The organism is Pyrococcus kukulkanii (assembly GCF_041647995.1).
Classification (GTDB): domain Archaea; phylum Methanobacteriota_B; class Thermococci; order Thermococcales; family Thermococcaceae; genus Pyrococcus.
This window is the reverse complement of sequence record NZ_JARRIB010000004.1, coordinates 57,672-114,528: the sequence shown is the minus strand read 5'-3', so window position 1 is coordinate 114,528 and position 56,857 is coordinate 57,672. Positions and strand designations below refer to the sequence as shown.

General features: G+C 44.9%; 56 protein-coding genes (2 of these 56 only partly in view). 24 read left to right on the top strand and 32 right to left on the bottom strand.

Annotation, left to right across the window (positions count from 1 at the left end; genetic code table 11):
- The 12 genes from P8X24_RS09010 to P8X24_RS08955 all read right to left on the bottom strand — a co-directional run.
- A protein-coding gene (locus P8X24_RS09010) for an NADH-quinone oxidoreductase subunit B family protein (protein ID WP_372915507.1) crosses the window boundary here: on the bottom strand, positions 1-769 show its 5' portion. It extends 47 nt beyond the left edge of the window; only the first 769 of its 816 coding nucleotides appear in the window; the start codon lies at positions 767-769; its stop codon lies off the left edge, out of view.
- Entirely contained in the window at positions 759-1,292 is a 534-nt protein-coding gene (locus P8X24_RS09005; protein ID WP_372915506.1) for a 4Fe-4S binding protein, read from the bottom strand. Before P8X24_RS09005 ends, P8X24_RS09010 begins: the two co-directional genes overlap by 11 nt.
- On the bottom strand, positions 1,289-2,968 hold the full coding sequence (locus tag P8X24_RS09000) for a hydrogenase large subunit (protein WP_372915504.1): 1,680 nt from the start codon (positions 2,966-2,968) through the stop codon (positions 1,289-1,291). The genes P8X24_RS09005 and P8X24_RS09000 overlap by 4 nt, the downstream gene beginning before the upstream one ends.
- Complete coding sequence (locus P8X24_RS08995; protein WP_372915502.1) at positions 2,965-3,831, bottom strand: respiratory chain complex I subunit 1 family protein; 867 nt, start codon at positions 3,829-3,831, stop codon at positions 2,965-2,967. Before P8X24_RS08995 ends, P8X24_RS09000 begins: the two co-directional genes overlap by 4 nt.
- Before the next feature lies 1 nt (position 3,832).
- Positions 3,833-5,533 carry a complex I subunit 5 family protein gene (locus P8X24_RS08990; RefSeq protein WP_372915500.1) on the bottom strand — a complete coding sequence of 567 codons (1,701 nt, stop codon included), beginning with the start codon at positions 5,531-5,533 and terminating at the stop codon, positions 3,833-3,835.
- A gap of 1 nt (position 5,534) precedes the next feature.
- Positions 5,535-6,929 carry a hydrogenase 4 subunit D gene (locus P8X24_RS08985; RefSeq protein ID WP_372915498.1) on the bottom strand — a complete coding sequence of 465 codons (1,395 nt, stop codon included), beginning with the start codon at positions 6,927-6,929 and terminating at the stop codon, positions 5,535-5,537.
- 9 nt (positions 6,930-6,938) lie between these two features.
- Positions 6,939-7,433, bottom strand: a complete 495-nt coding sequence (locus P8X24_RS08980) for a 4Fe-4S dicluster domain-containing protein (RefSeq protein ID WP_372915496.1) — start codon at positions 7,431-7,433, stop codon at positions 6,939-6,941.
- Complete coding sequence (fdhF, locus tag P8X24_RS08975; RefSeq protein WP_372915494.1) at positions 7,430-9,478, bottom strand: formate dehydrogenase subunit alpha; 2,049 nt, start codon at positions 9,476-9,478, stop codon at positions 7,430-7,432. The genes P8X24_RS08980 and fdhF overlap by 4 nt, the downstream gene beginning before the upstream one ends.
- A gap of 118 nt (positions 9,479-9,596) precedes the next feature.
- On the bottom strand, positions 9,597-10,184 hold the full coding sequence (locus P8X24_RS08970) for a TetR/AcrR family transcriptional regulator (RefSeq protein ID WP_372915492.1): 588 nt from the start codon (positions 10,182-10,184) through the stop codon (positions 9,597-9,599).
- A gap of 39 nt (positions 10,185-10,223) precedes the next feature.
- On the bottom strand, positions 10,224-10,691 hold the full coding sequence (locus P8X24_RS08965) for a hypothetical protein (RefSeq protein ID WP_372915490.1): 468 nt from the start codon (positions 10,689-10,691) through the stop codon (positions 10,224-10,226).
- A gap of 25 nt (positions 10,692-10,716) precedes the next feature.
- Positions 10,717-11,454: a Rossmann-like domain-containing protein gene (locus tag P8X24_RS08960; RefSeq protein WP_372915488.1), complete on the bottom strand. Its 738-nt coding sequence runs from the start codon at positions 11,452-11,454 to the stop codon at positions 10,717-10,719.
- A 4-nt stretch (positions 11,455-11,458) separates the two neighbouring features.
- A complete protein-coding gene (locus P8X24_RS08955; protein ID WP_372915486.1) occupies positions 11,459-11,596 on the bottom strand; it encodes a hypothetical protein in 138 nt (45 codons plus the stop codon).
- Between the two features lie 811 nt (positions 11,597-12,407).
- Between P8X24_RS08955 and P8X24_RS08950 the strand changes: the two genes are divergently transcribed.
- The 4 genes from P8X24_RS08950 (at position 12,408) to P8X24_RS08935 (ending at position 17,004) form a co-directional block, all read left to right on the top strand.
- A complete protein-coding gene (locus P8X24_RS08950; protein WP_372915484.1) occupies positions 12,408-13,847 on the top strand; it encodes a hypothetical protein in 1,440 nt (479 codons plus the stop codon).
- A gap of 379 nt (positions 13,848-14,226) precedes the next feature.
- Positions 14,227-15,171: a radical SAM protein gene (locus P8X24_RS08945; protein WP_372915482.1), complete on the top strand. Its 945-nt coding sequence runs from the start codon at positions 14,227-14,229 to the stop codon at positions 15,169-15,171.
- Between the two features lie 74 nt (positions 15,172-15,245).
- Positions 15,246-16,109, top strand: coding sequence for a P-loop NTPase (locus P8X24_RS08940; protein WP_372915480.1), 864 nt, complete (start codon positions 15,246-15,248; stop codon positions 16,107-16,109).
- Positions 16,110-16,113: 4 nt separating this feature from the next.
- Positions 16,114-17,004 (top strand): nucleotide-binding protein, encoded by an 891-nt coding sequence (locus P8X24_RS08935; RefSeq protein ID WP_372915478.1) that lies wholly within the window; start codon positions 16,114-16,116, stop codon positions 17,002-17,004.
- Between the two features lie 1,135 nt (positions 17,005-18,139).
- Here the strand turns inward: P8X24_RS08935 and P8X24_RS08930 are convergent.
- Complete coding sequence (locus P8X24_RS08930) at positions 18,140-19,255, bottom strand: DNA methyltransferase (RefSeq protein WP_372915476.1); 1,116 nt, start codon at positions 19,253-19,255, stop codon at positions 18,140-18,142.
- An 80-nt stretch (positions 19,256-19,335) separates the two neighbouring features.
- Here P8X24_RS08930 and P8X24_RS08925 point away from each other — a divergent pair, with 80 nt between their 5' ends.
- From P8X24_RS08925 to gltA, 5 genes are all read left to right on the top strand, one after another.
- Positions 19,336-20,280, top strand: coding sequence for a hypothetical protein (locus P8X24_RS08925; protein ID WP_372915474.1), 945 nt, complete (start codon positions 19,336-19,338; stop codon positions 20,278-20,280).
- Positions 20,277-21,134 (top strand): helix-turn-helix transcriptional regulator, encoded by an 858-nt coding sequence (locus P8X24_RS08920; protein WP_372915473.1) that lies wholly within the window; start codon positions 20,277-20,279, stop codon positions 21,132-21,134. The genes P8X24_RS08925 and P8X24_RS08920 overlap by 4 nt, the downstream gene beginning before the upstream one ends.
- Positions 21,135-21,214: 80 nt before the next feature.
- Positions 21,215-23,389: a methionine--tRNA ligase gene (gene metG, locus P8X24_RS08915; RefSeq protein WP_372915471.1), complete on the top strand. Its 2,175-nt coding sequence runs from the start codon at positions 21,215-21,217 to the stop codon at positions 23,387-23,389.
- Positions 23,390-23,568: 179 nt separating this feature from the next.
- Entirely contained in the window at positions 23,569-24,420 is an 852-nt protein-coding gene (locus P8X24_RS08910; protein ID WP_372915785.1) for a sulfide/dihydroorotate dehydrogenase-like FAD/NAD-binding protein, read from the top strand.
- Positions 24,421-25,848 (top strand): NADPH-dependent glutamate synthase, encoded by a 1,428-nt coding sequence (gene gltA / locus P8X24_RS08905; RefSeq protein ID WP_372915469.1) that lies wholly within the window; start codon positions 24,421-24,423, stop codon positions 25,846-25,848. It abuts the gene before it with no gap.
- 52 nt (positions 25,849-25,900) lie between these two features.
- Here the strand turns inward: gltA and cutA are convergent, their stop codons facing one another.
- Genes cutA through P8X24_RS08885 form a run of 4 tightly spaced genes read right to left on the bottom strand, consistent with a single transcriptional unit; the run spans position 25,901 to position 29,330 of the window.
- Positions 25,901-26,206, bottom strand: a complete 306-nt coding sequence (cutA, locus tag P8X24_RS08900; RefSeq protein WP_372915468.1) for a divalent-cation tolerance protein CutA — start codon at positions 26,204-26,206, stop codon at positions 25,901-25,903.
- Positions 26,203-27,366 carry a 60S ribosomal export protein NMD3 gene (locus P8X24_RS08895; RefSeq protein WP_372915466.1) on the bottom strand — a complete coding sequence of 388 codons (1,164 nt, stop codon included), beginning with the start codon at positions 27,364-27,366 and terminating at the stop codon, positions 26,203-26,205. The genes cutA and P8X24_RS08895 overlap by 4 nt, the downstream gene beginning before the upstream one ends.
- A gap of 42 nt (positions 27,367-27,408) precedes the next feature.
- On the bottom strand, positions 27,409-28,224 hold the full coding sequence (locus P8X24_RS08890; protein WP_372915465.1) for a helix-turn-helix transcriptional regulator: 816 nt from the start codon (positions 28,222-28,224) through the stop codon (positions 27,409-27,411).
- The gene (locus tag P8X24_RS08885; protein WP_372915464.1) at positions 28,221-29,330 is read right to left on the bottom strand and encodes a hypothetical protein; all 1,110 of its coding nucleotides are present in this window, start codon (positions 29,328-29,330) and stop codon (positions 28,221-28,223) included. Before P8X24_RS08885 ends, P8X24_RS08890 begins: the two co-directional genes overlap by 4 nt.
- 606 nt (positions 29,331-29,936) lie before the next feature.
- Between P8X24_RS08885 and P8X24_RS08880 the strand changes: the two genes are divergently transcribed.
- From P8X24_RS08880 to P8X24_RS08870, 3 genes are read left to right on the top strand one after another with little or no spacing between them, the layout of a single operon-like run.
- Positions 29,937-30,383: a NifB/NifX family molybdenum-iron cluster-binding protein gene (locus P8X24_RS08880; RefSeq protein ID WP_372915462.1), complete on the top strand. Its 447-nt coding sequence runs from the start codon at positions 29,937-29,939 to the stop codon at positions 30,381-30,383.
- Positions 30,384-30,425: 42 nt separating this feature from the next.
- Positions 30,426-30,596 (top strand): hypothetical protein, encoded by a 171-nt coding sequence (locus tag P8X24_RS08875; RefSeq protein WP_372915461.1) that lies wholly within the window; start codon positions 30,426-30,428, stop codon positions 30,594-30,596.
- Between the two features lie 34 nt (positions 30,597-30,630).
- Positions 30,631-31,434, top strand: coding sequence for an MBL fold metallo-hydrolase (locus tag P8X24_RS08870; RefSeq protein ID WP_372915459.1), 804 nt, complete (start codon positions 30,631-30,633; stop codon positions 31,432-31,434).
- Here P8X24_RS08870 and P8X24_RS08865 read toward each other — a convergent pair whose 3' ends face one another.
- Genes P8X24_RS08865 through P8X24_RS08855 form a run of 3 tightly spaced genes read right to left on the bottom strand, consistent with a single transcriptional unit; the run spans position 31,435 to position 34,012 of the window.
- Positions 31,435-31,851, bottom strand: coding sequence for a translation initiation factor IF-5A (locus P8X24_RS08865; RefSeq protein WP_068324498.1), 417 nt, complete (start codon positions 31,849-31,851; stop codon positions 31,435-31,437).
- A 56-nt stretch (positions 31,852-31,907) separates the two neighbouring features.
- On the bottom strand, positions 31,908-33,281 hold the full coding sequence (locus P8X24_RS08860) for a sodium-dependent transporter (RefSeq protein WP_372915458.1): 1,374 nt from the start codon (positions 33,279-33,281) through the stop codon (positions 31,908-31,910).
- A gap of 56 nt (positions 33,282-33,337) precedes the next feature.
- The gene (locus P8X24_RS08855) at positions 33,338-34,012 is read right to left on the bottom strand and encodes a 16S rRNA methyltransferase (RefSeq protein ID WP_372915457.1); all 675 of its coding nucleotides are present in this window, start codon (positions 34,010-34,012) and stop codon (positions 33,338-33,340) included.
- Positions 34,013-34,066: 54 nt separating this feature from the next.
- On the opposite strand from P8X24_RS08855, the gene P8X24_RS08850 reads away from it, so the two are divergent.
- Genes P8X24_RS08850 through P8X24_RS08830 form a run of 5 tightly spaced genes read left to right on the top strand, consistent with a single transcriptional unit; the run spans position 34,067 to position 37,515 of the window.
- Positions 34,067-34,636, top strand: coding sequence for a metallophosphoesterase (locus tag P8X24_RS08850; protein WP_372915455.1), 570 nt, complete (start codon positions 34,067-34,069; stop codon positions 34,634-34,636).
- The gene (locus P8X24_RS08845; RefSeq protein ID WP_372915454.1) at positions 34,636-35,589 is read left to right on the top strand and encodes a hypothetical protein; all 954 of its coding nucleotides are present in this window, start codon (positions 34,636-34,638) and stop codon (positions 35,587-35,589) included. The genes P8X24_RS08850 and P8X24_RS08845 overlap by 1 nt, the downstream gene beginning before the upstream one ends.
- A complete protein-coding gene (locus P8X24_RS08840; RefSeq protein ID WP_372915453.1) occupies positions 35,573-35,896 on the top strand; it encodes a hypothetical protein in 324 nt (107 codons plus the stop codon). The genes P8X24_RS08845 and P8X24_RS08840 overlap by 17 nt, the downstream gene beginning before the upstream one ends.
- 3 nt (positions 35,897-35,899) lie before the next feature.
- On the top strand, positions 35,900-36,589 hold the full coding sequence (gene rpiA, locus P8X24_RS08835; protein ID WP_372915452.1) for a ribose-5-phosphate isomerase RpiA: 690 nt from the start codon (positions 35,900-35,902) through the stop codon (positions 36,587-36,589).
- Entirely contained in the window at positions 36,586-37,515 is a 930-nt protein-coding gene (locus P8X24_RS08830) for an NOL1/NOP2/sun family putative RNA methylase (protein ID WP_372915450.1), read from the top strand. The genes rpiA and P8X24_RS08830 overlap by 4 nt, the downstream gene beginning before the upstream one ends.
- Here the strand turns inward: P8X24_RS08830 and P8X24_RS08825 are convergent.
- Entirely contained in the window at positions 37,512-38,246 is a 735-nt protein-coding gene (locus P8X24_RS08825; protein WP_372915449.1) for an alkaline-shock protein, read from the bottom strand. The two genes, P8X24_RS08830 and P8X24_RS08825, sit on opposite strands and share 4 nt — an antisense overlap.
- Before the next feature lie 149 nt (positions 38,247-38,395).
- The gene (locus tag P8X24_RS08820; protein WP_372915448.1) at positions 38,396-39,955 is read right to left on the bottom strand and encodes a sodium-dependent transporter; all 1,560 of its coding nucleotides are present in this window, start codon (positions 39,953-39,955) and stop codon (positions 38,396-38,398) included.
- Positions 39,956-40,165: 210 nt separating this feature from the next.
- On the opposite strand from P8X24_RS08820, the gene P8X24_RS08815 reads away from it, so the two are divergent.
- A complete protein-coding gene (locus P8X24_RS08815) occupies positions 40,166-41,335 on the top strand; it encodes a pyridoxal phosphate-dependent aminotransferase (RefSeq protein WP_372915447.1) in 1,170 nt (389 codons plus the stop codon).
- Here P8X24_RS08815 and P8X24_RS08810 read toward each other — a convergent pair.
- From P8X24_RS08810 to P8X24_RS08775, 8 genes are all read right to left on the bottom strand, one after another.
- Positions 41,327-42,325 carry an ABC transporter permease gene (locus P8X24_RS08810; protein WP_372915445.1) on the bottom strand — a complete coding sequence of 333 codons (999 nt, stop codon included), beginning with the start codon at positions 42,323-42,325 and terminating at the stop codon, positions 41,327-41,329. The two genes, P8X24_RS08815 and P8X24_RS08810, sit on opposite strands and share 9 nt — an antisense overlap.
- Positions 42,322-44,511, bottom strand: a complete 2,190-nt coding sequence (locus P8X24_RS08805) for a COG1470 family protein (protein WP_372915444.1) — start codon at positions 44,509-44,511, stop codon at positions 42,322-42,324. The genes P8X24_RS08810 and P8X24_RS08805 overlap by 4 nt, the downstream gene beginning before the upstream one ends.
- A 2-nt stretch (positions 44,512-44,513) precedes the next feature.
- Positions 44,514-45,431, bottom strand: a complete 918-nt coding sequence (locus tag P8X24_RS08800) for an ABC transporter ATP-binding protein (RefSeq protein WP_372915443.1) — start codon at positions 45,429-45,431, stop codon at positions 44,514-44,516.
- A gap of 6 nt (positions 45,432-45,437) precedes the next feature.
- Positions 45,438-46,475 (bottom strand): ABC transporter permease, encoded by a 1,038-nt coding sequence (locus P8X24_RS08795; protein WP_372915441.1) that lies wholly within the window; start codon positions 46,473-46,475, stop codon positions 45,438-45,440.
- A 117-nt stretch (positions 46,476-46,592) separates the two neighbouring features.
- Complete coding sequence (locus P8X24_RS08790) at positions 46,593-47,741, bottom strand: NAD(P)/FAD-dependent oxidoreductase (protein WP_372915440.1); 1,149 nt, start codon at positions 47,739-47,741, stop codon at positions 46,593-46,595.
- Positions 47,742-47,745: 4 nt separating this feature from the next.
- Positions 47,746-49,221: an FAD-dependent oxidoreductase gene (locus P8X24_RS08785; protein WP_372915439.1), complete on the bottom strand. Its 1,476-nt coding sequence runs from the start codon at positions 49,219-49,221 to the stop codon at positions 47,746-47,748.
- A 96-nt stretch (positions 49,222-49,317) separates the two neighbouring features.
- Positions 49,318-50,931, bottom strand: coding sequence for a sodium/proline symporter (locus P8X24_RS08780; RefSeq protein WP_372915438.1), 1,614 nt, complete (start codon positions 50,929-50,931; stop codon positions 49,318-49,320).
- Positions 50,928-51,095 carry a hypothetical protein gene (locus P8X24_RS08775; protein ID WP_372915436.1) on the bottom strand — a complete coding sequence of 56 codons (168 nt, stop codon included), beginning with the start codon at positions 51,093-51,095 and terminating at the stop codon, positions 50,928-50,930. The genes P8X24_RS08780 and P8X24_RS08775 overlap by 4 nt, the downstream gene beginning before the upstream one ends.
- 129 nt (positions 51,096-51,224) lie before the next feature.
- Here P8X24_RS08775 and P8X24_RS08770 point away from each other — a divergent pair, with 129 nt between their 5' ends.
- The 5 genes from P8X24_RS08770 to P8X24_RS08750 are packed head-to-tail and all read left to right on the top strand — an operon-like array spanning position 51,225 to position 54,177.
- Positions 51,225-51,671 carry a hypothetical protein gene (locus tag P8X24_RS08770; protein WP_372915783.1) on the top strand — a complete coding sequence of 149 codons (447 nt, stop codon included), beginning with the start codon at positions 51,225-51,227 and terminating at the stop codon, positions 51,669-51,671.
- 28 nt (positions 51,672-51,699) lie between these two features.
- Positions 51,700-51,840 carry a hypothetical protein gene (locus tag P8X24_RS08765; protein WP_372915435.1) on the top strand — a complete coding sequence of 47 codons (141 nt, stop codon included), beginning with the start codon at positions 51,700-51,702 and terminating at the stop codon, positions 51,838-51,840.
- A complete protein-coding gene (locus P8X24_RS08760) occupies positions 51,822-51,977 on the top strand; it encodes a hypothetical protein (RefSeq protein ID WP_372915433.1) in 156 nt (51 codons plus the stop codon). Before P8X24_RS08765 ends, P8X24_RS08760 begins: the two co-directional genes overlap by 19 nt.
- 2 nt (positions 51,978-51,979) lie before the next feature.
- A complete protein-coding gene (locus P8X24_RS08755) occupies positions 51,980-52,249 on the top strand; it encodes a hypothetical protein (protein ID WP_372915432.1) in 270 nt (89 codons plus the stop codon).
- 17 nt (positions 52,250-52,266) lie between these two features.
- Positions 52,267-54,177: a molybdopterin-dependent oxidoreductase gene (locus P8X24_RS08750; protein ID WP_372915431.1), complete on the top strand. Its 1,911-nt coding sequence runs from the start codon at positions 52,267-52,269 to the stop codon at positions 54,175-54,177.
- Here the strand turns inward: P8X24_RS08750 and upp are convergent.
- Both upp and P8X24_RS08740 read right to left on the bottom strand, forming a co-directional pair.
- Positions 54,146-54,844 (bottom strand): uracil phosphoribosyltransferase, encoded by a 699-nt coding sequence (gene upp, locus P8X24_RS08745; RefSeq protein WP_372915429.1) that lies wholly within the window; start codon positions 54,842-54,844, stop codon positions 54,146-54,148. The genes P8X24_RS08750 and upp overlap by 32 nt on opposite strands.
- A gap of 4 nt (positions 54,845-54,848) precedes the next feature.
- Positions 54,849-56,132, bottom strand: coding sequence for a uracil-xanthine permease family protein (locus P8X24_RS08740; RefSeq protein WP_372915428.1), 1,284 nt, complete (start codon positions 56,130-56,132; stop codon positions 54,849-54,851).
- Between the two features lie 82 nt (positions 56,133-56,214).
- On the opposite strand from P8X24_RS08740, the gene P8X24_RS08735 reads away from it, so the two are divergent.
- Positions 56,215-56,857: the 5' portion of an SPL family radical SAM protein gene (locus P8X24_RS08735; RefSeq protein ID WP_372915781.1), read on the top strand. Its footprint extends 122 nt past the window's final position; 643 of the gene's 765 nt are visible here — the first part of the coding sequence; the start codon lies at positions 56,215-56,217; the stop codon falls past the right edge of the window.

Below are 56,857 nucleotides of genomic sequence, written 5' to 3'. Positions count from 1 at the left end.
CATCCCTAATCCTCCAGTACTCTTTTTCTAAGAACTGCATCGCGAATCTGATCCTACAATCCCTCTCCTTTTTCAGGAACCCCTGAATTAGAGAGTGCAGAGTTTCCCTTGGATTTTCACTTTTCTCGGCCTCCTCTACCATCCTTAGAAATTCTTCAAGGACTAGTTTCCTGTCGAAGTAGCCAATAACCCTCCTGAGCTCCTCCCTTAATGTCAGGTATATCCTCTCGTTCACAGGTCTGACGGGGAGCCTGAAGGGAACTCCCTCTTCCCTTCCGGGTGGAGAAGCCGTCCATCTTTCCCCTTTCATCTTCTTCTCCTTGATCCCTAGAAGGAGAGAGAGACCGTAGAGTATCTCCTCGGGGCTTGGAGGACATCCAGGGATGTACAAGTCTGGCTTCGTTCCATATTCCTGCAGGAGAACTTCAATTCCACCAGTTCTCAGCCTGTCCCTTCCTCTATCCTTGGTGGGATTGTATATCGGGTAGCCGTTGTAGAATATCCCCCCGCTTGAGGCGCAGGTTCCTATGGCAACCACTATCCTGGGCTTTGGAGGCATTGCCTCATACACTGCTTTGACGGCGTAGTACGTCTGCCTGGTGAGGGGGCCAGAGACTAATAGGGCATCCGCATGCCTTGGACTCCCAACGAGCTTTATTCCAAACCTCTCGACGTCATAGTAAGGTGTCAAAACATCGAGTATCTCTATATCGCACCCGTTACAACTACCGCTGTCCACGTGAAATACCCATACAGACTTATACCTCATCCCCACCACCCCTCACCCTCTCAACTTCCTCCCTCATCCTGCACTCCCTGCAGAGCAGAACCCTCTCGAGAAGAGATGATTCGTCGAATATTTCCTTGGGTAAAATCTGAAGCATTTTGTAGATCTGTCTCTCCGTGAACTCCTCGTACCTTCCACAGCGAGGACATCTGTATAGGTCGTGCTCTACAACCTCTATCAAGTCTTCCTTGTTGTCTGTGGCTATCTCGAACCTTGTAGTTTCCTCCATGGCCTCGGTTGGACAGACCTCAACGCAACGATGGCACCTTATGCACCTCGCGGCGTTGAAGACTATCCTCTTCTTTCCGTTCTCAAAGTCCCATTCTATACTAAGGGCATCGGGAGGACAAGCTCGAACGCAAGCACCGCAACCTATGCACAGTTCAGGATTTATGTGCGGAATTCCCCTGTACTCAGGTGGCTTTTCTGTGTCCGTGAACGGGTAAGCTACCGTTACAGGAACTCCTTGCCTAAGATCTTTCCTCTTCCAAGAAGAGAATATCAACTCATTTCCCTCCCCTTCTTTATGGAAAGCTCGTTAAACTCGCTCTCCGTGAGAACCCTAACCTTGCCCGTCTCAGCATCAACTATCTGAACCCTCTCCGTGCATGAGTAGCATGGATCTATGCTGGCTATTATCAGCGGGGCATCTGCGACACTGTAGCCCTTTAGCATCTCCGGAACAGCCGGTAGGTTGTTGTACGTCGGCGCCCTAACCTTCCACCTGTAGACCTTGTTCTTCTCTCCCGTCATGACGTAGTGAACGACTTCGCCGCGGTGAGCCTCGGTGTATCCAAGGCCTTCCTCATATTCTGGTATCTTGCCCACGGGCGTGAAAATATCTCCTCCTGGAAGCTGATCCACAGCCTGTTCAATTATCCAGATGCTCTCTAAAACCTCGTCAAGCCTAACGAGGATTCTTGCTAGGACATCACCCTCCTTATAAACGGGAACCTTCCAGTCAAGCTCATTGTAAACGAGAACGTTGTGATCCCTTCTCGTATCTATATTCCTCCCGGAAGCCCTCGCCGTAGGCCCCAGAACTGAATAGGCCTTTGCCACCTTGTAGGGTAGAATGCCAACTCCTTCCGCTCTCTTAAGGAGAGTTCTCGTGTTCGTTACAATCTCGTAGAACTTCTCGACATCCTTCCTGAGCTCTTTGACTGTTTCCAGTATTAGCGCCTTCCTGTACTCAAGGATGTCCCTCCTCACACCACCAACGATGTTCATTCCGTAGGTCTTCCTGTTTCCGGTAAGCCTCTCTGCCAGCCACATTACCTTCTCCCTTATCCTCCACGCGTACATGAAGCCCGTGTCGAAGCCAGCTAAGTGCGCAGCAACACCAGCCCACAGGAGGTGGCTGTGAATCCTCTCGATCTCGAGCAGGATGACCCTTATGTACTGGGCCCTCTCAGGAACCTCAACTCCAGCAAGGTTTTCTATCGCCATCGCATAGCTTACCGAGTGCTGGAAGCCGCAGATGCCACAGATCCTTTCCGCTATGAAGAATATCTGGTTGTAAGTTAGCCTACCTTCTCCTATTTTCTCTATCCCCCTGTGGGAGTAGAAGCCCCTATAGTCAACGTCCACTATCTCCTCGCCCCTGACAAAGAGCCTGAAGTGGGCCGGCTCGTCGAGGGCCATATGATATGGGCCTATAGGGACTAAGCTCGTATCTGGTGGACCTTCCCTGTAGGCGCACTTCGGAGCTCCCATGGGGGAGTAGGAGTAATCCATGTCCTTTCTCAAGGGATATACTCCTTCAGGCCAGTCTTCGGGGAGTATTAGCCTCCTCAAATCGGGATGACCCTTCGGCTTTAGGCCAAGAAGATCGTGAACCTCCCTCTCGGCCCATAAAGCGGCCGGAACTTTTGAGGCTACTGATGGAAATTCAGGGTTTTCAGGGTCGAGGTAAGCCTTGAGCATTATCCAGAACTCCTCGCCCGTCTCATGATTAACAACGCTTATCACGGGCATGTAAACAAAACCACCGCTTATTGGCCTCTCATCGGTTCCAACACCCATGGAGTAGTGAGCCTCTTTAGCCTGGGGATGCCACTGCCAGTACTCAACCATCTCGGGAAGGGCCTCCTTTTTAACCATGTAAAGGATCTGATTCTTTGCCGGCGTTTTCTTCTCTAAGATGTGATCTTTGAACTTCGTCTCAAACTCTTCAATCACGCGAACCACCCCACTATGAACGCAATGATTGCCAGGAAGAACACGCGAACGTTCATCGAGACTATCTGGTCGATCCTAAGCCTAGCACTCGTCGCTTCAATGAGGGCAAACACCGAGTATATTACCGCAGAAACTACGAACTGAACAAGAAGCACAATCGGCCAGCTCACACCAAGGAGGAACCTGTAGGTTAAGATCGATGCCAAAAGCCACGTTAAGGCGAACCTCTTAATTAAGAGGGCATAGAGTGAGATCCCAAGAAGCTTTCCGCTGTACTCGACGAATATTCCTCCAGCTATCTCGGTTTCAGCTTCGGCGACATCAAACGGGACGAATGAGCCCTCAACGTACGCTGAGTACAGCAAGAAGAGCACTCCTAGAAGCGAGAGTGGACTCAATGGAGATGACAATATATCGCTCATCTTCAGGCTTCCGGCGCTGGCGGAGAGCATGGCGAGGGCCACTGCAAGTATCGGTTCCGTACTGAGGATGAGCATCATCTCCCTATGAGCTCCTATATGAGAGAAGGCGCTCCTAACTGAGAACGCCCCAAGCATGAAGAACACGCTGACCATCGCGAGGACGTAGATAAAGGCTACTACGTCCCAGCTGAAGCTCACCCAGAACTTGCCGAAGGGTAGGACGCTGACTGAAGCTAAGGCAGAAGCTAAGGCCAAGTAAGGGGCAACGACGAAGAGCTTATTCTTCGTTGGAATCCTGGGCTGGAGGGAGAGTAGCTTAGCTATGTCGTAGTACGTCTGAACTATTGGGGGACCTACCCTAAACTGGACCCTCGCCTTTATCTTCCTCGCTATGCCGTCGAATAGGGGAGAGATAAGGAGGGACAGCGCTACGCCCAGCATTTCACCACCCCACAAGCAGTACAATAACTCCAGCAAGGATGATCATGCTCAAAACCATCGTAACTTCCATAGCCACGCTGAAGTCCCTGAGAACTATCGTCAGGGAGGTGAGGAACCTGACGACGGGCATTATAATTGCTTCATCAATGTACTCCTCAAAGTACTTGGAGATCCACCAATATGCCGATGCCATAGCATCAACTAAGGCAGAGCCAGCCCTCCTAAGGTAGCTGGAGAGTGAGTAGAGGCCACCAATCTTCTCCTCGTACTGGTGATAGTAGGAAGAGGCCTTCAGCCTAAACCTCTCCTCGGGGAAACCTGAGGCCCCACAGTTCCAAGGCTTGGCTTCAACCCCATTGAAGGGAACCGCCACTAAAACACCGACCGCAAGCACCGCAAGCATTAGCAGGAACATGGGAGAGGAGAAGTACGAGTAGGGGTTTACCCCTGGGGTCAAGGGGAAGAGTCCCAAGAGCAGACAGAGGATCGAAGGTATACCCTGACCAACCACCATCGAGACTGGAACTTCACTTCCCTCAGATTCCCCTCCCAGGAATGCTGAGGAGTAGAACTTAATGAAGGATGCCAGCGTTGCGGCGCTTATGAAGAACGCAAAGGCGGTCGCCAACTGTAGCACGGGATCGCCCGAAGAGTAGCCGGCCTCATAGAGAAGTAACTTGCTTAAGAAGCCGTTAAACGGGGGAACGCCTGAAATTGCTAGTGAGGATAGGAGGGCGAATGTTCCCGTGTATGGCATCGCCTTAAACAGACCACCAAGCTTATCTAGATCTACAGTTCCCTTTGAGTACTCGAAGGCCCCAGCCGTAAGGAACAGGGAGCCTTTGAAGAGGGAGTGATTCAGGGCATGGAAGAGGCCAGCGGCCAATGCCAAGTAGCCAACTTTACTGGGAATTAGGTAGATGCCAATTCCTATGCCGAGCCACATGTAGCCCATCTGGCCAATGCTGTGGTAAGCAAGTAGCCTCTTCGCGTTTTTCTGTTTCAGGGCGAAAAGGGTGCCAATGGTTAGGCTTAATGCCCCCAGGATTGCAACGACTAGCCCCAGCTCCCTGCTTGGATTAAACGTTAGGTAAGCCTTAACGAGAGCAAAGAGGGCAACTTTTTCCATGGCTCCCGCAAAGAGTGAGGAAACATTACTTGGGGCACTGTCGTAGGTTTCCGCAACCCAAAAGTGTAGTGGGACTATTCCTGACTTAGCCATGGCCGCTATCATTACAAGCAGGAAGGGAAGATTGCCCCTAAGCGAGCTGAGGGAGAGTGTGGGAGCAAGTGCGATTAGCAGGAGGAGGGGAATTGTAGTGAAGATGTGCATGGTTATGAAGTACTTCGCTCCAACGTCTCTGTCCCTTATGAAGAGGTAAGAGAGCAACGTCATAAGCTCCCAAGAGAACACGAAGAGAAGGATATTCTCGCTAACTAAAACCCCGTACATCGAGAGCACAAATAAGGGAAGGAGTGCTGACTGAAGCTTGTCTTTGGTGTATGCCATTGAGTACACGAAGACTGCTAGGGAAGAAATCCCTAGGATTAAGAGGAAATAGTTCTCAACGCTACTTAAGTTCCTAACTGCCAAGCCTATCATGATGAGCGAGGAGATTGAGGCTACCCCAAGCCCCACCCTTGCAAATCCCATAAATCCAACGAGCGATGCTAGGGCTAAGAGGTAAGGGACGACTTCCATTTTACCACCCCACTATGAGCTTGTAACCCAACGCTGGAGCAATAACGGCCAGGACAGCGAGGATCACAATTACTCCCCTCATGAGGCCGGTAACCTTCAAGTCCTCGCCTCCCAGCATGTCCCTAACCCTTAGCGCCGATACAACGAAGAACACCGTTGAATCCAGAAGGATCAGAAGGACGATCGCCCAGCATATTCCCCCTATCTGAACCCCGGATCTGAGGAGGAGAGCCTTACTGAAGAATATCCCAAATGGGGGAGCTCCGGCTAGGCCAAAGAGGGAGAGCATCCAAATTGCCCCTATTAAACCACCCACCTTTATTTTGCCCATGTTTAGGGTTCCTAGAGAGTAGCTGAACGTCCCCGCGGTTAAGAAGCCCAGGCCTTTAACGAAGGCGTGAGTGAATATCTGGAACATCGCAAGCTTTATTCCCACCTCAGAACCGAAGATTGCAAAGAGAACTCCACTGTACATCACCGCCGCTTCGGCCATCGTTGAATATGCGAGCAACCTCTTGGCATCTTTCTGCATTGGGTAGGCTATCGTGGTAATCAGGAGAGTTATCGCAAGTAGGAAAAGCATTATAAAGCCGCTAGCTTTTGGAATTGGGCTCATGAACTGAACTATCCTCGCGAGGAGAAAAACTCCCATCTCTATCATCGCCGTCCCATGGAGAAATGCACTGGCTGGCGTTGGAGCTTCCATGGCATCTGGAAGCCATGAGTATAGTGGGAATTGAGCGCTCTTGGTGAAGGCCGCTATCATGGCTCCCAAGAAGACGAGGAGCTTAACATCCTGGGGCAAGCTTGAAAGAGAGAGCAAGGACAGATTATGTGTTTTTAGGTATGCAAGGGCAAAAGCCGAGTAAAGACCGACGAGCGCTCCAAAGTTTGGCATTAAAAGGGCTTTATAAGCTGCTCTTATCGCTTCCTTCGTTCCATAGAAGCCAACGACACCCCAGCAGGCGAGGCTCATGAGCTCGAAGAACACGAGCATCTGGAGTATTGAAGAGGAGAATAGGAAACCCAGGGTTGAGCCCAGGAATATGAGCATCCATCCGTGAAACCTTCCTTTCCCCTCCCTCACGGGTTTCTCCCTGTTATGTGGTGAGAGGTAGTCAATGGAGTACAGCATGAAGAGGAAGCCCACGAGGGAAACCACAAACGCTATCGGGAGGGAGATATCATCAACTATTAGGCCGTAAACTTCACCAAAGTCATAAACTTCTGCAAGAACAACGTGCCTGGGCGTGAAGGTTATGAGTGAGTAAGTTATTACGATGAGGGAAAAGCCCGAAGCTCCCACTAACAGGGCGTCGGCCCTCTTACCATCTAGCCTAAACGCGAAAATTCCCGCGAGTATGGGAACTAAAAAGGAAAAAATAATGAGGTCCATGCTTCCACCTCACAGCAGGTATATCGGCTCCTTCTCTCCCCTCTCCCTCGCCTCTTTGAGGCGAGAAACGAAGCTTCCCTCCCTGTCCCAAAGTACCTCGTTTATCTCGCCGAACTTCAATGCTTCTGTTGGACATGAAGAAACGCAGGCAGGAAGCTTTCCTTCAGCTCTTCTCTCCGAGCAGAGATCACATTTGTCCATGATCTTGTTTACCTCATCTATCTTCGGAACACCAAATGGACAGGCAACGGCACACATCAGACAGCCAATGCACTTGAGAGGGTCGAAGGCTACGGCTCCATCCTGATCCCTGTACAGTGCACCCGTCGGACAAACTTCAAGACAGGGGGCCTTTTCACAGTGTCTGCAGTTGAAGGGTATCGCCGTTAAGTCGGGGAACTCGAAGACCCTTATCCTCGCTTCTCCGTGCTCCATCTCGCAGGCCACTTCACAGGCCCTGCAGCCAATGCAACGCTTGAAGTCTATGAATATCTTCTTGCTCATTCTACCACCTCCTTGGTGACCCTGCAGGCCACTGCCTTCAGCTCTGGCATCTTGGAGAACTCATCTATCGCATCATCTTTCGTGAGGAAGTTAACTCCCCAATGCCATGGCATCGCGACAACACCCTTCCTTATCCTATCCGTAACTACGGCCCTAACAACGAGAGAACCCCTCCTTGTCTCAACCTTGACCCTATCCCCATCCCTTATTCCAAGCGCTTTGGCATCCTCTGGGTTTATCATCAGAAAACTCTCGGGCCATCTCTTAATTAGGCTCTTGCTCCTCATGCTCATGGTTCCCGTGTGGAAGTGGCCTACCAGTCTGAAGTTGGTCAACCACAACGGATACTCCTCGTCCGGAACTTCTCCCGGCTGAACCCACTTGACCGGCGTAAGCTGGGCCCTCCCAGTCTTAGTTGGAAAGCCCTTCAAGAACAGTCTTGGAGTTTCTGACTCTTCATCTGGGCATGGATAGAAGCAGCCTTCTAAGTTAGAGTTCAATCTTTCAGGTGTTGCCCCTTTGAGGGCTGGAATTACCTTGTTGATTTCTCTGAGGATGTCGTCGACGTTTGAGTAATTGAAGTACTCCCCAACGCCAAGTTCCTTGGCCAACATAACCAGTATTTCCCAATCGGGCTTTGCCTCTCCCGGTGGTTTAGCTGCCTTGAAGCTCCTCATCACCCTCCTGTTCTGGGTTATCACGGTTCCAGTCTTCTCGTACCAGCTGGCCGCTGGGAGTATTACATCAGCAAACTTCGTTGTTTCTGTCGGAAAGATGTCGCTTACAACGACGAAAGCCTTCTCGAGAGCTTCCTCAATTAAGCTTGAATTTGCAAGAGATCTGGCCGGGTTTTGGCCCATTATGAATATTCCCTTCACCTTTCCCTCAGCCATGGCCTTGAATATTGCCTGATAGTGGAGACCAGGCTTTCTTGGAACTTCAAATCCCCAGAGCTCGCTGAACTTCTTCGCATTTTCCTCATTTAGTGGAATAGATCCAGGGAGCTGGGCGCAGTTAACTCCAGGAACAGCGGCACATAACCCACAGTGGGCCCCAGGAATTACTCCCGAGAATACTCCCTCTTTCCCTATGTTCCCAGTTATAGCGATCAAGTTAGCTATTGCCAAAGCAGTCATCGTTCCATTCGCGTGCTGGTTCACTCCCTCGTTGAGCACTATCGTCGCGTTGCCTCCTGTAGCTAAGAGCTCCGCTGCCCTCTTTATCATCTCCGCCGGCACTCCGCTAACCTTCTCGGCCCACTCTGGGGTGTACTCCTCCACGGACTTTGCGAGCTCCTCGAAGTTGTCCGTTCTTTCCTCAACGAACTTCTTGTCGTAGAGCTCGTTCTTTATTATATAATTGAGCATAGCCAGGGCAACTGCGAGATCGGTTCCTGGGTAAGGTTGGAGATGTAGATCGGCAAACTTGGCCGTCTTAGTCTTTATTGGATCAACAACTATCATCTTCGCTCCGTTGTCAAGGGCCTTCTCGAAGTACTGGCCGAAGAGAACTGGGTTAGTTTCGGCTGGATTGTACCCCCAGACTAGAATTACCTTAGATTTTACTATATCATCGAAGGGATTTGTCTGAGCTGGGCTTCCAAACACCTTGGTTCTAGCAACGAAGTTTGAAGACTGGCAGAGCCTCCCGGCGAATTCTACATTGTTTGTTCCTAAGGCCCTAGCAAGCTTTTGAAGGACGTAGTTATCTTCAAGGGAACATCTCTCGCTCCCCAGGAAGGCTAAGGCCTCGGGCCCATACTCCTTGAGGATTTCCTTAAACTTTTGGGCAACGTACCTTATGGCCTCTTCCCAGGAGACCTCCTCGAACTTTCCATTCCTCTTAATTAAGGGTTTCTTGAGCCTGTCTGGGCTTACGGTGAATTGATAGGAGGCAACGCCCTTGGGGCATAGCTTACCCTTGTTTGGCGTATTGGAGTGATCGTAATCCCACTCGATCTTCCTGGGGTGGCCGTTTACTGAAACTATGTACAGCCTACAACCAACGGAGCACCACGGACATACAACTGGCACGAGTTCCTCCATGCTTACCACCCTGAATTTTGTGACTGACTGGTCATTCAATGTTCGATGAGCAATTTTAAATATTTTTCGGATTCGTATGCAGAGATGAACACATTAGAACGTCAAAGATTAATCCAATTCATTTACTGCTACTGGAATTGTTAATTGAATTTGTTAAAATCTGAGCGAGGTTCTTCAAATACTCTTCATGGTCTATTGGGCTACAGTCCTCCGAGTACAGGTAGTGAAGCAGACTCCCGAGGAAAGTCCTAAAGAGAACCTCGGCCTTTTTCTCCTCGATGTTCACGAATTCCAAAACTCTCCTTGTTCCTTCCTTAATCAGCTTAGAACACAGCTCCCTATGGAGGTCGTTTAGTGATTTAATGCTGCTCTTTATCGAGACCGTGTGGAAGAATATGCACGCGAGCTCTCTATCGGAGTAGTGCTCGAAGAACTTCCTCCCCAGAAACATCAAATAATCCCGAAGGCTTCTGAAGTTCTCCCTATCGACGGGCTTAAAAACGTCGCTCAAAGCCTGAAAGGGCATTGCCATAATCGCAACTTCCCTTATTATGTCCTCCTTTCTCTTGAAGTAGAGATAAAAGGTTCCCTTTGCTACTCCCGCATCTCTAACTATCTCATCCACCGTTACCCTGTCAAACCCCTTCCTTGCGAAGAGTTTTTTAGCTGAGTGCAGGAGTTTTTCCCGGGTATCCAACTTAACCACCAGCTACAAATATGGAAAAGGTATTTAATAAAATTATATCTAGACCCTCTTTATTACTGGAATTAGCACTCTCCTCCCCCTTTTGGCCTCCTTCTTGATCATCTTTAGCACTTCTTCGGGCAATGATACTTCAAGTGAGCTTGAGGAAGCCAGCCAAACCCACTTGGAAAACACAACAAGACCTTCAAAGGTAGGATAGAGGAAGTTCTTGGAATGCTGGAGGTTGGAGGGTACGTTGAGGTCGTCGCAACTTATGAGGATGGAGCCTAGAAGGCTGAGGAGATCAAGATAGATGGAACAATGTTGAGGAGGGATAAAATGAAACTGGGGGATGTTCGTCTCAATAGTCTTATTTTTTCTATGCCTTATAACAGGGATAACCGGGACTATTCTGCTTTTAGGTAGGCCTGCGTCCCTAGTGAGGATAGTGGATGCTTTGCACGTCCATCTAGGCTTCGCATTCTTCGGGCCTTTCCGTGGTTCATATCTACCTGAACTGGACCGCATTGAAGAGCTACTTTAAAAAATTGGTCTAGGGAACTTCCACCACATACTTTTTATTCCCCTCCTCAAATCCCTTGAAGCTCCCCAACTTCAGACCGAGGAGAGCCTTTTCTATATCGACAACCTTCATCGCTGCGAGGTGGGTTACTCCCGTTCCCTTAAGAAACTCTGGGAGCAGTTGGCCCGTCGGGCCAGTTAAAACAAACAGCTTGGCCTTTTTGGCTCTTTCAAGTAGCATATCTATTGTGGCATTAACCAAACAACTGGCACTTGCAATTACTACATCCATCTCTGGCAGTAGGTGATACTCGAGGGCATCACTGTAGGTATTCTTATCCCAGAGCTTCGCGTTCCTCTCGAAGACGTAAATCTCGTACTTATCTTTCAGCTCTTTCACGAGGGGAGGCATGTTGCCAATTATCGCTATCTTCTCGACATTCTCTGGAATGAGCTCAAGAACATCGACCCACTCCGCGTTGCTCAGGTCTATGTGGTACTGGGAGACCGCATTTATCGCTGCAAGACCAAGCGTTCTCTCTATTACGTTTATGCTGTCTGCTTTCTCAATAAACTCTTCAAGGGAAATTTCTTTTATTGAATTCCTGTACCTCTGAACTTCCTCAGGTAGAGTCATGGCCACACCTAATGCTCTACCCTTTTCGCCCTCAATGAGAACCCATGTATAGGGAAGGCCAAAGGAAAAGTCCACTACCTCAAGGTCATCAATAAGCTTAAGGGCCTTCTTCTTTATCTTGCCCAACAACATCCAATCACCTCCAATATCTATCGCCTTTAACCCAGATATTTATTTCAGGGATAACGAACTTTCCATTATCAACCTTGAGAGTTAGTCCTTCCAGCTCTTTCAGGGACAGCGTGAGACCCCAAGAGAGCAGAACTTCAGTCATATTCCTAAGGCAACGTTCCTAGGGAGATCTATAAAGACTCAAAGTCCTTGAGCAGAAATTTTTAGCTTTATCGTGCTTTATTGTGTATAGAGGGCTTGGGTTTCCGTTAATGGTAGAGTGGTGAAGCCCCCGGCGACGGGGTCAATGTGGTCAATGTGTGCATAAGCCTTTTGCTAATGTACCTCATCTTTCCAAGTTACCTTGTTCAGAACTCTCACTCCTCGTGCTTCAGCTATGAGATCTGGAGATAGGGGTTTAGACTGTGGGATTATCCTTACAAAGTACCCGTTGCAGACGAGAACTTTCGCATGGGCTCCTGCCTAGACAAGGGTAAAGGCGCCCCAGCCTTCTTATCTATATCGTGATCCCATGGCGTCCAGCAACTACTCTTAGTGGAGCCTGCCGAAACCGGGTTCCTGATGGCAACTACTTCAACGAGAAACCCTCCCAATAGGAGGGCTCCACTAAGCTTTCTCCAGTGCATATCGATGCCACCCCTCAGAGCAGTTATTACTACTTGCTTGGTTATATATAATCCTTATGCTGAATAATATTATTATAACTGTAAATTATTTGTTTTAATTAAATCTAAGTAATAATATAGACAAAATATTGTAGTGGCGTAACATATCAAGATATTTAGATATAAATAAAGTTTTGTACTCTACACGTAGCTTTGGATGTTTTATTGTAATTAATTTGATAGTTCAACATGCATGTTAATATTGGGAACATTTTTATCCTAATCTTTAACTTAAACAAAGAGAAATTTTAAAATATTTAGTAGCATAACGTATAGTGGGGTGATCTAATGGAAAAGCTGAAAATAATGCTTGGAATAACTGTGGTTGTAATACTATTAGTAAGTACTACAGCTGGAGCTTATCAATACTTTAGCAGACCAGAAAAGGGCTTGCTAATTGAGCTTCCAAATCCAGATAAGATAATGGGTAGAAGTTCAATTGCCAGCTTACTGGCTCATAAGTACGAGTACTACGTTCAAGTTCAGGTAATGACGCGGAAAGGCTTCAGAACCGTTTACTTAGGAAGTTCCTCAGGTAAAATACTAATCCCCAGTTCAAAGTTCTCCGAGATTAAACGTTCTTGGAATGATGTAAATCCAGCCGTTCTCATTGATGTATGGCTCGTTGAGCCTGAAACTGGGAAAACGTACGAAGTTGGAACGTTCAGCACAAGGCTTACTGAGAACTCAGTTAAGGGTATTCAGAGGTTCACCCTCAAGTTCTCACAGAATAACCTTCGTGCTTTTTCAGTAGAAAAATTAAAGAGAATTCCACCAATTGGTCCAACTAGGGGATTTTTTGCAGGTTACCGCTGGATTACAAAGAAAGAGTACCTTAGTAATTTGAATGGCATGTACCTTCCCGTTTTAATACTAGATAACAGAAAAGGCCAGGCAACCATTATTGGAGCGTACAAAGTGGAAGTTCAGAAAAGTTCATCCAGCTCTTCGGGACTTTCTATAGGTTTCTCGACGACAATAATTAGGGGAGCTCGATTGAGTAGCAGGAATGAGTTAAGCATCGAGAGGGGTCTGGAAAATGGAGAGATTAGGATTGAGCTGGAAAAAGGTAACGAGTTCATGAAGTCTATCATCGATGGGGAAGTTAAAAATGTCAAACCTGGCCAGATTGGACTCATAGCCATCAAGGGGAACCCATACATAGCTCTCCAAGTCCTCCAGAAGTGTTATGTCGACGAGTTCAGGCACATGTACTGTTTCGACACTGACCAGGAGAGAGTTCTTATAACGATCTCAGATGTAGAAAGAAGATACGATACTAACAAAAAAGCTTACCTCATCAGAACTTTTTCCTTTATCGATCCACCAAGAAGTATATATCCAGCGGATAATTTTGGGAAACTTGTTGAAGAAAACACGGAGATGAAAACTTTAACAACACTCTATGGAAAGAAGCAAAGTGGAAGATCCACTTACATGGAGATTTTCCTAGACAAGTATGATACCTACTCAAATTCATACATTCCACTGCTCGCGGTGGCCATTGCCCTCCAACCAGAGGCATGGCCAGCGTTTCTAATAGGTCTAAGTGCCGTTGGTGGAGTTTACATAACGAACGAGGAGCATGAAAATGCATTTGGAGCCTTTACGATTGTGAATACCGCGGATTATACAAAAACTACAGTTAAATACACGAGTCTTAAGTATTCGGTGACAGGTTGCAACCATTACACGAAATTTCCCTTTGCATATTTACGATTTGAGTAGGCTCTCTTTCTTTTTCTAATTCCTTAAGGCTCTAGCGCATGTTTGTCGTATTCTTACGTTATGAATGATATTGAATATAATTAAAAAAGAAATCACATATAGCTCCAGATGCCCTTGCCGCGATAGTTCCTGACTATCGTTTTCATTGTGGTGAGGGCCACTATTGAGTAGCCAATTCCCTCCCTTCCAATTCCACTGTCCTTATTATGTCTTTGAAAACCTCTCCCCTAATGTCCAGCTTTACCATCCTCACCACCAAGGGTGATGCCAGTCTTTTCAAATTTAAACATTTAGGTTAATAAAATCGTTAAATGTAAACACAACTACTTACGAAGTAAACGCTTATACGTGATTAGGCGAACCTAATTCTGGTGGTGGTATGATAGCCTTTGGTCCCGTGCCATCAAGGAGGCTTGGGAAGAGCCTCGGAGTGAACAACATTCCGGACAAGGTCTGCAGTTATGCTTGCGTTTACTGCCAGATCGGAAGGACGATAAAGATGCAGGTTGAGAGGCAGGAATTCTACGATCCCAAGGAGATAGTGGAGGACGTTGAAAGGAAGGTAAATGAAGCCCTGGAAAAAGGGGAAAGGATAGATTACATAACCTTCGTTCCTGATGGAGAACCAACCCTAGACATTAACCTGGGGAAAGAAGCTGAGATGCTCAAAGACCTCGGAATAAGGCTGGCCATTCTAACTAACTCATCCCTCGTTTGGAGGGAGGACGTAAGGGAGGACTTGATGAGCTTTGACTTCATCTCACTGAAGCTTGACGCGGTAACCCCGGAAGTGTGGAGGAAAGTTGACAGACCCCACAAGTCCCTAAGCTTGGAGAGAATTTTGGAGGGAATGCTCACGTTAAGGGACGAATTCTCAGGAGTCGTTGTTACGGAAACGATGCTGATAAACATAGACTACGGTAATGAGCTTGAAAGAATCGCAGAGTTCCTGAAAGAGCTAAAGCCCGACAAAGCTTACGTCGCAATCCCGACGAGGCCCCCAGCAGAAAAATGGGTCAAACCGGCGAGTGAGGAAGTTATTCACCTAGCATACCAGCTCTTCAGCGAAGCCATTGGACCCGAAAACGTTGAATACCTAATAGGGTACGAAGGCAACGCCTTCGCGTTCACGGGCAACGTTGAGGAGGACATACTTTCAATAACAGCGGTTCACCCGATGAGAGAAGATGCAGTTAGAGAACTACTTAGGAAGGCCAATGCTTCCTGGGATGTAGTTGAGAAGCTAATTAGAGAGGGTAAGCTAATTGAGCTCGAGTACAACGGTGTAAAGTTCTATATGAGGAAGCTTAGGTCTAGGGTTTGATCAGATTAAACAGATTTGAGCATACGCACAAATTTTAAAAATATTAGGCTGACCTAATTCTCGGAGGTGAGGAGATGCAGATAGCGATAAGCGGTGGAAAGGGTGGAACAGGCAAATCAACAGTTGCCATAAACGTTGCGGTTGAACTCGCGAAGAAATTTAAGCTTATCTTGGCTGACCTAGACGTTGAGGCTCCAAATGATCACCTCCTCTTAGGGGTTGAGCTGCAGAACGAGGAGGAGGTAAACCAGTTCATGCCAAAGTTCGACTATTCAAAGTGCATAAAGTGCAGGAAGTGCGCGGAGGTCTGTGAGGAGCACGCTATAATAACCCTGAAGGACGGAACGCCCTTCCTAATGCCCACACTGTGCTCGGGCTGCAGGGCCTGTGAGATAGTCTGTCCAGTTCCTGGAGCAATTCAGGAAGGCTCAAGGCTTATTGGTCACACGTACGTTACGCCAACCCCCTATGGCTTCACCCTCGTGACCGGAAAGCTCAGGGAGGGAGAAGAGAGGTCAATGCCATTAGTAGTTGCCGCTAAGAAGAGGCTCAAAAACCTTGACTACGAGATCTTGATAGTTGATACAGCTGCAGGAACAGGGAATACAGTTTCAAAGGCCATCGAGGGATCTCAGCTCTTAATAGCGGTCACTGAGCCAACTCCCCTAGGAATCCACGATACTGAGCTGATCTTACAGCTCGGCAAGCTTATGGGAATTGAAACCTGGGTCGTGATAAACAGGGCGAATCTGGGTGATGTTAACGAGGTCTATAGGAGAGCGGAGAGGTATAACGCCAAAGTAATAGCGGAGATACCGTACAGCGAGAACATCGTAAAAACGTACGTTTCTGGAACTCCAATTGTAACGACTGATTATCCCGAAGCTGAGATATTCAGGAGAATTGCTGAGAGGATTTACGAGTTCTTGAGGGGGTGATAAAATGCAGATAGTTATAGCGAGCGGTAAGGGTGGTGTTGGCAAGAGCACGGTTACAGCGTCCTTACTCTACCTGCTCAAGGATGAGTACAGGCTAATAGCGGTTGATGCAGATGCCGAGGCCCCTAACCTGGGTTTGCTCCTAGGAGTAACAGAGTGGGAGGAGGAGAGAGAGCACATAGGAGCGAAGATAGCTAGAATTAACACGGAAACGTGCGTCCGCTGTGGAATCTGCCAGATGAGGTGTCCCTACGAGTGCATCTACGTTGACGATGAAGGAAACTATGTGGTTAACGAGCTCACCTGTGAGGGTTGCAACGTTTGCGGTTTAGTGTGCCCTGTCCCAGGAACGATAACGCTGGAGCAGGTTCGCTCTGGAGTGATAAGGAGGGCTATAACCAAGTACGGCTTCCCAATAATCTCAGCCCAACTTGACGTAGGAAGGCCCGAGAGCGGTAAGCTGGTTACAGAGGAGAAGGAGTGGGCCAAGCAGATAATGAAGGAGCAAAACCTAGAGCATATGATAGTTGATTCAGCTGCAGGAATCGGCTGTCAGGTGATAGCGAGCGTTGGAGGGGCCGACGTAGCAATTCTAATAGCTGAGCCAACTCCAGCCTCGCTGAGCGACGTTCAGAGGGTTTACAAGGTCGTCCAACACTTCCACGAGCCTGCCTACCTGATAATAAACAAGGCCGACATAAATCCTGGGTTCACGAAGCTTAGGGAATGGGCAGAGGAGGAGGGAATTCCCGTCTTAGGCGAGATACCTTACGACTCCGCCATTCCGAAGAGCATGTCGATGCTTAAGCCATTCATTGAGGTATTTCCAGAGTCAAAGGCATCACAGGCAATAAGGGAGATAGCGGAGACGATAAAGGAGGAGATAATAAAATGATTTTAAAGCTTCTTTTCAAAAAATCTTTTTAGATGTGTCTAATTGCTGAGAGCTAAGCTTAGGAAGCACATGGAGAAGGTTATTGAGGCACTTAAGGATAAATAATCTCTCCCAAAGAGATCCTCAACTATGTAACATTCAATGAGGGAGAGGAGGTTGAGTACTACGGGAAATTAGCTAAGCACGCTCGAAGGGGGGCATAAGGGTTTTATTCCTCCCATGAAGCATAAAGAAAACTTCTAAAACTCTTTAGAGAGTCATATCCTGGGGAAAGGGCTTAGTTAAAGTTGAGGCTCCTCCAGTTGAGCTTGCTCTGCCTTTCCCCTAAAAGTTCGAGACAGTTAATGATTACCTAAGGCTATCAATGAAGATTCAAGAGTTCTGTTTATGCATTTACCAAGGAACCGTTCTCCCGTCCTGTATTGTTGTGATACAAGGCAGTCATCACGGCGATTCTGAGGATTCACGGCAACAACTCAACCTCGTCACCGAGGGTTTCATCGCCCTACCGTTGACGGAAACCCGAGCCGAGCCCACCAATGCAATGACACGCAATGAAATTTACAAAACTTCCTGCCCCCGAGAAAGTTGATGGATTGGAAGAGATATAAATGTCACTTGGATAAGTCCCGCTTCCGTTAAGGGATCAGCAAGTCCAAAGTCACTTATAGAGCTGCAAAGATGACCTATTGAAATTCTAAGGGCTGGAAAATATTGTAGTGGTTTTAGGCTGTTCTTTTGATGGTTTCTTTTGTTGCATTCATGTGTTTTTGTAATCGTAATTTTTTTAGGTTTTGAGTGTGCTTTTGTTTTGGGACCGTTTCCGTCCGGCCCGAAGGCTGATGACCTCCCGCCTGAGGCGGCCGGTGGCCCCAATGTGAGCGGGAGCGCGAAGCCAACCACACCAGTTGCACTACAACTGGTAGCGGAAACGGAAGGACAAATGGGTTCCCCTATTAGTGAGAGTAGGGACCCTTTTAACTTAGAGAGTTATCCCACTCACTCATTTGTGAGCTGGGAATCTTGCCCTTTAGGGCTGAAATTTTATACACCTCACTTGAAGGTGCTTTTGGCCATGCCCGATGAAGCACGGGCGACCGTGTGGAGGGTGTTCCCACAGGGAACCTTTTTTTGATTACTTTTTTCTTATTACGTGGATATCCCTCACTATCTTATGCTTTCCATCTCTATCCAAAACGGAAGCTATAACCTCAAATCCGAGCTCATCAAGCCAAGGTCTGTTCCTCCTATATATTCCTCCCTCAGCCAAATTGAATGCTGGAAATACAAAAATGACTCTAGCATTTCTCTTTAGAACATCAGCAAAGCTCTCGAAGGCCTGATAATAGAGCCTGTCAAGCTCTCTAGCTATCTTTGTAGCTTCGCTCCTTGTTGGTTTCGTCTTCAGAGCTTTACCCATGTAGGGCTCGGTAATTATCGCATCAAACCTTGTCCTAAAGCACTTCTTTAACCTCCTTACATCACATACCCTCAAGCTTGCCGAATGCTTTACTCTAAACTCCTTCCTAAGCCAATCAACATTTCTCCCTGTATCCCTGATCCTCTCCTCGCTGATATCACTACCGTAGGCTGTCAGCCCCTGCAGAAGGAGCTCCATTATTATAGTCCCAGTTCCACAGAAAGGATCAAGAACATTTCCCCTCCTGACCTCGGAGAGGTTGACCATTATTCTCGCAAGCCTTGGAGGGATAGAGATCGTAGGCCTTACAACAGGCTTCTCAACGTCAAGTTTCTTCAGCTCAAAGGGATTAGTAATTTTAACGGTTTCGCCAACGAGCACTTCACCGTTTCCAAAAAAGAATACTACGTCTTTAGTTTCCGGAAAGCCCTTTAGTATGAGCTCACTTGGCATGGCATAGACTTTTGCTGGTTTGAAGAATTTTGTCGAATCTTTTTCCTTGAAGACTTTTTTAACCATTGAGCCAAGCTTCCTCCACAGCCTCCAATCCTCCCTTCCATACAGGCTTACCGTGAACAGTCTTGCATATTCTAAGTATTTTACAGCCTCCAATCCCTCTCCGACTATCCTAACAAGCTTAATTGACCCTCCAATAAATCTGAAGTACTTTTCTATGTCTCTTTTGGCTTTTATTATAACGTACGAAGCATTTGGAGATCCAGGATGTTCTTCAAGAATTCTAATCCCTAACCTAAATCTTCTTGAAAAAGCCTTTAACTCGATTAGACTTAGCTCATAATTTTTTCCAAATATAACTCCATACTTCTCCATATATCTCCCCTTAATTCCAGCTTCAAAACTTTTTAAGACATTCGTTCATAAACGATCAGGTAGGTACAAGGTGATTTCATATGCGTAGGAAAATATCCATATTGATTACCTTGGTACTTTTAATGTCGCCTTTATTGGCATTAAGCCAGGGATACGATTGGGATGGACTAGTTAAGGTTTTAAAAAGAAATTATGATCTAATAAAGCCGATAAATCATGCTTCAGCGGAAAAAATATCAGAGATCCTTAAATCTGCTAATGATCCGAAATCAATAATCTCAGCATCGAACATGGTAACGGAAATCGTTGTTAAGGAGCTCTCACTTATTAAACCTGTAAAAAAGTCAAATAAACTTGAAGGGGAGATAAAAAGGCTTGAATATTATGCAGAGATACTGGACGATGAAGGCCTCAAAAAGATACTGAACTCCTCCAAAGAGTACTTAAAAGAAGGGAATTACCAAGCAGCCAAAGAGAGCCTAAAATTTGCCCATAACTCATTACACTCTAAGATAGAGAGTATAAGCCCCAAAACTTTTTCTGATCTTCAGGAAGAAGTTGTAATACTATTACAAAAGTACAATAGCACAATTAAATATGCGATCCAAGTCGCAGTAGCCCTACCCGAAAACAAGAGTAGAGATGCTTTGATTGAGAAGGCTTCAATATATGAAGGGATACTCAAAGAAGCTGAGAACTTGAAAAAGCAAGGAAGATATATAGAGGCCCTGTCTCTATTAACTAAAAACCTTGATTCATTGATGCTCTTTCAACACTCATTGGAAGAAATGCACATTAGCCTTATGAAAGCACTACTTAGAGATGAGAAGAAAGTGTTAATATTAAAGCTCAAGATAGCGGCGAAAAAAGAAAACGAAAGTGAGTTAAGAAATATTGCAATTACTGAATTAGAACTCGCAGATGAAGATATAAAACTCGGAAGGATGGAGATAGCAACTTTGAGGGTTATAAGGGCCTCACGAATAATAAACTACCTGACAAGAACAGGAGGGGACAATGAGTGAAAAGACTCTTAATAATTCTAATTTTACTTGGAGCATTTTTTCTCCCAGAGTCCTACGGCTATATAGTAGGCAAACTAAGGGTACTAGTGTGGGAAGATGGGAATGTTACTATTGACGAAATTATATATCCAGAAGATTATGAAATCCTAATCCGAGTGCCCCTAATAGGAAACAATATTAGTGATATTTTAGTTGTATGTGAAGACAAATACAGACTTCCTTATACCCTCCAGAATAGTTCCCTGTTCATTGAAACTCGTAATTCAACACGTGTAAGGATTATTTATACAGCGAGCGGCTTAGTATCCAATGAGGGTAGCTTATGGACACTCAATCTGAACCTACCTAGGGCCCCCGCTGAAATAATACTCCCACAAGGCGCGGAGATCGTTGGACTCTCGGACATTCCAATAAGGATAATTGGAAATAACACAGTCTTAATAGGACCAGGAAACGTGACGATATATTATACTTTTCCAAGTTTATTAGCAGAGGAAAGGTTCCCCTTAAGGAAAGTAGTTCCATTGATAATTATGGCCTTAGTGTTTACTACTATTGTTGCGTTCTTCTTGAAGAAAAGAAAGCCAAGACGCAAACTCTCTTACTTTGAAGATAAGATAGGAAAAATCGCAAAACAATATAACCTAAATGACGATGAGATAAGGGCAATTAAGTACTTGCTAGATGTGGGAGGAAGAAGTAGTCAAGCAGACCTTCGAAAAGCCCTTGACCTTCCAAAGACAACTGTGTGGAGAATGGTCCGCAGGCTGGAGCAGATGGGATTAATAAAAGTTTACAAAGTAGGAAGAGAGAATTGGGTCGAGTTGAATATTGATATGCATAAACTTACATAATTTCTTCCCGCCTAAATAACCCTCCGTAATGTTTAAATTAAAGGAAAAGTTTAATGCCCACACAACAGGAGGTGGATAAAATGGTTCGCTATATGGTCACCTCTGCTCTTCCCTACGCCAATGGGCCGATACATGCTGGCCACCTAGCAGGGGCCTATCTACCTGCTGACATATTCGTAAGGTACCTAAGGCTCAAAGGGGAAGAAGTCGTTTTCATCTGCGGAACAGACGAGCACGGTACTCCAATATCCTTCAGGGCAATAAAAGAGAAAAGAAGTCCCAGGGAAATAGTAGATGAGTACCACGAGCATATAAAGATAACGTTCCAGAGAGCAAAGATAAGCTTCGACTTCTTTGGAAGAACCGAATTACCCGTTCACTATAAACTAAGCCAAGAGTTCTTCCTCAAAGCGCTGGAAAATGGACACCTAGTTAAGAAGGTCACAAAGCAAGCCTACTGTGAGCACGACAAGATGTTCTTGCCAGATAGATTCGTCATAGGAACATGCCCTTACTGTGGGGCCGAAAACCAGAGAGGAGATCAATGTGAGGTTTGTGGGAGACCTCTCACTCCAGAAATCCTGATAAATCCGAGATGTAACATCTGTGGGAATCCAATAACGTTCAGAGACTCAGCCCACTACTACATAAAGATGAAGGACTTTGAGGGAAGGCTCAAGAAGTGGATAGAGGAAAAGCACTGGAAGCCCAACGTTAAAAACATGGTTCTTGGATGGATCAAGGAGGGGCTAGAGGATAGAGCCATAACTAGGGACTTAGAGTGGGGAATTCCTGTTCCCCTAAATGAAGAGGATATGAAAGGCAAGGTTCTCTATGTGTGGTTCGAGGCTCCGATAGGGTACATTTCGATAACTATGGAGTACTTCAAGAGGATTGGAAAACCGAATGAGTGGAAGAAGTACTGGCTTAACCTTGACGGGCAAACTAGGGTGATACACTTCATAGGGAAAGACAACATTCCATTCCACGCGATATTCTGGCCTGCATTTCTGATGGCCTATGGTAAGTACAAGGATGAGGAGGTTGAGGCGGAGTGGAACCTTCCCTACGACATTCCAGCGAACGAGTACTTGAACTTGGAGGGCAAGAAGTTCTCAACAAGCAGGAACTGGGCCATCTGGTTGCACGAGTTTCTGGATGTCTTCCCCGCCGACTACCTCAGGTACTACCTAACCACCATAATGCCGGAAACTAGGGATTCTGACTTCAGCTTTGCGGAGTTTAAGACAAAGATTAACGAGGAGCTCGTCAACAACTTAGGGAACTTCGTTCATAGGGCGATGACCTTCGTCAACCGGTACTTCGATGGAGTTATTCCGGAGAGGGGAGAGCTGGATGAGCTAGATAAGCAGGCGTTCGAGGAGATAGAGAGAGCATTCAAAGAAGTTGGAGAGCTTATAATGGAGTACAGATTCAAGGATGCACTGAAGAGAGTAATGGCCCTAGCATCTTTCGGCAACAAGTACTTTGACCACAAGCAACCATGGAAGACTGCAAAGACGGACAGAGAGAGGACCGCAACCACAGTAAACATCTCCCTCCAGATAGTTAAAGCCCTCGGAATACTTATCGAGCCTTTCCTTCCAGATACCGGAGAGAAGATATGGCACCTCCTGAACCTTGATGAAGTCAAAGAATGGAAGTTTAAGGAGCTTCCTGCAGGACATCAAGTTAGGAAGCCTGAGATACTGTTCAAGAAAGTTACGGACGAACAGATAATCTACTTCATCCTGAAGTTCATGGCAAAGGGTAATCCTGAGGGGGCTAAGCTACTCCTCGATAAGTACTATAAGAAGGAGCTTGTTGTCAAGGTCGCAAAGGAGAAGCTTGGCGAAGAGAGTGAGGTAATCTTGAGAAAGTTGGGATATAAAGAGAAGAAGGAGAAAAAGAAAAAGGAGGGAGAAAAAGTGGGTTATATAAGCTTTGATGACTTTGCAAAGCTTGACTTAAGGGTTGGAAAGATAATCGAAGTTAAAGATCATCCAAACGCCGACAAGCTCTACGTCGTTAAGGTCGATCTCGGCGGGGAAGTTAGAACCTTAGTTGCAGGTCTCAAAAAGTATTACAGGCCAGAGGAGTTGCTTAACAAGTACGTGGTCGTTGTTGCCAATCTAGAGCCCAAGAAGCTCAGAGGGATCGAAAGTCAGGGAATGCTACTGGCAGCGGATGACGGTGAAAACGTTGCCCTCCTGATGCCCGATAAAGAAGTAAAGCTTGGGGCTAAGATCAGGTGACCGATAATTTTTCTATTTTGTTATCTCTTTTCCAAAAATTTTAACTCCTAACACTCGACTTTATTGATCTTTTTTGGAAAGAAAAGCGGTTCTAAACTTTCGGTTTTAGAAATCCGTATAAACTTTTGGTTGCGAACTTTTAGTGAACATAATTGTTCGTACGAATGGAGGTGTTCATCGTGGGGTACAAGATTACAGCCAAAAGGGATCTCAGTCCCATAGACTACATGATAGAAGTTGAGGCACCCCACGTTGCTAGAGCATGGAAACCAGGACAGTTTGTTGTCTTCATTCTCCATGAAAAGGGAGAGAGAATTCCAATGTCCGTCTTCAAGGCTGAGAACGGAAGAGTCATGATGTTCATAAGGAAGCTAGGAAAAACTAGCTTGCAACTTTACTACGAGTTTAACGTTGGAGACGAACTTTACAGCTTCTTGGGGCCACTGGGGAAACCAATAAAGATCAAAGAGTATGGAAACGTTGTTTTCGCTTCAGATGCGGTTTGCGGTCACGCCGAGAACTATGCCTTACTTAAGGCCATGAAAGAAGCCGGAAACTACACAATCTCGGTGCAGACATTTGAGGACAAGAACCACGTGTATCCGGAGGAATTCTTGGCAAAATCCGTCGCCGATGAACATTATCTGACGACGTTAGATGGTTCTGCGGGGATTAAGGGGCACTACCTTGATGTAGTTAAAGAGTTAATTGAGAAAGACAAAGTGGATATAATTTTTGCAGGCGGAGGACTGAATAACTTAGCAAAGCTCGCTGAACTCACAAGACCATATGGAATCCCAACCTACGCAACGGTTAGGCAGATAATGGTTGATGGAACGGGAATGTGCGGTTCTTGTAGGGTTCTCTACGACGGCAAAGTTAAGTTCGCGTGCAGAGATGGCCCAGTTTTCGATGCACACAAGATAGACTGGGAGGATGCAATTAACAGAAACCACAACAGATTCGTCGAGCAAGAGAAGCTCGCGAAGGAGCTCTACCTTAAGTACTTGAAGGAGAAGGGGGTGATTTGAATGCCGAAGCTCATCAAGGAGAGGGTTCCCACTCCTGAGAGACCTGTTGAAGAGAGAGTTAAAGACTTCAAGGAAGTTAACCTTGGCTACACCTGGGAGTTAGCTTTAAAGGAAGCAGAAAGGTGTTTACAGTGTCCTAAGGATTATGCTCCCTGTATTAAGGGTTGTCCTGTCCACATAGACATCCCAGGGTTCATTGGAGCCCTGAGAAAGTACAGGGATGACCCTGACAAAGCCGTTAGGGAAGCACTAAGGATAATATGGAACGATAACACGCTTCCCGCAATTACAGGTAGGGTTTGTCCTCAGGAGGAGCAGTGTGAGGGGGTCTGTGTTGTTGGAAAGGTTGGAGATGCCGTAAACATAGGAAAACTCGAAAGGTTCGTCGCGGATTACGCAAGAGAACACGGAATTGATGAAGAGCTTCTCTGTGAGTTCGCCGAGAAGTGCGATGGAACCAAGGGAAAGGTTGCGGTGGTCGGAGCAGGGCCTGCTGGCTTAACATGTGCGGGAGAGCTTGCAAAGATGGGGTACAAGGTTACAATATACGAGGCCCTTCACAAGCCCGGCGGTGTCCTTGTCTACGGGATTCCAGAGTTTAGACTGCCAAAGGAGATCCTGGATTACGAGTTGAAGAAGCTCGAGAAGCTCGGAGTTGAGATAAAGACAGACCATTTGATAGGCAAAACCCTAACGATACAGGAGCTCCTCGAAGAGTACGATGCCGTGTTCATTGGAACTGGTGCTGGAACTCCCAAGCTCTTAGATATCCCTGGAATTCTGCTCGATAGAATATACTCAGCCAACGAATTCCTAACAAGGATAAACCTCATGAAGGCCTATGAATTCCCCGAATACGACACCCCAATAGCCGTAGGCAGGAAGGTCATAGTGATCGGAGGAGGAAACACGGCAATGGATGCGGCTAGGTCAGCATTAAGGCTGGGAGCGGAAGTGACGATTGCCTACAGGAGAGGCAGAGAGGACATGAGTGCCAGGATCGAAGAGATAAAGCACGCCGAGGAAGAAGGAGTAAAGTTCATGTTCTTCGTTCAGCCCGTTGAATTCCTGGGGGAGAACGGAAAAGTAAAGGCTGTAAAGTTTGAGAAGATGAAACCCTTGAATGAGAAGGACTCCAGAGGCAAGAGGAAGATCGTTGGAACGGGGGAGTACGTTACGGTTGAAGCTGATACAGTAATAATTGCCATAGGTCTCGAGCCCAACAAGATTATCCTCGAGGAGTCCGGCTTTGAGGTGAATCCAGACGGAACGATAAAGGTCGATGAGAACCTTATGACCTCCATCCCAGGGGTTTTCGCCGGTGGGGATGCAATCAGAGGAGAAGCTACCGTGATCTTGGCCATGGGTGACGGAAAGAAAGCAGCGAAGGCCATAGATGAGTACATAAGGAAGAAAAAGAACAACTGATCAGCCTTAGGAGAAACGTCATCACCGGTCAGGTGGCCCCGTACTCATCATCTCACCTCGTCTCTTCAACGAGCCACTTCAAGTACTCCTCGTTTACGTCCTCCACTTTTATCTTTATTATCGCTGGAACCGTGTAGGGGTGTAACTCCTTAAGCCTTCTCCTCAATTCATCCCAGAGTTCGTCCTTTGTCTTCAGTATTGCCCCTACCTCTTTGTCCTCCTCTATCTTCCCTTGCCACCAGTAGAGGGCCTTGTGCTCCCTCAAGTTGGCGCAGGCAATCAACCTTTCCTCAAGCAGAGTCTTCACGATTTTCTCAGCGCTTTCCCAATCTGGAAAGGTTGTGTAGACTATTATCATTCCCTACCCTCCTTCTCCTTTATGTATAGCCTGCCCCTAACCTTCACTATCTTATACACCTCCCCATCTTCAAGCTTTTCTTTGGGCTTCCTAACCTCGAAGGTCTCGTAAGTCTCCATGTCCATGAACTGAGCTTCGGTTGGAGTTTGGCCCATAAGCAGTGCCTTCCTCTCCTCGTGCTCCACTAAGTCAATCTTCTCCCTCTTTATAGTCTTCCAGTCGAAGTGATAACTCTCCCAAGTTTCGAGGTTCTTGAGCCTCATGCCCTTCCCGTCAACGCTCTCCACTCTATACACTCTTCCATGCCTGTCCTCAACTACATCGCCCTTCCTGAACTTAGGTAGTCTAATGGTGACGCTCGTCCTGTATACCTCTTTGCTCGTCTGCCTGTCAAGACCAACTAATTCGTAGGCCTCGCTTATAACTCCCCCGAACCTCTCCCTTATCGCATTAGCGAGCTTCCTTGCAGCACTTGTTGAGCCCATGTAGAAGTCTATTCCCTCCTCCTTCTCTATAGTGTCCTGTATGAAGCCCATCCTGTCCCTCTGCATTATTTCGTCGACCTTCTCTTGGACGAGCTTTGTTATTTCTGCCCTCTCCTCCTTTGTAAACTCCCTATCCTCAACTCTAACCTGCAGGATGGCCTCGTAGTAGCCGGCAAGAAACTTCTGGCACCTTGGACAGACGGTTTGCCTCACATAGACCGTAGTCGTAACGGTTTCATCGTGGGGCTCGACTTGAAGCTCATGTATCCTAGCCTTGGCCCTTACCTCATACACTATTATGGCCGGGAAGTACTCTACGTGGTAGTCAAGAACCCTAAAGGCCACGAAGGCCTTTCCCACGGGTACCTCCCTTACTTCTCCAAGTTCTTCCCAACCAACAATTTCAAATTCCTTAACCTTGTCTAGTGAGTCTTCTATGGCCTCGAGAAGGGCATTTTCGGCAACTTCAAATATCAAAGCCTCGAGCTCATAGTTCTTGGGATCAACCCACACCCCCCTCTTCTTGTAACTCCCACAGTTCTGGCAGAGCTCTGTGTTTATCTCGCTGGACAATAACAGGATTGGATTCTCCTTTCTAAAGCACACTTGACAGAGGCCATTGATGAGAGGGCCTCCTTCTTCCTCACTTATCCCACAACGGTAGCAGAACCTCATCTCTCGCACCTATTGAGGGAAGTCCTATGTAAGATTAAAAGGTTATCTTCCCAACTTAAGCTCTATCCAGTTTTCCTTCTTTCCCTTAAGGATTTTGACTAAGCCTTTTCTCTCAAGCCTCTTGAACATCCTCCACGCCGTGGTCTTTGGAATGCCTATTGCCTCCCTAACTTCCGCCTGACTACACCTTCCACCCTTATCGAAGATATAAAGCAAGGCTCTTCTTTCTTCGTCTGTTAAATCTAATTCATTAAGTATTTTCTCGAATTTTTCCCTTGTAAGTTGCCTATTTCCTTTACTTTTTAGGAGATGCACTCCTAGAACCATGGCGGCTATGAGTAGAGTGGCCAACAAGAAATAAATTCCTTGGCTTGTATGGATCTCCTCATGTGGAATGGTGTAGGAAATACTTTGATTCCCTGGAGGCATGTTTATCATGTTTTCAGCTATCTTAAGAGGAACGTCACTTAAATCAACTATTATAGAGCCCTTAGGCAATACCACGGTAAAAGGCGAGTCAAGTGAAACGTTCAGAGTCCAAACTATTCCTCTCTTGCTTGTCAGGTCTGAGGTGTAATATGAAACCATAACCAGCTGAGCATTTGTGGGGTAAATAATGATTGATGAGTTAGAAACGTCAAATTGAAGGGGATCTCCGTTCTCGTCTTCTACAATCAAATCCTCATAGTGTTCGCCCAATATTGGAACTACAATTTGAGTAGAATAATTGCTCGGAGTTATCTCATATTCAACTCTAACATACCCATCGGGAAAAACAACTAATGTTATTAACCTCTGAGCACTAATCGGAACAAGAAATATTGAAAGGATTAGAAAAAAATAAAAGAACCTTTTCACCCATTCATCCCCCCATACTTTGCTATAAACTTCTCTACTCTGCTTAAGAGCTCCTGAGCTAAGATGAAGTGAGTTTTTGCCTCTATGGGCCTTCTTTTCTTAAGTAACCTCAGACCGACCATGACTTCCTGGGTTGCCGCTTTAAGCTGAACCTCTGCGATTCTCGTGTTGACTCCTTCTTCTTTAAGCTTTTGTAGAGCTCTATAATCACGCTCTATCCTTCCTCTGACATTCCTAAGGAATTTCTCCATGTCGATCTTTCCATGCATGATAATTTTCACAGCTCTCTGAAACTTCTCTATAGTTTCCCTATTTTCTTCAATAACTTTCAAAGCATCCTGCCACCTTCCCCGATCGGCGAGATCCTTAACTTCATCATATACCTCTTTAAACTCCGTTAAGGTAGCATCTAGCTCTGGATGGCCACTATTTATTACCCTCTCAACGATCTCAATTCCCTTCTCCCCCCTCTCCAAAAAAGTACTAACGATCTTATCTGCATTAGCATAGACTAACTCCTTTCTGATTTTCTTTAACTCCTCATCCAGTTGAGTCTTCTTCTCCCTTGCTATCTTTAAATCCTCTTTGGCTTTCTCATAATTCTTGGCCTTGATGTCATCAAGAACAACTCTATAGGCCTCTTTAGTTTCGTTGAAAAGTTTAGTCAAGTTGAAAACCTCTATCCCATTTTCTTGAGCAATTCTTATAGTTCTGTTGACGAAGTTAAAGTATTCAAGTGTCCTCTCTACAACCATCCTTAAATCTTGGTATCCCCGTCTAAACTCTTTTATTGAAGACAGAACTACCTTATAGTGACGCATTGCAAGCAAGGCATTGACAATAGCCTTTTCGTAACCTCCTGCATTGTACGCGTTTAAGGCTTCTTCCTTATACCTCTCTGCCACCTCATAGTTTTCAATGGTTATCTCATCAAATTCATTCCTTACTAGTTCTACTTTATTTTCAGCGAATTTACTCAACCTTTCAAGGTTCTTTATTAAGGCCGTGGCCAACTCCTCTTCTTCACTATAGATCTGGGCTATGGTCAAAGGAACTATACTGATCAGTAACAATAGGCCTAAAATAGTACTAAATATTTTCTTCATGCTACTCACCATACTGTGAGTTTTTAAAACTTATATTTGAGGATCCCTCATGAAACGAGCGTTCCATATTATTTATTCTTTTCCTTAGTTTTCCTTGTAACAATATTCCAAAAGATTTATAATACATTTTCTTCGAAGACCTCCCTCTTGAGGGAATGAAATGAAACAATTTAAAGACTTATATCTTGGTTAACTATTAGAACACCATCTATGGCCAGAAAGAGCTAGAGTGGCTAAGTTTAGGCTTGAATTTCAACTTCCATCTAATCTTTCTCTTGAATTTAACGGCCAGTGAGACTATAATTTTCACAACCTTGAATCCTGGCGTTAATCAAGACTTCTTCAAGTTGAAGGTTATCGCTTGGGCAGACTTTTCCCACTAGGAGTTTTTAGACTCATGCTAGAAAGCTTATTCCTTTAGAATTATACCCTAACTTCCCTTGAGGCATCTCCTTTTTATCAGAGAACACCACTCTCTCCTATTGAAAACTCATTAAAAGGCACTTTTCCTAAGTAAGTGGCTATTCCATTATTTTATTCCGTTCACAAGTGTGCGTGAGCAAAAATTTAAATTAGGCTCACCTAACTTTTCTCGGAGGTGGTTAGATGAGGTTCATAGTGGCAACTATAAATGGGGGATTAAACGACAGGGTGAACCAAGCGTTTGGAAGAACACCAACGTTCACGATAGTTGATGTAGACGAAAACGGGAACATAGTCAACGTTCAGGTAGTGGAAAACCCGGGCTATTCACAGCCAAGGGGGGCGGGAGTTACAGCCGCACAGTTCTGCATTGACCAGGGAGCAGATGTTGTAATAGCAGGCCAATTTGGGCCGAACTCATATGGTGTTCTTCAGGCAGCGGGCATGAAGTTCGTCTCGGCACCACCAACGATGACAGTAAAGGAGGCCATTGAGGCTTACCTGAGAGGAGAGCTTACACAGGCGATAATGGGTCAGGGAGGTGGAGGAAGAGGCAGGGGTCGTGGCATGGGAAGAGGCATGGGTAGAGGGATGGGAAGAGGAAGAGGCTGGGGGCAGGGAGGTTGGTGACCTTTTTATACTTCTTTCTAAATTCATGGCGGTTGTTAGGATATGGGAGAGAGAGTTCCAAGGGAAAAGGCCGAGGAGTACGAGAAGTTCTTAATTGAAAGGGTTGGCCCAGATTACTCCTCCGTTGAAGGGCTGAAGAATATGTACTCCAGAAGGAGGAACGAAGAGAAGGTTGTCCACTTTCTCCCACTCATAATAAAGGTCATCTCGTAAAACACTGCAGGGTTTTCTTTAAGAGGTGATGGATATGAAGGTGACAATAGTTTTTGAGAATCACGCCGGCTACAGGAAAGGGTTGGTGGGTTACCACGGTTTTTCTGCGCTAGTTGAGCACAATGGATACAAAGTTTTAGTTGACACCGGAACCGAGGGAAGTATCTTGCTCAACAACATGAGAGAACTCAATATCGATCCGAAAGATATAGACGCTTTATTCATAACTCATGGCCACTACGACCACACGGGTGGCCTAAAGGCCCTTCTAGAAGCTAGAGGAAAACCACTCGATATCTACGCACACCCCGGAATATTCGAGAGAAGAATAGCTCTAAAACCTAGGAGGAGGGAGATAGGCATTCCCTTTACAAGAGAGGAGCTTGAGGAACTGGGGGCAAGATTCCATCTTAGCAATAAGCCCCAGGAATTTCTTCCTGGGTTCATGAGCTCTGGAGAGATACAGAGAACGACTTGGGATAGAGCCGTGGGCTACTTCCCCGATGGCAGAAAGGATCCAGTTAGAGATGATATCGCCCTAATACTCAAGACAGATAAGGGAATCGTAGTAATAAGTGGTTGTGGGCATAGCGGAATAGTAAACATCGCGAGGCATGCGATTAATTTGAGCGGAGAAAGGATACTTGCTCTTATAGGTGGATTCCACTTAAGAGGAGCCAGTAAAGAAATCTTAGATGATGCCGTGAGAGAACTTAAGAAGCTCGAGATTAGGAAGCTTTATCCTGGGCACTGCACAGGCTTAGAAGAGTTCGCATACCTCTACTTAAAACTGGGAAACGTTGAAGGAATATATGTGGGAAAAGAAATAAAGGTCTGATCACTCGCCTTCTCCCTTTATCCTCATTATCTTGATCCTTCCAAGGGTCTCCCAGTACTCAACATTAATTCCTTCCTTAAGCTGATCCCTAATTTCCTCAGCGACACCGGTGTCAATAGGAACCTCAAACATCTCATAGGTTTCCATATCCATTATCTGAACAGTGTCTGGAGTAATCGCTATTACTTGAGCAGTCTTCTTGTCGATTATTGGAACATCAACTTCAGCACTTGTTGGCTTTACAATGCTCCTAACTTTGCCATCGAAGATTCCAACTGCCTCAATTCTAGCCTTTGCAGAACCGTGCTTTCCTGGGGAGGAAACTGTTATGTTCACTATCCTGCAGGGCTCATCATCGATGATTATGTACCTTCCGGGCTTGAGCTTGCTTACCTGAACCTTCGTCTTGTCGCCCATTTTCACCACCTCTTTCTTTTTCGTCGGGTTTTGAGGAGTTCAATTTATTAGTTTTTTCATCCCCTTGGGGAACGTGTAAGGATTTTGTTGAATGCCAATGGGATTAATAACATACCCCCCACTATCATGCCAAGTACAGCTGTATCTCTTCCTCCCCTGAGAGCGGCAATTATAAGTGGAACCCAGAGAGCAATTAGTATAACCATTAAAATAATTGCTTTTCCTCTGTATTCCTCAACTTTCATTAGGGGAAGGAGCTCCACTAGGGAGTATATTGGAATCATTGTTACAATTGTAGCAACTAGAACTGCCCTCAAAGGTTCAAAGTACCCAAGGCCCGATAAGATCGCAGATATTACTCCCACAAACACCAAACTATCTTTCCTACTTATCTGGAATACGTCCATTGCTAGCTGGGCCCCACTTTCCAAAAGTACCAAGATTGTAGTAAAGCCCGCTAAGAATATGGAAAGCATTAGTGCAAGCGTAAAACCGAACCAGCCTTCAATTTTAAGCTTCTTTAGAATTTCTGGAATTCCAAATATTGTTTCAATTAGAGACTTAACTTCTACCCTCTCTGGGGATGTATATTCTTTCCAAAGAGGCCTGAAATATTTATTATAGACTTCCATGGCCTCAGCAGCTTGCCCCTTCTCAAAAGCACTCCAGTAGGCTTGATGGGATATTCCGATGGAATAAGTAACGATCAAGGCAGCAAGGAAAGATAGAAAGATCTGAAGGGCTATAACAATTCCAAGTATCTTCCTTATGTCTAGATTCACTGTAGCTAGGGAGGAACCTATCACATAATAAAATCCTACGCCAAGTCCGAAAGTCAATAGAGAAGCCAGAAATGTCTCAACGACCATTGAAATTGGAATTTCACCTGTAAATGTATGAAGCTTTGTAAGGGTCGTTGATATGTACTGATATGAAGCCTCCTTCGTAACAACATCATCAACTTTTGACCCTAAGAAGGTGGCCGCAAAGATAGTCAAGATTACCAATAGAACAGAGAATATCACAATTAGATCCAAAGACTTTGACTTTGCCATAATCAGCAACAGTAGACCTAATAACACTACAAAAATTCCCACACCGGGAATTGTAAATCCTAAGATTTTTTCAAGGGCAACTCCTGTATAATGACCTATAATAGATGTTACAATAAATAGAAATGCCAACAAAACAAGCGAAACAGTTGGAGTTCTTCCAATTTTCGTCATGAACTCATGAACTCTGTAGGCTTTTTTCATTATGCTATTCACTTCAATCGTGATAATAGCTCCAATTACTATTGAAAAACCAGCCATTAGAGCCAGCCCTGTTAGTCCAGCTGTCATTAATATCTTTGGAATAAGTGAAAATGTCCATATTCCAACTGTGTAAGCTATTAGTATAAAAACAAAATATAGGCTCTTACCTCTCATTTGACTCCCTCCTGTAGGTTCATCTTAACTCTACTCTTGAAACACGAATTATAAAGTTATTTGATGACCTCCCATTCGTACGATACTATTACCTCATTAACAATAGTCCACGCCATTAGAGGTTCTCGATATAGGCTTATCTTAACTCCCTCAACTTTACTCCTAAAGTCACCGTGTGGAAAGCCTCCCACAATTACTACGGGCCTCTTAAACTTCGAAAGGAGTTTACCGAAGTGCTTTGGTATCATGAACTCACCGTTTTCATGCATGATAAAAACAGCATCTGGATTTATTTCCGAAATAAGTTCGTTTAATGACTTTTTCTCTAGCCTCAGCAATTTTAGATCTTCGGGCACAGTCTTCTTCTCAAATAGGCTTTCCATTAACCCTATGAATCTGTTGTAGTTTCTTGGAAGCCTAGTGGATGGATCAATGTATATTACATAATCATTCCTTGTGTGGACGTAGACTCTCAGCCGATCCTCCTTATTTAATATGCTATCAAGGGCATTCAATAGGCATATATGGACTATATCAGGTCTCCCCCTCCTTTCCCCATCTTCTAGCTGTCTGAGCGCTGAATGATGGTACGTTGAATCTAGAATAATTCTTTCCGGCTTTTTCTTCCTTCTCCTAGCATAGTTAACGATGGCCGGATGATCCAGGATTGACTCTGGGACAGTTTCTAGCTCTGAATCAGCAATGATCAGGTGCAACCTTTTCTTTTCCATTCAATCACCCAGGGATAGAAAAGTTTAAAGATGATAAAAACCTAGCTAAAAGTTGTGTGGATATTTAGCAAGAGAATTAAAGTACCGGAAGATATTAAGCTCTCCCAAAAGAAGATATTGCACATAAGCGATACTCCCGAATCCGTATACAAATTCCTCCAAAGGCTTCTGAAAGAAGTTCAACCTGATATTATAATCCACACAGGAGACCTCGTTGATAATATAAAACTTGAGAGAAAACCATGGTTAGAGGGAGCATACAGGAGAAAACTTGAAGTGCTAAAGCGAATTCTTTCTAAAACTGACCAACTATATATAATTCCAGGAAACGAAGACAAAGAGGAGATAATAAGGGAAATTTTTCAAAATTCTGCAATAATTGTCAGATCTGGCACAGTACTCAACATCTGGGGAAAAAGCATCGGAGTTGGACATGAGCCAGAGGATGTTTCCGATTTAAAGGCAGACTTTCTGCTATATGGGCATGATCCAAAAGAAAAATTTGGCCTAAATGGTGTGCACTCAGTTAACATAATAACGTACCCTGACTGGAAAGTTTTTAAGCTTCCTTATCCTTCGGGAACAGCATTTGATAGAGGATATAGGTTTCCGAGGGGATTATGATGAGATTTCTGCGATTAGGGCCTGCAATTTTCTTCGTTGAGGGAGAGTTAGAGATTACGAGAGAAACTATGACACCAGAGGATGCATTCAGACTTGCAAAAGAACTTGAAACGATATTAGTGCTTAAGGATAGGGAAACGGCCATACTACTTAAGGAGCATCCTTGGAAGGTTCTCACAGATATAATAAACCTGAAAGCCCAGGTAAAAATAACTCCTGCAGCTCCAATGATCATAATTAGGGTCCCCGATGTCGAAAAGGGAACAAAAGTTCTAAAGGAAAAAGTTGGAGGACAGATTTTCGATCCTCGTGACGCTATTCTCGCATCCTCCCTCTCAAGCACTCTAATTATGGTAACGGAGAAACCTCTTACAAGAGCTCTTTCGTTTGAAGATATTATCAAAGCCTTACTCGTGTCAAAGAAGTTTCATGAAGTTTACAGAACGATTATGCTCGAGGCTCCAGTAATTATATTGGAAACAAAACCAGAATGGAATGAGATAACAATAAAGCTGTACGATGCTTTTGGTTATTATAAAGAAAATATAGAGAGACTCATGATAGTGATAGAGGATTTAGATCTGGGATTTGTAGTAGCAGAGGGGTGGGATTGGGACTATCCTAGGCCTTTTCTCAAAGTGCCAGTTTACAGGCTAAGGCTAATAACTTGGGAAAAACCTGAGAGGGTAAAGTTTCTGCTCAAGGGATTGGAGTACAGAGGCTATAAGAGGCTATGTGACATCGATGTAATAGTAAAAGGAGAAAAACTTAGCTGGATTAGCGTTGGAAGCTTTTCCTCAAAGTTCGATATGGCAATCAAAGCTAGAATGGAACTAGAAAGTATCTTAAGTAGAGAAGCTCTATTGAAAATTTTAGAACTCGAGGAAAAACTATTTAAAATGGAGTCAGAAAACCAAAGCGAACTGGGTGAGAGCGGTGAATCCAGAGAATAAAATGATGCTCATAGCATATGCAATATTTACAATAGCCGGGGTTATAAGCGGAATAGCTTCAGCTTACGCTCCACTAGGATGGATAATAGGATGGGCAATCTATGTCATTTCTCCAAAGATAATTATAGGCCTCGTTAAAGATATTCCCGAAGAATTAAAAAATGAGAGGGTGTTGCTTAAGAAAACATTCTGGAGCTTTTTCTTCTTCTGGCTGTACTTTACTGGAATGACATATACGATAGTGGTAAACTACCAGCCTGTAGCCTATTATAACCAAACAATATACTATAACATGACGAAGGGATGAAAAATGAACGTCGAGGATATGAAAAAGGCAGTGGCCAAAGAAGCCCTGAAGTACATAGAAGATGATATGGTAGTTGGCCTAGGTACAGGTTCAACGACAGCTTACTTTATTCAATTTCTAGGAGAGATGATTCAGAGGGGAGAGCTTGAAGATATTTACGGAGTACCAACCTCATATCAAGCAAAGATCCTTGCGATAGAACATGGAGTCCCTGTCGTTAGCCTTGATCAAGTTGATGCGATAGACATTGCAGTTGATGGGGCTGATGAAGTTGATCCAAATTTAAACTTAATCAAGGGTAGAGGTGCAGCCCTTACGATGGAAAAGATCATAGAGTATAGGGCAGGAACGTTCGTAGTCCTCGTAGATGAAACAAAGCTTGTCGACTACCTCTGCCAGAAGATGCCAGTTCCAATTGAGGTTATTCCTGTAGCATGGAAGGCGATTCTTGAGGAACTTAGTATATTTAACGCTGAGGCCAAGCTGAGGATGGGCAAAAAGAAAGACGGCCCGGTAGTCACGGAAAATGGAAACTTCATAATTGATGCGAAATTCCAAAGGATAGAAGACCCCCTAGACATGGAAATAGAGTTAAATACTATCCCAGGAGTCGTCGAAAATGGCATATTTGCAGACATAGCCGATATAGTTCTAGTAGGAACCAAAGAAGGCGTTAAGAAGATGGAGAGATGATTGACAAGCTGATTTCTCTTGGTTATTCTAAAACCTTTGCCGAAAGGTACTATCAACTCTGGGGAGAGAGAGCCTACAGGATAGCTCAGGCTATGGAAAAACCTCTACCAAGATGTTTTAGAGTCAACACACTCAAAACAACCGTGGCTGAGCTGACAAAGAGGCTCACCAAAAAGGGGTTTCAGTTCAGGAAGGTTCCATGGGCCAGAGAAGGTTTCTGCTTAACAAGAGAGCCATTCTCAATAACTTCAACTCCTGAATACCTTACGGGCCTGATCTACATCCAAGAAGCCAGCTCAATGTATCCACCAGTAGCCCTAGATCCAAAACCTGGAGAAATAATTGCTGACATGGCAGCCGCCCCAGGTGGAAAAACTTCCCACATAGCACAGCTAATGGAGAACGAAGGTATAATATATGCTTTCGATGTTGGCGAAGATAGGTTAAGAGAAACGAGATTGAACCTCTCGAGGCTTGGAGTTACGAATACCATTCTCTTTCACAAATCATCTCTTTATATAGACGAGCTAGGAATCGAGTTCGATAAAATTCTCCTGGATGCCCCTTGCACCGGTAGTGGGACAATTCACAAGAATCCCGAGAGGAAGCATAACAGAACGATAGAGGATGTAAAGTATTGCCAAGGTTTGCAGATGAAGATGCTTGAAAAGGCATTAGACGTTCTAAAGCCTGGTGGGGTACTCGTGTACTCAACATGCTCACTGGAACCTGAAGAAAATGAATTCGTTATCCAGTGGGTTTTAGATAACTTTGACGTTGAGCTAATTCCCCTCAAACATGGAGAACCGGCCCTAACGGCACCCTTCGGAATTGAACTTGACGAGGAGATAAAGAAAGCTAGAAGGTTTTATCCAGACGCCCACAAAACAAGCGGATTTTTCGTTGCGAAAATTAGGAAGCTTTAGAGAAATGCATGCCTGTGCTTTGTCAGCGAGTAAAGCCCGTACGTAAGTAGAGCAAAATCTACAATTGATAACAAAATCACCACCCAGCTGTACGCTACGATAAAGCTCTCGCTTCTTCCAAGAACTTCAGCGGCTTTTTTTATTGCCTCCGGACTGTTTAACACTGCATAGAACATTCGAACCAGCATTGCACTTTGTATTATTGGGATGGGGGCAACGGCGTACGCCAGCATAAGTCCAGTGTACCCCCTTCTCTGAAGGCTCAACATTGAGAGGATTGCTGGGATTGCCAATATTAAAGCAGTTATTGCGAGCTCAGGTCTCGTTGATAGTCCCGCAAGGACAAAATATAGTGCCATTCCATATATGAAGGTTCTATAGGCCCTTCTAAGCTCCTTAAGCCTCGTCGGTTTGAAGTCGTAAAATGCAGTTTTTGAATACAAGTTCATTTTCTTAATGCTTCCCATATACTCCTTTTCTCCCACTCTCTCTATTGCCCTATCCGATGTATTATTCTTTATCTCAACCGATCTTTTCCTCAAGAATTCAGCCATTTCAACGTTATCTTTTTCAACCTCTCCACTCAACTTCAAGAAATTCTCTGCAGCTTCGTTTAGTAACTCTATCGCCTTCTCTTTCTTTTTCTGCTCGAGAACTTTTATCCTCTGCAATCTCTCTACTGTGAGCTTTAAGTTCTCTGCAACTTCCCTGAGAATATCTGGGCTTTTCACACCTACACCCCCAAACTAAAAAGAGAGAAAAAGAAGATTTAAAGGTTCAGGCCTGCTGGGCCTTCATCAGCTTACTAATGCTCCATCCCATCATTATGAAGATCACAAGCCAGGCTATTGCCATGTACACTGCCCACATTTTTGCCACCTCAGACCTTTATAATTACCTCGTTCTTCTCCAATTCCTCACCGTACTTCTTCTTGATTGCATAGTACGTTTCTATTGCTCCAATTGTCAGCATTGCAAGGATTGCTATCCTTGCAGGCCACTCGAGTGTTTTACTGACTAAGTCTGAGAATGTACCTATAAGGGGCAGGAGTATGAATATTGGTGCAATAATTACCGTTATCCACTTGTATATCTCCGGCACATTAATGAGGGCTCCCTCATGTAACTCCTTCCAGAAGTTGTCGGGCTTGAACAGCCACACACCGACTATTATGTCGAATAGTGCAAGTAATGCAAGCTGGAAGCTTATCCAAGCATCAACTTGGTCAAGGTAACCATCTATGTACACTACTGGAATTCCCAAGAGGAAGTACATTATGAAGACAACCCAGGTACCTGTCTTCCTCGGAATTCCTAGATCCTCTTCAAGAAGTGCCGTTAGATAGTTGTACATTGCTATTGCTGAAGTAAATCCAGCAAACCACAAAAGGAGGAACCATAGCGCTCCAAACAATCTCCCAGCTGATCCCATCTGAACGAAGATGTTCGGTAGGCTGGTGTAAGAAAATCCAAGACCGAAGTTTTCTGAAATCCAGTGTAACGCGGCATCGCTACCCTTGGCAAGAACATCTGCAGGCACTATCTTTGGAGCGTAAGCCACTGCCAGTGGAACGGCGATTGAACCACCCAAAACTACCTCTGCAAACTCGTTCAATGATACCGTTGCCAAGCCTGATAGCGCAACATCATCTTTCGGGCCAAGATATGAAGCGTAGTTCTGAATGATACCCATACCTAATGACAGCGTGAAGAATATCTGACCACTAGCTGCCAACATTACGCCCCATAAGTGCTCTTTGAGATAAGTCCAGTTTGGTGACCAGATGAACTCGAATCCCTTGAGTGTTGACCAGTTAGGATCACCGAGTGGGGAACCTAACGCAAAGACGTAAATAACTAGGATTATTGCAAAGATGTATAACAATGGCATCATTACCTTGACCCATCTCTCAATACCTTTGCTTACACCTTGACCTACTGCAATGCCCAAAAGAACTACTGTTATACCCCAAAACAGGAATACTTGGCCGTGATTGCTTAAATATTGGCTAAAGAACTCTGCAGTGTTTTTACCGAAGTAGGCTCCGGTAATGCTGAACCATGAATAGGCTGCAGACCATCCAATCAAGTGAAGATAATAGCTGTTAAGCAATGTTGTGGTCGCAAAAGCTAATGCACCACCTATTAATCCAAAGATTAACGCTGTTCTTGGCTTTACGCTTTCCCTTGCCATAAGGTAAAACGTTGGACCCAAGGTTCCGTGGCCGTACTTACCTCCGTACCTTCCCTGGACCCACTCTACCCACATCACGGGGATTCCAAGGAGGAACAGTGCAAGGAAGTATGGAACCATGAAGGCTCCTCCACCATTCCCTGCGACCTGCGTTGGAAATCTGACGAAGTTACCGAGACCAATGGCATTTCCTGCCATCGCTAAAATCAGTCCAATTTTTGTCGCCCATTTTTCTCTTTGTTCCATATCGATGCCACCTCCCTCAATAATACTAAACCTAAAAACAAACCAAAAGATTTACGGATATACTACAGCGCATGAAGTTTATAAAGATTGCCGAACTCTGATGTAAACATTTGACAAATTAAAACATTTACTTACTTGTAAAACATAAATAACTTGGTTGAATATAAATTATTAAACGCTTCGCCGTTATTTTGATTGGAGGTGACGAGAGTGGCCCTGAGGGATAGGCTTGAGCTTGTTAATCCTTCCGAGATTAGGAGGCTTTTTGACATTGCTGCTGGAATGAAAGATGTAATATCCCTGGGAATTGGAGAACCAGATTTCGATACTCCACAACACATAAAAGAATATGCGAAGGAGGCCCTAGACAAGGGATTAACACACTATGGTCCAAACATAGGATTACTTGAACTTAGGGAGGCAATAGCAGAAAAGCTAAAGAAGCAGAATGGAATTGAAGCAGACCCAAAGACCGAAATAATGGTTCTAGTTGGGGCAAATCAGGCCTTCCTCATGAGCCTCGCGACGTTCCTTGGAGAAGGTGAAGAAGTTTTGATACCAACTCCAATGTTCGTCAGCTATGCCCCAGCCGTGATCCTTGCCGGAGGAAAGCCCGTCGAAGTGCCGACGTACGAGGAGAACGAATTCAGATTAACGGTTGACGATCTGGAGAAGTACGTTACTGAGAAGACTAGGGCTCTAATTATAAACTCCCCAAACAACCCGACAGGTGCAGTGCTAACTAAAAAAGATCTAGAAGAGATAGCGGATTTTGCAGTAGAACATGACTTGATGGTTATAAGTGACGAAGTTTATGAACACTTCATATATGATGATGCAAAGCATTACAGCATGGCAGCCCTTGACGGAATGTTTGAGAGGACAATAACAGTTAACGGCTTCTCAAAGACATTTGCAATGACCGGATGGAGATTAGGCTTTGTTGCAGCACCTTCATGGGTTATTGAAAAGATGGTCAGGTTCCAGATGTACAATGCTACATGCCCAGTAACATTTGTCCAATATGCGGCGGCAAAAGCACTGAGAGATGAAAGGAGCTGGAAGGCCGTTGAAGAAATGAGGAAGGAATATGATAGGAGAAGGAAGCTAGTTTGGAAGAGGCTCAACGAGATGGGCTTGCCAACCGTGAAGCCCAAGGGAGCATTCTACATATTCCCAAGGATTAAAGATACGGGCCTCACGAGCAAGGAGTTCAGCGAACTAATGCTCAAGGAGGCTAGGGTTGCTGTAGTTCCTGGGAGCGCATTTGGAAAAGCAGGAGAAGGTTACGTAAGAATAAGCTACGCAACCGCTTATGAAAAGCTGGAAGAGGCAATGGACAGAATGGAAAAAGTCCTAAAAGAGAAGAAGCTAACGTAAATCCCTAGTGAGAAATCTGACGTACGCTATTGAGAACGGGAACAGTAGCTCTATTATAAGAATAGCCAAGTTGTTAATCGCGTAACCAAGGCTATCTGAAAGGGGCAGATAATCATCGTAACCTTCCTCTCCCGCGAAGGTGTAGATCATCAGCTGAGCAAAGTGCATTGCTGGATTCAGGATATTTATCCTCCTCTCCCATACCGTCACTTTTTCCCTCCACTCCTCATATATCTCTGCACAGTTATCATTTGAAGGCCCAATGGACTCTATTACTTGACCATTTGCCTCAACCTGTCTGACTACCGTTACGGCATGGCACTCGGGAGGCTCGCCTACTATCGAGTTAGCCAACGAACCTGCAAGTATCGGATAAACTATGACAAAGAAGATGACCAAACCTATGCTAACTAATATTGAAGTTTCGGGACTCCTGATAAGCGTTGATATCATAGTTCCTAAGCTTAAGAATACAAGGGTGTACAGGAATATGAAAATTGACAATATGAAGAGCCTAACTAAAGAGAGCCCCTCCATTGGGATTCCGAATATTAGGGCTGTTGCTATGGTAAAGATGAACCCTACCAAGATCACGAGTAGGAGGGCTAGTGCATTCCCCAAGAACTTGCCATTTATTACTTCATCTCTATAAACTGGATGACCAAGTAGAACTTTTACCGTCCCTTCTTGGAGCTCTCTATTTATCGAATCTGCGCCCAATAAAATGCCAAGAAGAGCTCCGAAGAACATCCACAACATTGAGTTGTTAATGAAAATTGATGAGATTGGAGTTTCATATATAACACCACTAGCTCCCATTATAGTCCTGTGAACGGTATAGCCATAGCTGCCTTCTGCGGTAACATCAAACCTTGTGAAATATACGGAGAGGGCTAAAAAGATTAAATAGACGGAAAGTAAGATTATAAACCTCTTGGTCTTTACTGCCAAGTAAAGCTCCTTACTTGCTATGTTCTGAATGGCACTCATCTCCTTCCAACCCTCCTTATCATTAATATTACTCCCACAAACGCCAATATCAAGAGAAAGATACCTATATAGGCCGAGGTAGACCTTTGTCTGACGACAACTCTAATTGAGTCGTTCCACTCCTGCTGGTCAGACTTAACCGTTATCCTTACTCTGTAGTCCCCAGCGGGAGTCCCTTTCGGCACCTTTATTCTTATCATGGCACTCGTAGGCTTCTTGGGATCTAGTATCGGGATTGATTGAGGCTCAACGTAAACTTCCCAACCCTTTGGTGCAGAAGCAGATATCCTAATGTTGGTTATCGGCGCCGTTCCAAAGTTGTATATATTTATGGTAGTCTCCCTTTCTTCGCCTGCAGTTATAGTTAGCCTGTAGTTCATTAGGTTAACATCCATCTGATAAATTCCCGTTAGATCTATTTTTATTGGCACCTCTTTGACTAGACCGCTAGAACTCCGAACTATTAGCGTGATGTTGTACTTCCCAGGCTTAGCGTTTAGGGAGGGGTACACTTTAAGGTAAATGGTTTCTGATTTTCCAGCCTCAACTTTTATTTTAGTTAGTTGAAGTGTACTTTCAGGTGACTGTGTAAACATTGCGTTCCAATTGCTCGGAAGGCCTGATATGCCTAGCTTATACTCGTCATCGTTCCTACCCAAATTCTCTATCGTAATTGCGAAGGGGGACGAGACACTTCCAAGTGTTATTGGATACACATCCGACTCCGTGTCAACGACAAAGTAATAGGCCTCCTTTCTTATCATTATCTTTAATTCCTTAACCTCACCGTCTTCCAGCTTGACATCCTCTTCAGCCTTTTCAAAGCCATCCTTGGTGACTACCACCTTATACTCCCCAGGATTCAACTCAACTTCTAAGAGTCCGTTAATGTCCGTCCCATACGTCTCATTTCCTATCTTAACGGTGGCCTTTGGAACGGGCATTCCGCTATCGTCAACCACTGCCAATTTGAGAGTTGCTTTTTGACCCTTGTAAGTCTTGTACACATTAATGACAAACGTTATGTCCTTCGTAATGCCCCCTTGAGACCCCTCAACTGCTATTCCCACTTTTATCTCATGGGCTCCAAGATCCGCGTTTCTTGGGACTTCCACGACTACGTCAAAGGTAGCACTCTCCCCCTTTCTGAGGGAAACCTCCGACACCCTCATATTCTGGTAAGTTGAGTAAGCCTTCCAGTTAGTTGGAGCGTGAAGGGATATGGAAATATTGGCATCGTAGGGTGTCGATATAACCAGAGGGAACCTCGCAGATTCTCCAGCCTCAACTTCTTGGACGAGTATTGGAGTGTACACCTTTATCCCTTCTTCTACCCCCTTCGGTCCCTTTACCCTAACTTTAAGTGTAAATATCTCGTCATTTATTGAAAACTTGATGTAGTGCACTCCTGAAGCGTTCTGCGGTATCGAGATCCGCAATTCTAAAGAAAGAGTTGATTTGCCCTCAAGGTCCATTGAGCCTATTTCAACTCCCTGATAGTAGAGACCAACGTCCCAGTCAGTGGGGGCGCTTAAGATATCCGCTTTTACCGTGGCTTTCTCGGATCTATTGTTAGTCACGAGGACAGGCAACTGAACCGTCTCCTCAGGAGAAACCGTGATTTCTTTATAGGGAAATGAGACTACTAGCTCGGCCCCACTCCTACTTACTACTACTTTAGGCAACTCGTATAGAACTACCGTGCTCCCAGTAAACTCTAAAAGGTACGAACCGATTCTAGCTGAAGAGTTCGCCAACAAAGTTAGGATCTTCCCACTGTACTTTATCTTGACTGTGTTATTCGTCACGTTCAGTATTTCAAAATCCTTAAAATATAACCCAGGCTTTGCTTTGTGCTCCTCACTGGTGACTTTATAGTTAACTACAACGAATAAGCCTTTTTCGCTATCATAGCTACCTGGAGTAACCCTTATGTTTTCATATTCCAGACTTGCACCAAAATCAGCTTTAAAGAAGGTTCCCCATTCGCTACCCTTCTTAATGAAGATATAAGGAGAGCCGTAGATACTCTGCCTCACCGTAATTGTGTAATCTCCAACGCTTAGGATATCTCCCGGCTTTAAATAGCCCGTATAAACAACGACCCACTTGTCGGAGCTTGATAAGACCGGGAAGTTCATTAGCAAAAGGGACACAAGAACAACAGACAGGAAGATTTTTTTCATAATCACTCCCTCCTATAAATTGTCCTGAGAAACACATCCTCCAAGCTGGGCTCTTCAATTTCTAAGCTAAGTATCGTAATTCCCTTGGCGGACAGCATTTCACTTATCTCCTCCCTTATATCGCTCTTTGCAAATATTATCGCCCTATTGTCGGCAAGTTTCTCGATTCTTATTATTTCAGGATGTTCAATTTCGGGGAGGGCTTGTTTAGTTTCTATCTTTATTTCGTAACCCTCAAGTTCCATGAACTGCTTCTTTATCTCATCAAGTGTTCCAACGGTTCTCAGTTTTCCTTTTACTATAATGCCCACTTTGTCTGCTAACTCTTCGACTTCGCTAAGTATGTGGGAAGAGAAGAATATCGTCTTGCCGGCCTTTCTCTGCTCCCTAATTATGCTTTTAACAAGATGGGCACCCTCTGGGTCAAGTCCGCTCGTTGGTTCATCAAGTATTAGGAGCTCGGGATCGTTTATCAATGCCTGAGCCAACAGAAGTCTCTGTTTCATTCCTTTAGAAAATGTTTTTACCTTCCTGTACCTTACATCCCAAAGGCCAACGAGCTTCAGCAACTCTTCGATTCTCTTCTCTTTTTCTGCCTTCGACATATTGTAGAAGCTTGCAAAGAAGTCAAGGTTTCTCCACGCCGTTAGCTCTTCGTATATTGTGGCATTCTCAGGTAGAAATCCAAGCCTTTCCTTGGCTTTTATTGGCTCCTTAAATATGTCATATCCAAGGATCCTCACCTCCCCACTGTCAGGGATTATCAAGCCAAGCATGCTAAGGATAGTCGTAGTTTTTCCAGCACCATTCGGCCCTAAAAATCCAAAAACTATACCCCTTTCAACCGTTATGCTTAGGTTATCAACGGCTTTAAACTTCCCATAGCTTTTTGTTAGGTTCTTAATCTCAATAACATTCATGATACATCACCTCAGATCAATCTTGGCGAATTTCAAATATGCGGGTATAAGGAAAATGAAAATTGAAATAAATAGGGCTGCTATATTCCCCATAACTAAACTTATCGCTTCTCCTATTGACCTCTCCTCCACAAGTTTATAATTTCCTTCCTCTTCTATGCTAAATAGTTGACCCATGGCACTTAGTATATCCTCAGTAGTTTTCCTGCCAAACATTATTCCGGTAATCTCTCCAAAGTCCTGGGTTAAGGAAATGTAGGTGATTTTCCTATACACATTCATATATTTATCCATCCACTCCATGAACTCTTTATCCTCAAATGGATTGTATGCAACCTCATAGGCCACCGTCGAACCATTTGATATATTTGACATTTGGAACTCTGCTGGGGAATATGAAATTTGAGGAGAGCCAGCAATTACAAAAGCTGCAAGGGGAGCAACGATAACTGGGATTATTATGGCTATGAAAATGAAAGCTAGTACCCCAGCTACAAGACTATTAATTGGAGTTTTAATCAAAACTGAAAGCAACAACCCCAGGGAATAAAAAGCCAAGCCGTAAAGAACGGTAAAGGGATACAATGCCAGAAGCCTTGAAATATCATATCCCGTTACTGGCTTTCCAAAGATTAAAGCAATACCTACCATAAAGACATAGAACAACCCAACTGTTACTGCTATTGTCAAAATACTACCCAATAATTTTCCCCAAATAATTGTGTCCCTATATATCGGCTTCGAGTACAATAATTTGATTGTTCCGTCTCTTATCTCCTGGTTTATTGAAGTTGCTCCCAAGAGGATACCTAGTAGGGCAATAGCATAATTGAAGGCAGAGGCAAAAGATGACAGAAAAAGTGCCTGAAAAGGGGTATTGTACAATTGCTCTATATTCAAAGTGATGGGAGAGTCCCCTCGGAACATATTTGTTGTTTTTATGGATACTAGTGCAAGGATGAAGAACATAAAGATTGTCGCATAAAACCTTTTCGTTCTAATTCCTACCTCAAACTCTTTTATTGCGATGTTTAGTACTCCCATTTTACCACCCTATCTTGGAAGTGTTATTATTAGGTTAAAAGTTTTCCTATACACATCATTATTAAACTAAATGTTAAGGATACTTTACATCGAGATAAATTAAAAAATAAAGAATGATCAGCCCATCTGGAGGGCCGTGCTCCTCAGTTCTCCCCTCTCAAATCTGTAGGGATCGTACCACTCAACAGGCAGGCTTGATTTACCTTTAGTTATCAAGTCAGCAAGCATCTCGGCAACTGCGGGAGCCATCATGAAGCCATGCCCACTGAAGCCCGCCGCTATGTAGTAATCACTAAGCTCATTGATCTTTCCTATTGCCGGATTGCTGTCTGGTGTCTTCGCGTAATAACCGGCCCACGTTCTCAAGATCAAAAGGTCTTTCAAGGCGGGGATTATCTTCGTGAAGTAATAACTTACCTCCCTGAGGAATTCATAGGTTGGCGTTAGATCATACGTTGGCCCCATCTCGTATCCCACACCTCCAATAATCCCGCCATGGGAGGTTTGGGTTAGATAAGCATGGCCGTACTTGAAGGAGATTACCATCGGCCTTATAGTGCCCCTCTTTATTGGCTGCGTAATTACCGCTTGATGCTTGTACGGCTCAATTGGAATTTTAACGTTAATCCCGACCATTGCATTGATTAGCTTGGCCCACGCATTTGTTGCATTAACAACAATTCCCGTCTTAATTACACCCCTGTTGGTCTTAACTCCCCTTATTTCACCATCCTCGATTATGAAACCCTTTACCTCAGTATACTCCAGCAACTTGGCTCCATACTCTTTTGCCTTTAGGGCAAAGGCTGTTGTTGAGGCAAAGGGATCAGCCTTTCCATCGGTGGGATTCCATGAAGCGGCGATCACTTCACTCGTGTCTAGCAGAGGCACAATCTCTTTGGCTTCCTCAGGTGTTATAAGCCTCGTTGGCACGCCAAACTTGTTTTGGATTTTTACGTTCCTCTTAAACTCCTCAACTTCCTTTTCATCGTACAGAAGGAAGAGATAGCCTGTCTGCTCAAATGAGAAGTTGTACTCCTCACTGTACTTTTTCCACAGTTCCACGGATCTTTTCATTACTCTTACATTTGCCTCATCATTAAACTGTTGTCTTATTCCAGTTCCACAACGGAATGTTGATCCGGATCCAATAAACCTCTTCTCCAGAACCACAACGTCCTCTCCCCTCCTCGCGAGCTCATGGGCTATGGTAACTCCAACTATTCCCCCACCGATAACAACGATCTCAGCTCTTTCGGGTAGCATAGAATCACCTCCTAGCGAGAACACCCATTCTAACATTTTTTATGGGTGATCTGGCCACCGGCAAGTCTATCTCACTCAACTTCTTTCCAGTTCTTTGAGCGACAACGACAGCTCCATTAAAGAGGCAATACCTGCCCTGGCAGAAGCCCATCGCTAGATGAGTGAGCCTCTTTATTATCTGGAGATCGGTTATTCCCCTCCTGACAACATCATCAACCTTCTTTAGAGAAACATCACAACCGCATATCTGAACGTCTTCGAGGTTGAACTTGTCGAAGGGTATTTTTGGAACTTGAAGTGCTTCCGGCTCGTACTCATTAAGCTTTTCCTCGTAAACACAGGGCTCACTCTCAAATCCAAATTCCCTCAAGATGTAGGCCCCCACTAATCTGCCTTCTATGTAGTTGGCGTAATGAGGCTTAATCGACACAGCGCTCCCAGCAACATATATTCCCTGCCTTATCCTGTGCTGCTGATCTATTAGTGGCCTAAAGTACCCTCTTCTGAAGAAGAGCCTACCCCCAGCTTGAGTTATTGGATTTATGTCTGGCCTCCTTCCATCGGCGAACACTAAAGCATCAACTTTGTATTCGTTGCCATTCATATCTATAACTTTCTCAACTTTCTCCTCTCCCTCCACCCTCTTGACGTTTGGAATGTGAACGTAGTCGATTCCCCACCTTTCAAGCTCTTCAATGACCTCCTCTGCTTTGCTTCCAGTTACTGCTACGTTCCATCCTGGGGCAACTTCCCAAACGTTCATTGCCTCTAAAGCAAAGTCCCTCCTAAAGACTCCGGGCATGTCATTGTTTTCGAAGAGCATTATGCTCTCAACGGCTCCCGTTGCGAGAACTACTCTCTTAGCCAAGATCTCGACTAATTCATTGTCCTTAGCAACAGGGACTAAGAAGTACTCACCTTTCTCGAAGACACCAAGGGCGGAACTACCAAGAAACACCCTCACGTTTTCGTTTAACTCCTCCTTTAAATCCTCTACGGCCCTCTTGGGATTTCCAAAGTCCTCAACTTCAACACTCCTTATCCATAAATCTCCACCAAGCCATCCCTTTTCCTCAATTAAGGCCACGGTCAAATTGTCTTGGAGCTCAAGAGCTGCACCCAGACCTGCAGGCCCCCCTCCGATGACTGCAACATCCACAACAACCTCCTTAACGCTCCCAGAGTAGTCTCCAACTGGTTCCTCTTGAAACTCTCCATAAACCTGCCTCTCAACTTTCATACCATCTTGAACCTTTGTTTTCCTGGCGTCAACGTTCTTTACACCATTCACCACCATGGGAACGGGACCAAATGTAAATGCTCCCCTTTTTCTCCCTTCACTGCTAGTTGTCAACCAGTAAACCCCATTAGCGAGTAGAGAAATCGTGAGTTTCTCACCTTCGTAGGCCTCGAGTTCTCTTCCTTCAAAGAAAACCCTGATCTTTTTCCCATTCTTCTTTGTGAGGTCTAGTGGCCTCAACGCTATCACCTCTAAAATAGTTTACACTTGTAAAATAGGAAACCATACTTATAAAACATTAGGTTAACAAAAAAATGTTTGAAACAAAAAGTGAAATCAGAGAAGACCAGAAGAAGTTGCAAAGGCGAACACGTTTTCTGCCTGGCTCATTGTCCTTGCAATAGCCCTCTTTTCCGTCCTCTCAATTGGAACCTTGGTGAAGAGTTGCTCATGCAACTTGACTACATCTTCGGGAGGCTTCGTGAGGAGGCTGACTATTATTATGATGAAGAGGGTAACGAAGAAGTTTATGAAGAAAACTGGAACGCCATCAAATATCCTGCCAAGGGTTCCAAAGAATCCTGGAGCGTTTGGATTGAAGGCCCAACCATAGATCTTTGCCTCCAAGAGAACTTCGCTGACCAAACCATAGGCCATGCCAACTATCCCTGCCTCCTTCGTTACCCTCTTCCACCATAGGCTAAGGGTCAGTATTGGGCCAAAACCTACGGCAAGTCCTCCCCAGGCCGTTGCCACCATTTGATAAATCACTCCTGGGCCCTTTATGGCAAATATTAAGGCTATTAATGCAACAATGCTTACAACTACCCTTGAAATGTTCACCATTTGCTTCTTACCAAGTTCCTGACCAAGAACCTTGTGATAGATATCCCTCGCTATTGCAGATGATGCAACTAATAACTGAGAATCAGCTGTACTCATTACCGCGGATATTATTCCCGCGATAACGAAACCGGCAAGCCAACTCGGTAGGAAGTGAACTGCCAAAGCTGGAACTATCTTTTCGGGATCATCGACTTTGATAAGGCCCTTAACGACCATTGCATACCCCAGGAAGCCAGCGAAGAAAGCACCCCAAAGAACTATTGTGGTCCAGATACCGCTGATGAATATTCCGGGCCTCCTAAGCTTCCTGGGATCCTCAACGCTCATGTACCTTGTGACTATATGGGGCTGTCCGAGGTAACCAACTATCCACGAGGCATAACCTATTGCAAATATCAGGGCTGCAAAACCTGTTTTACCACCGAATGGATGGAGTTTTGCCGGATCAACTGAGGCTATTGCAGCAGTTGCAGAATCAAGGCCACCAACCTCAACTAACGCTAAGATTGGAACTATTATCAGCGTCATCAACATGAACATTGCCTGAACTACATCGGTCCAAACTACTGCAAAGAAACCTCCAGTAATCACATAAGCTGTCAGAATTACCACCGTAATTAGTATGCCAGTTGTAACGCTTACTCCAAAGCCCTCTGCAAAGGTCTTTCCTCCCGCGGTAAACTGGGCGGCAACGTAGGCTGTCATGAAGACGAGGATTATGGCTGCACTTAGGATTCTTATCAGTTTCGTGTTGTCCTTTAGCCTTGCCTCCAAGTAGTCGGGCAGAGTTATTGCCCTGAACTTTCCCGCATAGATCCTTAGCCTCGGACCTATTAGCAGATAATCCGCTAAGGTTCCGTAGAGACAGCCTATTGCGGCCCAGAAAGCACCAAGTCCTGCTTTAAATGCGCTCCCAGGATAACCAAGCATTAGCCAGCCTGAAAAATCACTTGCCTTATCCGACAAAGTTGCCGCGAGAACATGAACTTTCCTCCCACCAACGAAGTACTGATCCTCAGTCTTTGTATATCTATTGGCCCACCATCCTATATATGCTAGTATACCTAAATATACCAAGAACCCAAAGAGCACGCCAAAGTTCATTTGCCTCCCTCCCTAAGGAGTTCTTCATCGTACGCGAGAATCTCTTCATCCACATAGTACTCCTTTCCAGTAATTCTGTCCCAGAATCCATACAGCAGCATCACAACAAACGCCAAAATCGTTGGAATTAAGAGGGTAGCCCAGGCCGCACCACTGAGACCCATGCGAACACCCCCATTAGGTTTACAAAATTAATTAAGGGAAATACAACCTTATAAAAGTTAAGTGAACATTAATATACATGAATATAGTTGTAAATATTGGGGGTGAAAAATTTGAAAAATGTAAAGATTATGAGGCCAATATTCAAACCAAAAAGTGAATGTAAGTTCATACTTTACCCATACTGGATATTCCACCTACGTTTATTTTACAAACGTCTAGGAATGAAGGACAAAATCTTTGATTATTTCGCATATATCGACGCTTACAGATTCGGGGCTGAAAGGGGAAATTCATTCATCGAGATCGAGGAATGGGAGGTTCCAGAGAACACCGTTATGGAGTACCTAGTTGACTTCGAAGAGGCCAAACAAAAGGCCATTGAAAGCGCGATAACATGGGGAAACTCAAGGGTAGTTTCCTGGTGGTATCCCAGGGTTGAGGTGGTAAGGTGGGAGAAGGCCTATAAGGTCTTTTGGATAACGGGAGGTTCAATAATCGATAGTTTAACGGGCGAGGAATATTCCATAGAGAACCTTCGAAAGGCATTTAAACATTTGAATAATAAATCAATATGATTAGAAATTCAAACCAAAGGTGAATGGAATGCCAACTATAGGATTCTCGAAAATAGATGGTGGACCCGAGGAAGCCCTGAAGTTCGTGCTGAAGAAGTTGAGAGAGGAAGTTACGAGGGCACCTTTTACAGGCATCACTGGGCGGGAGACATGCCCTTTGGACTTGTGATAGCTGAAACCAATAAGGGGAAAGTTGCAGTTAGATGGTACCTTGGAAGGGAATTCACTTTTAAGCTAGAGGAAGTAAGTGAGGAGGCATTCGAGGACTTCATTGATGAAACCTTGGACTACATCGGAGGTGACTAATTATGGAAAAACTTGATTATGTAATTAGGGAATTCAATAAGTGGCATGGAAGCGAGGCTCAAGCTAGAATACTCGAAGCTAAAGAGGACGAAGTCATAATAGAGTTTAGGGGAACATTTTGCAAAACCTGCGGATTGTATGATTACTTTGATGACATAGCCTGGGAGGCTATTGATTTCGGATTAAAAATTAAGCCAGTTGAAATAATTGAGAGCGAGGAAGACTTCGAAGAAGGAAGGTACGTAGTTAGGTATAAGCTCGAGAGGGATTGAAGTTGTTTTCAGCTTGCATGAGGGACTGCTACGATACATGCTCGATAATATCAGACTTTAAGAACGGCAGACTCACGGTTAGGGGAAATCCGGAACATCCAATAACGCGAGGATTTCTCTGCCCAAAGGGGGCATTACTGCCCAAGTGGTTCCACTCAAAGGAGAGGCTAAGGAAACCATTAATCCTCGAAGGAAAGAAGGGTAGTGGAGAGTTTAGAGAGGCAAGCTGGAAGGAGGCACTAAATCTCATTGCAGAGAATATCAATGAGACTATAAGGGAGTATGGAAGTTATTCTGTACTTGTTTACAAATATGCGGGAGATAGAGGAGTCGTGAGTTATTACTTCCCCATGAGGCTCTTTCACTACCTAAATGCATCCACAATAGATGGGGCAATCTGCGATAGGGCTGGGCAGGAGGCCCTAAAGGATGTTTATGGAACGGCTGTAGGAATGGATCCAGAAAAGCTAAAGAAAAGTAGGCTAATAGTCTACTGGGGAATTAACGCTTTCTGGACTAACCTGCACGGCTTCATGCTTGTGAAAAAGTATGGACTTGAGATCTGGACGGTTGATGTCATAAGAACGGAAACGGCCAAGAAAAGTGATAAGTTCTTCCAGATAAGGCCCGATACAGATGTTCTTTTTACCCTTGGCGTGGCTAAGGTGATCATCGAGGATAGATTGTACGATAAGGAGTTCATTAAGGACAACGTCTATGGATTTAAAGAATTCAAGAATTATGTAAAAACGTTATCATTGGATTACGTGGCCCAGGAAACCGGGCTTAGCGTTGAGAGAATTGAAGAGTTTGCGAGGGAATTCGCTGAGAAGAAAGGGGTAATTCATATAGGCTACGGCCTCCAGCGCTCATTAGCTGGGGGAGAAGCAGTGAGGGCAATTGCAATCCTTCCAGCTTTAGTTGGCCATAAGTTTGGATTTATCTATGACATGAAAACCATAGACAAGAGCTACGCCCAAGCGAAATTCCTGAGAACTAAGCCTGAAAATCTAATTCCTCAGATGGAGCTAGCTGAGGCTATCGAAGATGGCGAGGTTAAGTTCCTCTATATCTACAACTCAAACCCCTTAGCGAGCTATCCAAACCAGAATAGGCTAAGAAGGGCGATCAAGAAAAGTGATGTATTCATAGTTACCCACGATGTATTCTTAACTGATACAGCCCTGTACTCGGACGTAGTTTTACCAGCCAACACTTTCTTTGAGAGACTTGATATAGTGGACTCCTACTATCACAGGTACGTTCTACTGAACGAGCCGGTCACAAAGGGCCCAGGAAAGAGCAACAGCGAAGTAACTAGATTAATAGCTAAGGCACTAGGCATAAAGAACAGGTATCTCTATGAGAGTGATGAAGCCGTGATAAAGAGAGTTCTCGCGGACAATGGAATCAGTTGGGAAGAACTAAAAAAGAAGGGATTCGTTAAAATTCCTGAAAAGCCCAGAAAGTGGAACACACCAAGCGGAAAGATAGAATTCTACTCTCAAAGGGCCGTTAGAAGGGGGTTAAGTCCGTTGCCCAAGTACGAGAGGTATTCGGGGAATTATCCGCTAAGGCTGTTAAGCCCAACCTACAGGATGACGATAACTAGCCAATACCACAACACCCACGGAATGATAGATCCAAGCCTCTACATGAACCCTAAAGATGCCAAGAAGAGGGGAATTAAAGATGGAGATAAAGTTAGGGTCTTCAATGAGCTAGGAGAGATAGTAACAACGGTAAAGCTCACGGAGGACGTTCCCCAGGGAGTAGTTCTACTATACAAAGCCTTTTGGCCTTCAATACTTGGATGGAACGTCAACTTCCTAACAACTGATAAAAAGGTAGAAAAGTACGGGAAGGGCTCAGCCTTTCATTCAACATGGGTTGAGGTCACTCGATATAGTGAACCTGGGGAAGGGTAGTTAGCTTTAGAGGCTCACCGAATGCCCTGTCACCTGCATCTCCAAGGCCAGGAAGGATGTAGCCTTTGTCGTCTAACTCTCTATCTATCTTCGCCACGAATATCTCAACGTCTGGGAACTTGCTCTTTATCTTTGTAATCCCCTCAGGTGCAGCAAGAACGCCAACGATTACAGTCCTCTTTGGCTCGCCGTACTTCTTTACTTCTTCCAACACCCTTGTCAGTGTTGATCCGGTCGCTATCATTGGATCTGCTATTATCACGGTATCTTCAGGCTTTATCTGAGGTATCTTAACGTAGTTCATCTCGATTTCGAACTTTGGAGCCTTGCCCCTTACTGCCGACACAATTCCAACCCTTGCGTGCTCAAATACCTTAATTAGCCCTTCCATTAAGGGAATTGCAGCCCTGAGGACTGTAACTATAACTACGTTCCTCCTATCCTTGACTATTATTCCCTCGGTCTCCTCCAGAGGGGTCTCAACTTTTACGGTCTCAGTTTCCATTGTCTTCGTAATTTCATAGGCCATGTACCTTCCAAGCTTGACTAGACCCTTCCTGAAGGCTATGCTACCAGTGTTCTTGTCCCTAAGCTGGGTCAGTATCTCCATAATAAACGGGGAATCCTCAAAGGAGTAAACCTTCTCCCACCTCTTATCCTCAATCATATTATCACCTCAGCAACTGATCCAAAACTATCGCCGTAATAGCACCAACGGCCATTCCGGATTCTAGTATACTCGCGATTATCCTGGGAAAGTGCTCGAGAAACTCTGGAGGTAGCTGAGGTGCACCGAGTCCAGCTATTAGTGCTGCAGCAAGTATTAGTGTATTCCTGTCATCAAGTTCAACTCTCTCCTTAATTAGCCTTAGGCCAGTCACGCTGATCATTCCATATAGGGCCAGCGTTAATCCACCTAATACTGGGGCGGGCATCGATGCTAAAATTCCAGCGAACTTGGGGAACATCGCAATGACGATCAGAATCAATCCCCCGACCTGAACCACGTACCTGCTTGCCACCTTAGTCAAAGCTACCAGTCCAATGTTCTCTGAGTAGCTCGTTGTACCGCAGGCTCCAAGAACTCCAGCTATTGAGCAGGCAATCCCCTCACTCATTATTCCCCTGTTTATGTGCCTATTGGTGATGGGGGCCTCTGCTATAGCCGAGATAGCATGGTAATCACCGACGCTCTCTATTATGCTCACCATGAACGCGAAGAGCAGTGTTATTATTGCGGTTGCATCGAATACGGGGGTTCCCCAGGGAAACAGCTTTGGAACGCTCACCGCGGGGAGCTCGTGAACTAGCTGGAAGTTCGTAAGTCCCAGTGGAATGCTAACGAGATAACCAACGAACGCTCCAACTATCACGGGCATTGCCCTTAAGGCTCCCTTAGCCTTTAAGGCTATGTAGACCGTTGTTGCGAAGGTTATTAGGGCAACTAAGGTGGCCTTAGGAATGCTTGCTCCTGAGGGATCTGCGTAGTAGTTGAAGAAGTACTTGACCGCAACGTCCGCCAAGGAGAATCCTATTAGCATTATCGTAACTCCCGTAACAAGCGGTGTGAAGAGCTTCTTCACCTTCCCCACTATGCCAAGCCCACCGACAAGTGCCTCAATGATTCCTCCGACTATTAGGGCCCCCTGGGTTGCCGCCATCCCGAGGCTGTTCCCTATGCTTATGAGCCCAGGAATGAAGGCGAAGCTCGACCCCTGAACTATCGGATACCTCGAGCCTATCGTGGTCTGGAGCAGGGTTGCAATGCCCATCGACAAGAGAACCGCCTGGATCATCAAAGCTATCTCGTGCTTTGAAAGACCGACTGCAGTTCCGACGACTAGAGGCACCGCCACTGTAGCTCCGAACATTGCAAGAACGTGCTGAAGGCCGAAGAGAACAGCTTTTTTAGATTCAACCTTCTCATCTATTTTAACCCTAACACCCGGAACCATGAAACCCGCCAAAAGTGTGTTCGCAATACCTTAAAAATTTTTAGAAAGGTTTTTAATTTAACCTTGGGAGGCTTGAAAATTGATCAAGATAATTAGGAAAAAGGTAAAGACACTCTACACCCGCTCAAAGATCCCCGGGATAGAGTGGAGCGTTAATCAGTACGTCGGCTGTCAATTTGCCTGCAAATACTGCTACGCCAAGGAGATAGTTAGAAGGGAAGAGTCCTGGGGCACTTGGGTTGAAGTTAAGGTTAACGCACCCGATCTGGCGAGGAGGAGAGTCAAAGGCACTATTTTAATGTCCTCGGTGAGCGATCCATACCAGCCAATAGAGGCCAAGCTTAAGCTCACGAGAAGCGTTCTTAGGTTCATGGACAAGAGAAACGAACTCATGATTCTAACTAAGTCCCCCTTAGTCGTCAGGGACGTTGACGTTCTAAAGCTATTCCCCAGGGTAGAGGTTGGACTTACGGTGAATTCCTTCGAGGGGAAGGAAAAGAAGCTTTTCGAGCCCTTAACTCCCATCCAAAGGGTAAGGATCAACGCGCTCAAGGCTCTATATGAGGAGGGGATAAAGAACTACGCTTTTATCAGCCCAATAATTCCTGGGATAACGGACGTTGAGGAAATAATAAGGGAAACCAGAGACTTCGTCGGTTGGTACTTCCTAGAATTCTTGAACTTGAGGAAAGCTGGAGAAGAATTCAGGAAAAATTTGGAGGAGG

What these genes read in the sequence shown, in the direction of transcription:
- P8X24_RS08950 (WP_372915484.1), top strand. Translation starts at nt 12,408, where the DNA reads ATGGAAAAGCTGAAAATAATGCTTGGAATAACTGTGGTTGTAATACTA.
- P8X24_RS08865 (WP_068324498.1), bottom strand. Translation starts at nt 31,851, where the DNA reads ATGGGCGACAAGACGAAGGTTCAGGTAAGCAAGCTCAAGCCCGGAAGG.
- P8X24_RS08760 (WP_372915433.1), top strand. Translation starts at nt 51,822, where the DNA reads ATGCCCTTTGGACTTGTGATAGCTGAAACCAATAAGGGGAAAGTTGCA.
- rpiA (WP_372915452.1), top strand. Translation starts at nt 35,900, where the DNA reads ATGAACGTCGAGGATATGAAAAAGGCAGTGGCCAAAGAAGCCCTGAAG.
- P8X24_RS08790 (WP_372915440.1), bottom strand. Translation starts at nt 47,741, where the DNA reads ATGCTACCCGAAAGAGCTGAGATCGTTGTTATCGGTGGGGGAATAGTT.
- P8X24_RS08845 (WP_372915454.1), top strand. Translation starts at nt 34,636, where the DNA reads ATGAGATTTCTGCGATTAGGGCCTGCAATTTTCTTCGTTGAGGGAGAG.
- P8X24_RS08895 (WP_372915466.1), bottom strand. Translation starts at nt 27,366, where the DNA reads ATGAGGTTCTGCTACCGTTGTGGGATAAGTGAGGAAGAAGGAGGCCCT.
- P8X24_RS08980 (WP_372915496.1), bottom strand. Translation starts at nt 7,433, where the DNA reads ATGAGCAAGAAGATATTCATAGACTTCAAGCGTTGCATTGGCTGCAGG.
- P8X24_RS08965 (WP_372915490.1), bottom strand. Translation starts at nt 10,691, where the DNA reads ATGCGGTCCAGTTCAGGTAGATATGAACCACGGAAAGGCCCGAAGAAT.
- P8X24_RS08870 (WP_372915459.1), top strand. Translation starts at nt 30,631, where the DNA reads ATGAAGGTGACAATAGTTTTTGAGAATCACGCCGGCTACAGGAAAGGG.
- P8X24_RS08755 (WP_372915432.1), top strand. Translation starts at nt 51,980, where the DNA reads ATGGAAAAACTTGATTATGTAATTAGGGAATTCAATAAGTGGCATGGA.
- upp (WP_372915429.1), bottom strand. Translation starts at nt 54,844, where the DNA reads ATGATTGAGGATAAGAGGTGGGAGAAGGTTTACTCCTTTGAGGATTCC.
- P8X24_RS08800 (WP_372915443.1), bottom strand. Translation starts at nt 45,431, where the DNA reads ATGAATGTTATTGAGATTAAGAACCTAACAAAAAGCTATGGGAAGTTT.
- P8X24_RS08960 (WP_372915488.1), bottom strand. Translation starts at nt 11,454, where the DNA reads ATGTTGTTGGGCAAGATAAAGAAGAAGGCCCTTAAGCTTATTGATGAC.
- P8X24_RS08940 (WP_372915480.1), top strand. Translation starts at nt 15,246, where the DNA reads ATGCAGATAGCGATAAGCGGTGGAAAGGGTGGAACAGGCAAATCAACA.
- metG (WP_372915471.1), top strand. Translation starts at nt 21,215, where the DNA reads ATGGTTCGCTATATGGTCACCTCTGCTCTTCCCTACGCCAATGGGCCG.
- P8X24_RS08780 (WP_372915438.1), bottom strand. Translation starts at nt 50,931, where the DNA reads ATGAACTTTGGCGTGCTCTTTGGGTTCTTGGTATATTTAGGTATACTA.
- P8X24_RS08985 (WP_372915498.1), bottom strand. Translation starts at nt 6,929, where the DNA reads ATGGACCTCATTATTTTTTCCTTTTTAGTTCCCATACTCGCGGGAATT.
- P8X24_RS08885 (WP_372915464.1), bottom strand. Translation starts at nt 29,330, where the DNA reads ATGAAGAAAATATTTAGTACTATTTTAGGCCTATTGTTACTGATCAGT.
- P8X24_RS08880 (WP_372915462.1), top strand. Translation starts at nt 29,937, where the DNA reads ATGAGGTTCATAGTGGCAACTATAAATGGGGGATTAAACGACAGGGTG.
- P8X24_RS08995 (WP_372915502.1), bottom strand. Translation starts at nt 3,831, where the DNA reads ATGCTGGGCGTAGCGCTGTCCCTCCTTATCTCTCCCCTATTCGACGGC.
- P8X24_RS08765 (WP_372915435.1), top strand. Translation starts at nt 51,700, where the DNA reads ATGCCAACTATAGGATTCTCGAAAATAGATGGTGGACCCGAGGAAGCC.
- P8X24_RS08830 (WP_372915450.1), top strand. Translation starts at nt 36,586, where the DNA reads ATGATTGACAAGCTGATTTCTCTTGGTTATTCTAAAACCTTTGCCGAA.
- P8X24_RS08775 (WP_372915436.1), bottom strand. Translation starts at nt 51,095, where the DNA reads ATGGGTCTCAGTGGTGCGGCCTGGGCTACCCTCTTAATTCCAACGATT.
- gltA (WP_372915469.1), top strand. Translation starts at nt 24,421, where the DNA reads ATGCCGAAGCTCATCAAGGAGAGGGTTCCCACTCCTGAGAGACCTGTT.
- cutA (WP_372915468.1), bottom strand. Translation starts at nt 26,206, where the DNA reads ATGATAATAGTCTACACAACCTTTCCAGATTGGGAAAGCGCTGAGAAA.
- P8X24_RS08860 (WP_372915458.1), bottom strand. Translation starts at nt 33,281, where the DNA reads ATGAGAGGTAAGAGCCTATATTTTGTTTTTATACTAATAGCTTACACA.
- P8X24_RS08750 (WP_372915431.1), top strand. Translation starts at nt 52,267, where the DNA reads ATGAGGGACTGCTACGATACATGCTCGATAATATCAGACTTTAAGAAC.
- P8X24_RS08930 (WP_372915476.1), bottom strand. Translation starts at nt 19,255, where the DNA reads ATGGAGAAGTATGGAGTTATATTTGGAAAAAATTATGAGCTAAGTCTA.
- P8X24_RS08945 (WP_372915482.1), top strand. Translation starts at nt 14,227, where the DNA reads ATGATAGCCTTTGGTCCCGTGCCATCAAGGAGGCTTGGGAAGAGCCTC.
- P8X24_RS08810 (WP_372915445.1), bottom strand. Translation starts at nt 42,325, where the DNA reads ATGAGTGCCATTCAGAACATAGCAAGTAAGGAGCTTTACTTGGCAGTA.
- P8X24_RS08925 (WP_372915474.1), top strand. Translation starts at nt 19,336, where the DNA reads ATGCGTAGGAAAATATCCATATTGATTACCTTGGTACTTTTAATGTCG.
- P8X24_RS08805 (WP_372915444.1), bottom strand. Translation starts at nt 44,511, where the DNA reads ATGAAAAAAATCTTCCTGTCTGTTGTTCTTGTGTCCCTTTTGCTAATG.
- P8X24_RS08990 (WP_372915500.1), bottom strand. Translation starts at nt 5,533, where the DNA reads ATGGAAGTCGTCCCTTACCTCTTAGCCCTAGCATCGCTCGTTGGATTT.
- P8X24_RS08795 (WP_372915441.1), bottom strand. Translation starts at nt 46,475, where the DNA reads ATGGGAGTACTAAACATCGCAATAAAAGAGTTTGAGGTAGGAATTAGA.
- P8X24_RS08740 (WP_372915428.1), bottom strand. Translation starts at nt 56,132, where the DNA reads ATGGTTCCGGGTGTTAGGGTTAAAATAGATGAGAAGGTTGAATCTAAA.
- P8X24_RS08770 (WP_372915783.1), top strand. Translation starts at nt 51,225, where the DNA reads ATGAGGCCAATATTCAAACCAAAAAGTGAATGTAAGTTCATACTTTAC.
- P8X24_RS08855 (WP_372915457.1), bottom strand. Translation starts at nt 34,012, where the DNA reads ATGGAAAAGAAAAGGTTGCACCTGATCATTGCTGATTCAGAGCTAGAA.
- P8X24_RS08820 (WP_372915448.1), bottom strand. Translation starts at nt 39,955, where the DNA reads ATGGAACAAAGAGAAAAATGGGCGACAAAAATTGGACTGATTTTAGCG.
- fdhF (WP_372915494.1), bottom strand. Translation starts at nt 9,478, where the DNA reads ATGGAGGAACTCGTGCCAGTTGTATGTCCGTGGTGCTCCGTTGGTTGT.
- P8X24_RS08955 (WP_372915486.1), bottom strand. Translation starts at nt 11,596, where the DNA reads ATGACTGAAGTTCTGCTCTCTTGGGGTCTCACGCTGTCCCTGAAAGAG.
- P8X24_RS08875 (WP_372915461.1), top strand. Translation starts at nt 30,426, where the DNA reads ATGGGAGAGAGAGTTCCAAGGGAAAAGGCCGAGGAGTACGAGAAGTTC.
- P8X24_RS08935 (WP_372915478.1), top strand. Translation starts at nt 16,114, where the DNA reads ATGCAGATAGTTATAGCGAGCGGTAAGGGTGGTGTTGGCAAGAGCACG.